Genomic DNA, 56,539 nt, shown 5'->3' on the forward strand with positions numbered 1-56,539 from the left:
GGGCTGCGGCTGAGCTCCTCCGGGTGGGTCTTCCGCCACGCGGTGAGCGCGGTCTTCGAGCAGAAGGTCACGGGTGCGGAGGCGATCGGGGCGTGGCAGCGCCTGACCCGCGAGCACGCGGACCCCGCGCCGTCCCCGGGTGGGACGGCCCCGGCGTGGGCGCGGGACCTGGTGCTGCCGCTGACGCCGCTGCAGTGGCGCCGGATCCCGTCCTGGCACTGGCGCACCGCCGGGGTGGATGCCCAGCGCAGCGCAGCGGTGGGTCGGTTGGCGGAGGCCGCCGGATCGCTGATCCGCGCCGAGGAGGCGCGACGACTCCCGGGCGGGGCGGCGCACGGGGTGGCTGCTCTCGCCCGGGGGCTGGCGGCGGTGCCGGGGATCGGCCCGTGGACGGTGGCCGAGACGATGCAGCGCTCCCACGGTCTGCCGGATGCGATCAGCGTGGGCGACTACCATCTGGCCCACGGCGTCTGCTACGCCCTGGAGGGGCGCGCCGGGGACGATGAGCGGATGCTGCGGCTGCTGCGCCCGTGGGCGGGCAACCGCCAGCGGGTGGTGCGCATGATCCTGGCCGCCGGGCCCCGCCGACCCCGGCGCGGGCCCCGGGTGGCCCCGCAGGCCCACCGCTTCGGGGGCTGACGACGCGGCTGCGGCCCCGGAACGGGTGTTCCGGGGCCGCGGGGCGGAGATCCCACGGCCGCCGGGCGGGCGCGGGATCGGGTGGGTGCCGGGCTCAGGCCTGCGCGGGATCCGCGGACGGGGCCTGCCCGCCCTCGGCCTGCTGGGCCGCCTGCTTCTCGGCCTCGGCGATCTGCCGGCGCACGTCGTCCATGTCCAGGCCCTGCACGGCCTCGATGACCTGGTCAAGCTGGGAGCCGTTGAGGGCGCCGGGCTGGGCGAAGACGAGGGTCTGCTCGCGGAAGGCCATCAGGGTGGGGATGGAGGTGATCCCCGCGGCGGCCGCGAGGCTCTGCTGGGCGTCGGTGTCCACCTTGCCGAAGGCGATCTCCGGGTGCTTCTCCGAGGCAGCCTCGAAGACCGGCCCGAACTGCTTGCAGGGCCCGCACCACTCGGCCCAGAAGTCCACGAGCACAATCTCGTGGTCCTGGATGGTCTGGTTGAGGTTGTTCTCGGTCAGTTCGACGGTAGCCATGTGCCCGAGACTACGCACCGACCCCGGGCGAGCCCCAGGCCTTTCACTGTGAGCACAGCATCCTGACCGCGGCCGGTTGGCACCCGCCGGCTCGGCGTCGGCCTCCGCACCCGCCGGAGGCGGGGCCGCGGCGGAGGTGGAGACGCCGAAGGGCCCCGATCCGGTGGATCGGAGCCCTTCGGGTGGCGCGCCCTGTGCAGGGCATCGGTGGCAGGTGAGGGATTCGAACCCCCGTAGGCAGTGCCAGCTGATTTACAGTCAGCCCCCTTTGGCCGCTCGGGTAACCTGCCGAGCCTCCGCCGCGCCGGCGCCTCGGCCGTCACGATGGATCATCGCTCCCGCAAGCGGGAGCGGATACCACCGTAGCGGACCCGAGCCTCCCGGCACAAACCCCGGCCCCTGCGCGGACCCGACCTGTGAGCAACGGCACCGGGAGGGGCGCTCTCTCTCCCGAGGTCCGCCGCATCGGGCCCGCCTCACCGACCGCCGGGCACGCGCGGCGGCGTGTGCTGCTCGACCAGCAGCGCGGCCTCGATGCGGGCCAGGAACCGGGCGGACTGCCGGGCGCTGATCTCCCCGCGGGCCACCGCCGCGCGCAGGTCCTCTCGGACCCCGCGATGCCGGGCCACCAGATCCGCCCGGTGCAGGCCCGCGGCGGGCACCGGGGCGGAACCGGGACGGGGGCGCGACGGCGCGGGAACGGGCAGGGCGGCGACGGCGCCTGCCTCCAGCTCGCCGGGGAGGACTCCGTGGGGAAGGACGGTGTGCATCTGCATGACTCCCACCCTCGGACGCCCGCCTGTGCCCCTGGTGAGAGGACGATCAGGGCCAGGTCGGGGAACGCTGGCCGATCGCCGATCCCTCCCCCGCCGCCCGGCCCAGCACGTACCCTGGTGGAGAACATCCGACCTCGACCCCGCAGGAGGGCCCATGGCCAGCGAATCCTCATTCGACATCGTCAGCACCGTGGACAAGCAGGAGGTCTCCAACGCGCTGAACCAGGCGCAGAAGGAGGTGTCCCAGCGCTACGACTTCCGCGGCGTCGGCGCCTCCGTGGAATCCTCCGGGGAGAAGATCCTCATCAAGGCCAACTCCGCCGAGCGCGCCCAGGCCGTGCTGGACGTCTTCCAGTCCAAGCTGGTCAAGCGCGGGATCTCCCTGAAGTCCCTGGACGCCGGGGAGCCGTACCCCTCCGGCAAGGAGCACCGCATCGAGTGCTCCATCAAGGAGGGCATCGCCCAGGACCAGGCCAAGAAGATCTCCAAGCTCATCCGGGAGGAGGGCCCCAAGGGCGTGAAGGCGCAGATCCAGGGCGATGAGCTGCGGGTCTCCTCCAAGTCCCGGGACGATCTGCAGGCCGTGCAGGCCCTGCTGAAGGAGGCGGACCTGGAGGTCGCCGTGCAGTTCGTCAACTACCGGTAGCCCGCGCTCCCGCCTTCAGCGCCGACGACGCGACGCGGCCCGCGCCCCGATCCTTCCGGGGTGCGGGCCGCGTCGCGTTCGGCTGGAGCGGAAGATCAGCGCCCGGCGTTCCCGCCGTAGCCGGCCATCTGCTCCAGGCGGGCGATGCGCTGGTCCATGGGCGGGTGGGTGGAGGTCAGGCGCCCCACGTTCAGCCCGCCGAAGGGGTTGGCGATCATCACGTGGGAGGCGTTGGCGACCTTCGGGTTCTCCGGGTCCATCGGGGCCCGGGCGGTGCCGGTCTCCAGCTTGCGCAGCGCCGAGGCCAGGGCCAGCGGGTCGTCGGTGAGCCGGGCGCCGTCCTCATCGGCGTCGTACTCGCGGGTGCGGCTGATGGCCATCTGGATGATCGAGGCCGCCAGCGGGGCGACCAGGGCGATGAGCAGGCTGCCGATGACGTTGCCGCCGCGCTCCCGGTTGCCGCCGAAGAACAGCGCGAACTGGGCGATGGAGGAGACGACGCCGGCGATGGCCCCCGCCACGGAGGAGGTCAGGATGTCCCGGTTGTACACGTGCATCAGCTCGTGCCCGAGCACCCCGCGCAGCTCGCGTTCGTTGAGCAGCTGCAGGATGCCCTCGGTGCAGCACACCGCGGCGTGCTCCGGGTTGCGCCCGGTGGCGAAGGCGTTGGGCGAGAGGGTCGGGGCGATGTACAGCCGCGGCATGGGCTTGTCGGCCCGGGTGGACAGCTCCTGGACGATCCGGTACATGGCCGGGGCCTCCTGCGGGGTGACCGGCCGGGCGTTCATGGAGCGGATGGCGATCTTGTCGCTGTTCCAGTACCCGTAGGCGGAGGTGCCCAGGGCGATCAGGGCGAAGATCCAGATGAACGCGGAGCTGCGGGTCCCGGCGGCCAGCACGCCGCCGATCCCGAGCAGCACCGCCCAGAGCCCGCCGAACAGCAGGGCCGTCTTGAGCCCGTTGTAGTGCTGGTGCATGGTCCTTCGATGTCTCCTCGGATGACGACGACGGTCCGCGGACGCCCGCGGGGGACGACGAACGCGGTGCTTCAACCGTAAAGCATCAGGGTCACGGAGTGGTTGCGCAGACCTGTCAGCCAGCTGAGGACTGGCTGGGCGGTCTCGGACAGTCGGTCAGCCGCGCCAGCGCACCACGACCCACGTCGCGGTCCAGACCGGGATGGGCCGTGCGCTCGCAGCCCGCGGGGCAGCAGCGCGCGGAGCATACGCCCGGGGCTCCCCCATCGGCAGCTCACCAGCGGGCAGCCCCTCATCCCCGGTCTCCTCGACCACACCGACCCCCGCGGCACGAGGGAGCCGCGCCTGGGGAACCGGCTGCCCGTCCTCCGGGAGGTCCGCGGGTGCCGCGGAGGCCGGAGTCTGCGGCCCGGCCGCGTCCTCGGCCACGGCGTCCCCGGCCGCAGCATCCTCGACCGCGGCTTCCCCGCCTGCATCCTGCTCGCTCGCGCTCTCCCCGGCGGCCACCGGCCCGGTCTCCGGCTGCGGCTCCGGGTCCACCGGATCCGGAAGCACCGGGGACTGCGCCCCGGTCGCGGGCCGCTGCGCCGCAGGGACGGGGCCGGGATCGACATCGATCGGCACGAGGTCGGTCTCCGGCTGCGCCTGTGCGGGCACCGCGGCCGCGGCGGTGCGGATCACCGGCTCCTCCGCGGGCTCCGCCGAGGGCCCGGAGGCCTCCGGCTCGGCGTCGGCGGGCCGCACCTGGGCGCTGCTGAAGGAGGCCTGCGGCACCGGCACCGCGCTCCCCCGATCCTCGACGGGGGACGAGGACCCGTCGGCGCGCCCGGCGGGTCCGGCCTCACCGGAGGAGCCCCCCTCGCCTCGGATCCCCTGGCCGTTCCCGCGGTCCGGCTCGGGCGAAGCCGTGGTGCGCGCGGCGAGGACCGTGCGCACCAGCACCGGACGCTCCGCCTCCTCACGCGCCGCCGGTGCGCCGGCTGCGGCCCGCGGGGCGGTCTCGGTCTCCGCGAACTCGGTGGGTGGGAGTCGCGACGGGGAGGACGGGGCATCGGCTTCCGATGACGGCGCGGAGATCTCCGCCTCGATGGTGGGCGAGGGCCGGGCTCCCTCCGGAGGCAGCTGTACGGTGGAGGCGAACAACGCGACCGCGGCCAGGGCCGAACCGAGCCGCACCCGCCGCCACCCGGGATGTCCCGCACCCAGGTGCGCGCGCCCGGAGGGCGCGTGTCGGGGCGGATCCGCGATTCCCCGGGGAGATGCCGCGCCGTCGGCCACGGGACCCGACGCCGCGCCGACGGCGGCCAGGGCGTGAGCCCGCTGCCCGCCGTGCAGCAGGACTCCGCCCAGGAGCATCCCCGGCAGCACCCAACCGCGCATCAGATCGGAGGTGCTGACCAGCGCCAGGTGCTCGGCGGAGCAGCGCGGGCAGGTCTCCAGATGCCGCAGCAGGCGCCGACGACGAGCAGACGTCAGGCGCCCGCGCACCAGCTGCGGGAGCATCGGCGCATATTCGGCGCACTCCCCCGTCGCCGGACGCAGCGCATAGTGGGAGAGATACCCTTCCCGGAGGCGTTCGCGGGCCCGCACGGCGGCCTGGGAGACGGCGTTGGGCGTCATCTCCAGCTCCGCCGCCAGCTCGCGAGGCGCACGCCCTTCCACATCCAGACCCCACAGGATGGTGCGCCAGCGCGGGGGCAGATCCTGATAGGCGCGGGTGACGATGCGGGCCTCCTCGCGGCGGCCCACCACGGCCTCGGTGGTCTCCGCCAGCGGCAGCGCCTCCGGGGACTGCGGATCCTGCGGGGCGGGGCCGCTGCGGCGCTCGCGCACCACCGTGGCGACCGTTCGCATCAGGTACCGCAGGAAGGCCCGACGGGGCCCTCTGCCGTCGGCGAGCATCCCGAGGATGCGCACGAAGGCCTCGGCGACGGCGTCCTCGGCCTCCTCCGGGTTCGCGCCGGAGCGTCGGGCGATCCGCACCGCGGTGCGCGCATGGCGCTGATACAGCCGCTCGGCCACACCGGCCGGGTCCTCCGGGTACCGGCGCAGCAGCGCCTCGTCCTTCTCCGGCGTCTGCGACCCCTCGGCCGCGCTGCCCGCCGCGTCTTCCGGTTGCATCACGAAACATTCACCCCCGATATTCCGAGACCCTGTCCCCCGGGCACTCGTCCCGATAACCTTAGGCCAGGATGGGCGCGGAAGCATCGCATCGAACGACGCAAGAGTCGCCACAGGATGCTCGTCATCGCAGCGTGAGAGTCCGACGACGCCGGGGCCATCCCGATGCACCGGGATACCCGGGTGCGCCCCGCCCTGCTCCATCCCCCATGGAGCACATCCCCCGATGGGGCGGCGACGCACCCGCGCCTGGCTCCCCCCTGCCAGGCGCCCCCGGAATGCGGATCCGGACATCCCCCATGTCCCGGTCCGCGAGCGGGCGGCCGCATCCCCCGATACGGGCTGCCGCGGTGTCGGGGCCTCCTCCCCGGAGGCCCCGACACCTTCTCCAGAGCACCGCGACCCCGGATCGTGACGCGATTTCAGCCGCAGATCTTCCATGATCCATATCACTCGCCCAGCGGCCTCCTATTGTGAGTGGCTCAGAATAACGCTAGGGTGGTTCCATGACCTCACAGACCACGCCGACGCACCCTCCGGCCCACGACGCCGCGGCCCTGCGCGCGCAGTGGTCGGACGAGCTGCGCTCCCTGGGCCGTCGGGTGACCCGGCAGCGCCTGGCCGTGCTGCACACCGTGCATCGGCACCAGCACTCCACCGCCGAGGAGATCGTCCGCCACGTGCGCGCCGTGCTGCCGAGCATCACCGTGCAGTCCGTCTACGTGGTGCTGGCCGACCTCACCGCGGTCGGCATGCTCCGGAAGTTCCAGCCGCCCGGCACCCCGGGGCTGTACGAGACCCGCGCCAACGACAACCACCACCACAGCGTGTGCGTGGACTGCGGGCGCGTGGAGGACGTGGACTGCGCCGTCGGGCAGGCCCCGTGTCTGCACCCGAGCCAGACCCATGGGATGCAGATCCTCAGCGCCGACGTCGTCTTCCGCGCCCTGTGCCCGCAGTGCCGGGCCGCCCGGGAGCGCGCCGAGGCCGAGTCCCGGGACTGATCCCGGGGTCGCCATCTCAGACCACCCGAACCGCTCCGCACCCGCGGAGCCCGGGCCCATCCCCAGTCACACCCACGACGAAGGAGATCCACCATGACCGAACAGCAGTTCGATCCCCATCGCCCCTCCACCACCGAGACCGGCGTGCCGCGCCAGTCCGACGAGTACTCGCTGAGCGTCGGCGCCAACGGCCCGCTGCTGCTGCACGACGTCGAGCTGGTCCAGAAGCTGGCCCGCTTCGACCGCGAGCGCGTCCCGGAGCGCTCCCCGCACGCGAAGGGCTCCGGCGCCTTCGGCGAGCTGGAGATCACCGAGGACATCTCCGCGTACACCTACGCGAAGTTCCTGCAGAAGGGCACCAAGACCCCGATGCTCGCGCGCTTCTCCACCGTGGCCGGTGAGCTGGGCTCCCCGGACACCTGGCGCGATGTTCGCGGGTTCTCGCTGAAGTTCTACACCGAGGACGGCAACTTCGACATGGTCGGGAACAACACGCCGATCTTCTTCATGCGCGACCCGATCAAGTTCCCGGACTTCATCCACTCGCAGAAGCGCACCGCCGACTCCGGTCTGCGCAGCGCCAACATGCAGTGGGACTTCTGGACGCTGTCCCCGGAGTCGGCCCACCAGGTCTCCTACCTCATGGGCGATCGCGGGCTGCCGCGCAGCTGGCGGCACATGAACGGGTACTCCTCCCACACCTACATGCTGGTCAATGCGGAGGGGAAGAAGACCTGGGTCAAGTGGCACTTCATCTCCGAGCAGGGCGTGGAGAACATGACCAACGAGGAGGCCGAGCGGCTGGCCGGCTCCGACGGGGATTACCACCGCCGGGACCTGTTCGACGCGATCCAGCGCGGGGAGTACCCGTCCTGGTCCGTGGAGATGCAGTTCATGCCCTACGAGGACGCGAAGGACTACCGCTTCAACCCCTTCGACCTGACGAAGGTCTGGCCGCAGAAGGACTACCCGCGCCACAAGGTCGGCCGGTTCACCCTGAACCGGAACCCGGAGAACTTCTTCGCCCAGATCGAGCAGGCGGCCTTCGCCCCGGCCAACATGGTCCCCGGCACGGGGCTGTCCCCGGACAAGATGCTGCTGGGCCGGGTGTTCTCCTACCCGGACGCCCAGCGCCACCGCATCGGCACCAACTACAACCAGCTGCCGGTCAACGCCCCGGTGGTGCCCATGAACTCCTACGACAAGGAGGGCTTCATGCAGTACCACCACTCCGGTTCGGCCGCGCCGTACGCCCCGAACTCCTACCGCTCCTACGTGAGCAAGGAGGAGTCCCGGGTGGACAACGGCTGGGAGGCCGACGGCGAGCTGGTGCGCGCCGCGTACACCCTGCACGCGGAGGACGACGACTTCGGCCAGGCCCACACCCTGGTGCGCGAGGTCTACGATGACGCCGCCCGCGAGCGCCTGGTGAACACCGTGGCCGGGATGATGGCCGACGTCGAGGAGCCGGTGCTGTCTCGGGTGTTCTGGTACTGGAAGAACATCGACCAGGAGGTCGGCGAGGCCATCGAGAAGAAGGCCAAGGAGCACCGCGGGGACGACGTCCCCGGCGCCTGATCGCCGCCCCCACGGCTCTGACCCTCCCCGGTCCTGAAGCCGTATGACCGGAAGGCCCCCGTCTCCCGTCCCCGCCTCGCGCGGGGGTCGGGAGGCGGGGGCCTTCTCGCGTGCCCGCGCGGCGGCGGGCCGAGGCTCGGGCCGCGGGATGTCCGCGCCTCAGAGACGGTCCTGCATGGCCGCCAGCTCCAGCAGCTCCCGGACCTGCTCGATGGGCAGCACGGCCGAGGGACTCAGCGCGTTGATGCGCACGTGTCCGGCGCCGGCGTCCACGGCCAGCTGCAGGGCCTGCCGGGCGGGGGCCGCGCGCAGGGTCAGCTTCGGGTCGATGGCGGCGGCCTCGGGGGCGGAGGTGAACAGCAGCATGGTCTCCGGGGTGGAGCCGTCCTCGGTCTGCACGTAGAGGGGGTAGGCGTCCTCCCCGGGGCCGTCCAGGGCGACCAGCAGTCGGGCGTCGGGGGCGATGAGGCTGCCGAGCAGCCGCGGCATGGACTCCTCGAGCAGGGCCTCCTTGGCGGTGTCCAGGTGCGGGGCGGCCAGGGCATCGGCGATCAGGGCGCGGTCCAGCCGGCAGCTGGCTCGCCCGTTGGGCTCCACGACGATCCCGTCGCAGGCAGTCTCCTCCAGCATCTGGCGCAGGATCTGAACCCCGGGGCGGGCCTGGGTGCGGAAGTCGGTGCCGGTTCCCCCGGCGGCGTGCAGGGCGCGGGCGGTGTCCTCGGTGGCGAACACCGCCAGCAGGGTCGCCCCGTCGGGGCCCTGTACGGTCTGCAGCCGCAGGGTCGAGCCGGGGCCGATCCGCTCGCCCCGCGGACCGGGGGTGAGGTCCGAGCCGGAGATGTCCAGCAGCGCCTGCCCGCCCATCAGCGCGCGCAGCACGTTGAGCTGGGTGCGGTGCTCGGGGCGGCGCCCGTAGTGCTCCAGGGCCTGCAGCAGGTCGGGATTCTGAGCGGGACCGGTGGTCGGCTGCGCGGCGGCGGGGGTGGCCTCCCGGCTCGGCGGTGTTCCGGCGGCCTCGGTGGGCGCGGACCGCTGCGCGGCGGCGGGGGGAGTCTCAGCGGGCGCCGCGCTCCCCGGTGTCCCGCCGTCCGCGGTCCCGCCGTCGGCCGCAGCCTCCGGCTGCGCGGCGTCGGACCCCGTCTCCTCGGGGACGGCCGGGGGCACGGCGAGCCCGGCCTCCTCCAGCCGCTTCGCCATCCACGCCGGCAGCGCCTCGGCGGTGCGGGGGTAGGCCCGCAAGTCCTGGGCCAGCGCCGCGGCGGTGGCCTCCTCCCCCGGAAGCCAGGAGGCGGGCTCCTCCTCGTACTCGGCGTCCAGACCCACCTGGTACTGCGGTTCGGGCCAGCCCTGGGCGTCGATGACGATGCTCGCGGACAGCCACGCCCCCGTGTCCGGTTCGTAGGAGGCCGCACGCAGCTGCTCCAGCAGCGGCACCACGGTCGTCGCGGGCCCGACCGCGCCGGTGGAGCCGACCAGCTCCTCGCCGTCGCGGATCTCGCTGATCCGGGCCAGGTAGGAGCCCGGCGAGGACCAGGCGGGGGCGAAGTCCGCGATGAGCTGGTCCCAGCCCGGGGTGGTCTGGGTGGAGGAGAGCAGCCAGTGCCCCAGGGCGTTGACCGCCTCCTGGACGCGCTGCTCGCGCTGCTGCTGCCCGGGACGCTCGGTGAGGCGGTGGCTGGGGGTGGTGGACATGGCTTCTCCTCGCGGATGCGCTGGCCGGTGGACTCGCCTTCCGAGCCTACACAGCGCACACCCCGCGGACCCCCTGGGAACCCGGCCCGCGCGGGGCATTCCTTGCTAGCCTGTCCCCATGACCAAAACGCTGCAGGATCTGATCGACGAGGCACTGTTCATCTCCACCGAGCACCAGGCGCGCCTGGCCGAGCTCACCGGGGATTCGGACTGGGACGTGGACTTCTCCGCGCCGTCGTTCACCCTGCAGGCGGACCCCTCCGTGTCCCTGACCCCGTCCCTGCTGGGCACCGAGTCCGAGCAGCGCGGCTCGTGGATCTGGTCCTGGCAGGAGCTGGGCCACTTCCCGGACGCCGTGGTGGCCGCGGCGGTGCAGGCCCGGGAGACCGGCGAATCCCTGGGCGTGCAGGAGCTGGCCACGGATGAGCTGATCCTCTCCGAGGGCCTGGCCCGGCGCCTGACCCTGGCGGCCAAGGCCGTCACCGGCATCTACGCGCACTACCCGGCCACCGCCGGCGGCGGGGTGCGGGCCTGGTTGCTGCTGGACGGCCCGCAGTTCGAGCTGCCCGAACCCACCGTGCAGCGGATGGGCCGGGTCATGGCCCAGGCCCTGCAGACCGGCACCGCGGTGCACCACCAGCGCGCGGTGGATTCCTACGCGCGGCTGCGCGGGGCGCACATCACCTGGGACACCGAGGCCTGCGCGATCATCACCGCGGCCGACGGCGCCCTGCGGCTGTGGTTCGACGACCAGCAGATCACCGGCATCGAGGCCGCCGAACCCGTGGTGGATTCCCGCGAGCTGGCCCGCTGCGCCCGCGCGGCCGCCGAGCATCGCCAGCGTCTGCGCGAGGAGGGCCGTGAGGCCCTGCGCCTGGCCGCCGCGGAGGGCGAGCGCCAGCGCCGGGTCCGCGAGCAGGAGGAGGCCGAGCGGGTGGCCCGCACCCAGGCCGCCCTGGTCGAGCAGGAGGACGAGCGCGCCGTGGCCGCCGCCGCGGACCGCGCGGCGGAGGAGGAGCCCCTGCCGGAGCGGGTGGAGGAGCTCTCCCCGCGTACCGCCGCGACCGCGAGCACCGAGTCCGCCCAGCCGGAGGGCGTGCGCCGGGCCGAGACCGGCGGGGAGGGCGCGCCCTTCGACCACTCCCCCCGCGCCGACGCCGAGCCCGGCCTGGTGGCCTCCTCCCCCGTGGATGCCGACGAGGCCCAGCCGCGCACCGACCAGCACACCCAGGTCCCCGCCGCGGAGCAGGAGCCCGCCGAGGCCCCCGCCCGCCGGCAGGAGGAGCGGCAGCCTCGCTGGGAGGCCGAGGAGGCCACCGGACGCCACGAGGTCGTCCAGGAATACGCGGAATACGGGGAGGACGCCGAGGGGCTCACCGAGACCCCGGGGCGCGATGCCGAGCAGGAGCCGGAGGAGAACCTCACCGCCCTGGAGCGGCTGCGCCGGGCCAACGCCCAGGCCGGTCCGCAGGAGGCCGGGCGCACCCGCCGCGAGGAGCGGGCCGAGCAGGAGCCGGAGTACGTGGTGGAGGACCAGCAGCAGGAGGAGCAGCAGCCCAAGGGCAGGAAGAAGGGCTTCTTCAGCCGCTTCCTCGGCCTGTAGACCCACCCGCACCCGCGCACCACAGTGCACAGGGGCCCCGCGAGCGGATCCGCTCGCGGGGCCCCTGTGCACGGGTGAGCCCTCGGCTCACCCGCCTGCGGCCGGGCTCAGGCCTGCCGGTGCACCACCGCGTGGGCGAAGCTCTTCAGGGCCTCCTTGACCGTGGACTCCGGCAGCGGGGCCAGGGCCTCGATCGCGTCGTCGGCCCACCGGTAGGCGATGCGCCATGCCTCCTCGGTCACCGGGTGCGCGGCCAGGGCCGCCACCGCCTCGGCCAGGGCGGCGTCCTCGGTGAGGTCCCCATCGATCAGCTCCACCACGCGGGCGGCCTCCGCGTCCCCGTCCGCAGCGGCCTGGCGCACCAGGATGCTCGGCAGGGTCGCCACGCCCTCGCGCAGATCCGTGCCCGGGGTCTTCCCGGAGGTCTCGGCGTCCGCGGTGACGTCGATGACGTCGTCGGCCAGCTGGAAGGCCACCCCCACCAGCTCGCCGTAGCGGACCAGCACCTGCACGGTCTGCTCCGGGGCCCCGGCCAGGGTGGAGCCGTACTCGCAGGCCGCGGCGATCAGGGAGCCGGTCTTGCCCTCGATGACCTTGATGTAGTGCGCCAGCCGGTCCTCGTCCGCGGCGGGCCCGGAGGTCTCGTGCAGCTGCCCCAGGACCAGCCGCTCGAAGGTCTTCGCCTGGATGGCCAGGGGCCGGGCGCCCAGCTCGGAGATGATCAGGGAGGCCCGGGAGAAGATCAGGTCACCGGTGAGGATCGCCACGGAGTTGCCCCAGATCCGGTGCGCGGCGTCGGTGCCGCGGCGGGTGGCGGCCTCGTCCATGACGTCGTCGTGGTACAGGGTGGCCAGGTGGGTCAGCTCGGTGACCACGGCGGCGTCCAGCACGTCCCCGGTGATCTCGGCCGCACCCGCGGCCCGGGCGGCCAGCAGGGTCAGCAGGGGCCGGACCCTCTTGCCGCCGGCCTCCAGCAGGTGCCGGGCGGCGGTGTCGGCCAGCGCGTCCGTGTACCGCAGGGCCTCGCCCAGGCGGGTCTCGACGTCGGCCAGGCCCTGCAGCACGTCCGGGCCGAGGGTCTCATCCTGGGCGATCAGCTCGAAACCGGCCGGCAGCGCGATGCCCCCGAAGCCGGGGAACTCCTCCCGCCCGGCGGCGTCGGCGCCCTCCCCGGGCAGGGTCTGGTCCGGCTCGGTGTGTCCGGGGGTGGCTGCAGTCACGGTATCTACACTCATCTGTCGTCGGGGAACGGATCGGCCGGGCCGGTGGTGGCGGGGGCTCAAGGGGCGGTCGGTCGACCACCGGCCATCTTAGCGGGTGGAGGTGGGCGGGGTCAGGGCCTCCAGGGCGTGCACCAGGCGGTCCGTCGTGGTCCGCGGGTGCTCCGGGGTGAGGTTGGCCATGATCGCCACGGCCAGGCGCATCAGGGCGGGGGCGCGCATGCCCGCGGCCAGGCCGGCCCGCATCACGGCCGGGTGCCCGATCAGCTGGGCGCAGGCCCGCCCGAGGGTGAAGTGCGAACCCCACGCGCCGCGCAGCAGCTCCGGGTACCCGGCCAGGACCCGCTCCCGCTGGGCCGGGCCGTTGGCGCGGGCGGCGTCGTCCACGAGCTGCGCGGCGCACCGGGCGGATTCCATCGCGTAGGAGATGCCCTCCCCGTTGAAGGGGGACACCATGCCCCCGGCGTCACCCAGCAGCAGCAGGCCGGGCAGGTGCAGCGGGGTGCGGTTGAACCCCATGGGCAGGGCCGCGCCCAGCACCCGGCCCTCCCGGTGCTCGGGGTCCAGCTGCCACTCCGGCGGCATCGCGGCGGTCCACCGAGCCAGGACCTCCCGGTAGTCCAGGGTGCCGAAGTGCTCGGAGGTGTTCAGGATGCCCAGACCCACGTTGGCGGTGCCGTCGCCGACGCCGAAGATCCAGCCGTAGCCGGGCAGCAGCTCCCGTCGACCGGAGCCGGGCTCGGCCCCGTCCAGCTCCAGCCAGCCCTCCATCCAGTCCAGCTCGCTCAGCGGGGAGTGGAAGTAGGTACGCACCGCGACCCCCATCGGGCGGTCGTCGCGCTTGGCCAGTCCGGCGGCGACGGCGGTGCGGGTGGAGTTGCCGTCCGCGGCCAGCACCAGCTGGGCGAAGTGCTCCTCGGTCTTCTCAGTGCGCCGCCCGCGCTCGTCGTGCACGCGCACCCGCACCCCCACGATCCGCTCGGGGTCCCGCAGGTCCGCGGGCGTCAGCCCGGAGGTGCCCGTATCGGTCTGGCCGGCGCGGATCACCTCGTGGACCGCGCGGCCCTCCAGGATCCGGGCGCCGGCGGCGCGGGCGTGGGCGGCGAGGTCCGCGTCGAATCCGTAGCGGGTGCGCACCAGGCCGTAGCCGGGGAACTCCCCCTGGGATTCGAAGGGCACGTCCACCCGGCGCCCGGCCGCGCGCAGGCGCAGGCCGCGCTGGCGGCGGTAGCCGTGCTCGGCGTCGTGGGGCAGTCCCATCAGCCGCATCTCGCGCACGGCCCGGGGGGTCAGCCCGTCCCCGCAGACCTTCTCCCGGGGGAAGCGGGTCTTCTCCAGGACGGTGACCTCGTGGCCCGCGGCGGCCAGCCAGTACGCGGCGGTGGAGCCCGCCGGGCCGGCGCCGGCGATCAGGATGCGCACCGGGCTACGCCTTCCTCGCCCGGTGCAGGGCGACGACGCCGCCGGTGAGGTTCCGGTACTGGACCCCGGCCCAGCCGACCTCGCGGATCTGAGCGGCCAGGGTCTGCTGATCCGGCCAGGCCCGGATGGTCTCGGCCAGGTACGCGTAGGACTCCGGGTTGGAGGAGAACATCCGCGCCAGCGGCGGGAAGGCCCGCATCAGGTACTCGCGGTAGATGAAGCGGAAGGGGGCCAGCAGGGGGGTGGAGAACTCGCAGATCACCAGGGTCCCGCCGGGCTTGGTCACCCGCAGCAGCTCGGCCAGGGCCGACTGATGCTCGGCGACGTTGCGCAGCCCGAAGGACATGGTCACGGCGTCGAAGGAGGCGTCGTCGAAGGGCAGGTCGGTGACGTCGGCGCGCACGAAGTCGATGTCCGGGTGGCGTCGGCGCCCCTCGGCGAGCATCCCCTCGGACAGGTCCGCGGCCACGACCTCGGCCCCGGCGTCCCGGTAGGGCACGGAGGAGGTCCCGGTGCCGGCGGCGACGTCGAGGATGCGCTGACCCGGGCGGGGGGCGAGGGCCTCGACGGTGCGTCGGCGCCAGCCGCGGTCCATGCCCAGGGACAGCAGCGCGTTCATGAGGTCGTAGCGCGGGGCGACGCCGTCGAACATCGCGGAGACGTCCTCGGACTTCTTGGTCAGGTCAGCTCGGTTCACGTGTCCCATTGTGGCAGACCGGGCCGAGACCCCAAGATGTTGCACTCGGTGCACCGAGGTGGCTAGGCTGAGCGGCATGTCCCTGCCCGATCGGCGCGCCCAGCGGCGCGAGAGCACCCACCGCGCGATCGCCGCCGCGGCGCTGCAGCTGATCGTGGAGCAGGGTGCCGAGGGCCTGTCCGTCGCGGAGCTGGCCCGGCGCGCCGGGGTGTCCCGGCGCACCGTGTTCAACCACTACTCCTCGATCGAGGAGGCGGCCGTGGCCCAGACCTTGTGGGAGCTGGACGAGCTCAGCGAGACCATCCCCCTGCCGCAGATCCCCGACGACGCCGCCCTGCCCGTGGTGGTGGCCCGGCTGGTGGAGGCCTTCGTCCTCAGTCCCGCGTCCCTGGAGCTGATCCTGCGGCTGTCGGCCCTGTCCCGGGAGCTGCGCAGCCACCCCGCGGTGGCCCAGTGGGGTCAGCGCACGGTGGAGCACGCCGTCGGCATCCTCACCGAGCGCACGGCGCGCCTGCGTCCGGGGGCCGATCCGTTGCAGGTGCGCATCCTGTGCCTGTCCCTGGTCGCCGCCTGCGCGGCGGCCCTGGATGATCCGGCTCTGTGCGCCGGACCGGGCGGGACGCCCTCGGAGGACATGGGGCGGCTGCGCGAGAGCACCCTGGGGGCGCTGCGGCTGCTGGCCGGGCTGCCCCCGGATCTCGGCGCCCCGGCCGACTCGAGCTGAGTCCGGCCCTCCCCCGGCCGCGCTCGCCCACCCCGGGCCGCGCCCCACCGCCTCTCACCGCATCTGTCTCCCGTCCCGCGAATCGAAGGAAGTCCACCCCGTGGCAACACTCCTGTATAAGATCGGGCGCTTCGCCTCCCGCAAGGCCTGGCTGGTCATCGTGATCTGGCTGCTGGCCCTCGGCGGGGCGATCGGCGCCTACTCCGCCTTCCACACCCAGCTGAGCACCTCCTTCACCCTGCCCGGGTCGGAGACCCAGCGCCTGCAGGATCAGCTCAAGGACAAGCTGCCCGACGCCAGCCACGGCACCGGGCAGATCGTGCTGAGCACCGACGACGGCAAGGCCTTCACGGACCAGCAGAAGACCGAGGTCGCCCAGGCCCTGGACAAGGTCTCGGACGTGGACGGCGTCGCCTCCGTGATCAACCCGTTCCAGTCCGAGCAGTCCCTGGCCGATGCCAAGAAGCAGCTGGACTCCGGCAAGCAGCAGCTGGACGAGGGCCGCGCGCAGCTGCAGGACGCGCAGCAGCAGGTCTCCGATGGGCGCACCCAGCTGCAGCAGGCCCAGCAGCAGCTGGACGAGCAGCGGCAGAAGCTGCCGGACGACGCCCCGGAGCAGGCCAAGACCGCCCTGGACGACCAGCAGAAGCAGCTGGACGCGAAGAAGAGGGAGCTGGACGAGGCCGCCGCGCAGATCCAGCCGAAGGCCGACGAGCTGAACACCCAGCAGAAGAACTACGAGCGCAACCTCAAGCTGTGGCAGTACTCCTCCGAGGCCAACAGCGTCTCCGATGACGGCTCCACCGCGCTGGCCATGGTCCAGTTCGACGACCCCATCGAGAACGTCTCCGATGAGACGAAGTCCGGGGTGATGGACGCGATGACCAGCTCCTCGATCGACGGGGTGCACGAGGACTTCGATCAGAACATCGCCCAGACCATCGGCGGGCTGGCGGGCCCGGGTGAGATCATCGGCGTCGTCGTGGCCCTGGTGGTGCTGCTGGTGATGCTGGGGACCCTGGTGGCCGCCGGCCTGCCGATCATCGCGGCCCTGCTGGGGGTGGGCATCGGCGTGCTGGTGACCATGTCCCTGTCCAAGGTCATCGACATCCAGCAGGTCACCCCGATGCTCGGGATGATGCTGGGCCTGGCCGTGGGCATCGACTACTCCCTGTTCATCCTCAACCGGCACCGGAGCAACCTGCGCGAGCGCATGGAGCTGCACGAGTCCGTGGGCGTGGCCGCCGGGACCAGCGGCAACGCCGTGGTGTTCGCCGGCACCACCGTGGTCATCGCGCTGCTGGCCCTGAACGTCATCGGGATCCCGTTCCTGGGCGTGATGGGAACCACCGCGGCCCTGTGCGTGGTGATCGCGGTGCTGGTGTCCGTGACCTTCACCCCGGCGATGCTGGGCCTGGTGGGCACCCGGGTGCTCAACCGCACCGAGCGCACCTGGTACCAGGGCACCGGCGGCAAGCACGCGCAGCGACGCAGCGAATCCGAGGCCCGCGGCTGGGCCGGATTCGTCACCGGGCACCCGGTGCTGGCCGGGCTGGGCGCGATCGTGCTGCTGGGGGTCCTCGCGATCCCCACCGCCTCGATGCGCCTGGGCCTGCCGGACGGCTCCACCGAGCCCGAGGACTCCACCCAGTACCGCGCGTACCAGACCATAAAGGACGAGTTCGGGGCCGGGGCCAACGGCTTCGTGCTCGTGGTCGGGCAGCTGCCGGACGGCCTGGATGAGACGGCCGCGCAGGACAAGGAGCTCGCGGTGGCCGATGAGCTGAAGAAGCAGGACGACGTCGTCTCCGTGGTCCCGGCGGGGATCTCCGATGACCGCTCCGTGGCCGTGTACCAGGTGACGCCGAAGGAGGGGCCCAGCGCGCAGTCCACGGTGGATCTGGTCAACCGGCTGCGGGATCTGTCCGCGCAGACGGAGAAGGACGAGGACGTCAGCCTCGGGGTGACCGGACAGACCGGCGGCAACATCGACATCTCCTCGATCCTGGCCGAGGCCCTGCCCAAGTACATCGGGATCGTGCTGGGGCTGAGCTTTCTGGTGCTGATCCTGGTGTTCCGCTCCATCCTGGTGCCGCTGACCGCGACCCTGGGCTTCCTGTTCTCCCTGCTGGGGGCTTTCGGCGGGGTCGTGGCTATCTACCAGTGGGGCTGGCTGGGCCCGGTGTTCGGGGTGCATGACCCGTCCGTGGTGCTGTCCTTCCTGCCGACCCTGCTGGTGGGTATCCTGTTCGGCCTGGCCATGGACTATCAGATGTTCCTGGTCTCCGGGATGCGCGAGGCCTACGTGCACGGGGCGGACGCGCGTTCGGCGGTGGTGCGCGGGTACAACCACTCGGCCCGGGTGGTGGTGGCCGCGGCGATCATCATGCTCAGCGTGTTCGGCGGCTTCGTGTTCTCCGAGCTGACGATGATCCGTCCCATCGGCTTCGGCCTGGCCTTCGGGGTGCTGCTGGACGCCTTCGTGGTGCGCATGACCCTGATCCCGGCGCTGCTGCACCTGCTGGGTGAGAAGGCCTGGTGGCTGCCGAAGTGGCTGGACCGCATCCTGCCGAACGTGGACGTGGAGGGTGCCGGCCTGGAGCGGAAGCTGGAGGGTCGGGACGAGCACCTGGCCCAGAAGGCGGCCCAGGATGACGCCCAGGGCGAGAAGCAGAAGGCCGCAAGGGCCTGACCCGGCGAGTCCTGCGCGCGCGGGACGGCGAGAGCCCCGGATCCAGAAGGGTCCGGGGCTCTCGCCGTGTCTGCGGTGTCGGGTCAGGCGGGGCGGGCCGGTCCCCGGCGGGGGCAGGGCCGGGCCGGTCAGACGCGGGTGCGGGGTCAGGCAGGGTGGGCCAGGGCGTCGTGGAAGGGGCGCAGGTCCGCCCGGGAGCCGCGCACCTCGATGACCTCGATCCCCTCCTCCGGCTCCCGCAGGGCCGCGCGCAGGGCGGCGACGTCATCGGCGCGGACGTAGCGGTGGCCGAAGCCGCGCACCAGGTGTTCCAGGTCCGCCCCGTGCGGGGTGGAGAAGAAGCGCTCGACGGCGTCGGCCCACCCCTGATCCTCGGCGACCTGCCCGTGCTCCAGGGTGGTGAAGATGCCGCCGCCGTCGTCGTTGAACACCACGATCTGCAGGCGCGGGCGCGCCTCGCGGGGCCCGAGGTTCAGGGAGCCGAGGTCGTGCAGGAAGGTGAGGTCCCCGACGAGCAGGCGGACCGGGACGCCCAGGCCCAGGCCGATGCCGGTGGCGGTGGCCGCGGTGCCGTCGATCCCGGCCAGGCCCCGGTTGGCCCACACCCCCGTCAGGGCGCGGTCGGGCGCGGGGGCGAGATCCGCGTCGCGCACGAGGTTGGAGGAGCCCAGGACCAGCGCCGACCCGTCCTGCTCGCAGGCCCGGGTCACGGCCGCGGCGACGGCGGGCCCGGTGGGGAGCTGCCCGGCGGCGGCCAGCCGCTCGATCCGGGCGGCCAGGGCGGCGTCGGCGTCTCGCCAGGCCCGTAGCCAGCCCGGTTCCCCGGTGCCGGCGAAGGCCGCGGCCTCCGCGAGGGTGCGCACGGGCATCTCGGGGCGACGGCGCGGGTCGGCCCAGGCCACGGGGCGGGGCAGGTAGATCACGGCGTCGGTCTGCGGGTCGGCGAGCAGGCGGGTGACCGGCCGGGAGAGGGTGGGCCGACCGAAGAGCACCACCCGCTCGATCCGCCCGCCGAGGCTCTCCTCACCCAGCAGCACCCGGTAGGCGCCGATGGCGTGGGTCCCGCTTCGGGCGTTCGAGGACGGTTCGGCCAGCAGCGGCAGCCCCTGGGCCTCGGCGAAGTCCCGGGCCAGCGGACCGGCCCCGTCCCCGGCGATGACGACGCTGCGCCGCAGCATATCGGCGGGCCGCTCCGGGGTCTCCCCCGAGGCTCTGTTCCCCGCGGTCGCCCCCTCGTCTGCCGCGGGCCGACCCTGGGGCCCGGGCTGGTTCTGGAGTTCTGGCCGGTCCTGGGGCTCCGGCCGCCGACCGGCGGTCACCGGGTTCGTCGAGCGCGCAGCCGGGGGGCGCGCGGCGTCGGCCACGACGGCCTCGAGGGTCGGGTCCGGCAGCGTGGGGGCGGGCTCGGGCTCGAGGCCGGTCACGCCGTCGGCCCAGGCGCGCAGGATCTGGCGCATGCGCCGGTTCGGGTGCAGGGGCTCGTCGAAGGCGCAGTTGATCTGCACGGGGCCGCGAGGCCGCAGGGAGGGCTGGGTCCAGTCCTCGGGGTCGCGACCGGTCAGGGCGGCGAGGGCGTCGTTGAATCCGGCGGTCTGCGGGCCGGGGGTCTGCTCGGGGTAGTCGGTGAGGTCCACGCCGACCCGCACGTGGGTGCCGAAGATGCCGGGCTGATCCGTGGTCTGGTTGGCGCCGGTGCCGCGCAGCCGCGGGGGCCGGTCCGCGCTGAGCACGGCCAGGGGGACCTCGGCGTGGTGGGCTTCCATGACGGCCGGCAGCAGCTCCCCGACCGCGGTGCCGGAGGTGGTCACCACCGCCGCAGGCGCGCCGGTGGCCTTGGCCAGGCCCAGGGCGGTGAAGCCGGCGGTGCGCTCGTCGATGCGCACGTGCACCTGCAACGCCCCGGCGTCGGCGGCGGCCGCCAGCGCGTAGGCCAGGGGCGCGGACCGGGAGCCGGGGGCGATCACCGCGTGCCGCATCCCCGCGCGGATCAGCGAGTCCAGGACGGAGACGGCGGTGAGGAACGCGTCGGGACGCTGATCGGGGGCGGGCTCGGCTTCAGGGGTCACCCGCGCCAGTTTACGCGGGCCCGCACCCCGCCCGACGACACCCACCATCCTCCCCCTGGCATCGACCTCTTCCGCCGGCCTTCCATTGCCCCGTCCTCCCATCGCCGCCGCCCCGCCGACGTCGGATGCCTCGACGCCGCGCCCCAGATCCGCGGTCTCCGTCCTCTTGAAATTTCAGCAGGCTCGGCAGGCTGCACCCTGCGGACCGCCTGAAATTACAGCACCGCCAACGGGAAATGACCCGCAGAAACTCTTGAAATTTCAACGTCCTGGAGGCAGAGATGATCTTCCGAAACTCTTGAAATTTCAGTTTCCTCGACGACGCTTGAATTTTCAGTTCCCGCGACGGGGAATCTCCTGCGAGAGGCTTGAATTTTCAGCGCCGGCGACGGGAGCCATCCGGCCGGGCCCTTGAAAATTCAGCAGGCACGGGGGGTGAAGGCCTGTGGGGGAGTTGAAAATTCAGCTGGCGCGGGCGTAGCTGAATTTTCAGGAAACCGCGAACAACACATCGAGGGGGTGCCTGTTGAAAATTCAGGTGACGCCTCCCCTCCCGCCGGCGGCTCAGTCGCACCGCTCCTGGGCGGCGCAGCGGCCCCCGCTGCCCCGCGACGGCGAGGTCGCCACGACGGCGGGCCGACCGTGGCAGCGGAAAGCGGTCGGCCCGTGAGGGTCACAGCCGCCGCGGCCGGTCGGACGGACCTACCGAACCGGCCTGCCCGGGCGGCGGCCGAAGGCTTGCGCCTTCTAGGCCTACCCCAGCCTGGACCTGCTCCCAGTTCTCGCCCCAGGCCCGGGGCCGGACCTAGGCCCGGCCCCGCCCTCGCCCTAGGGCCTAGACCTACGCCTGGGTCCCGCCACCCTCGGTACGGCCACCCTCGGCCGCGCGGGTTTCGGCGGAGGCGGCGTCGTCGGCCTGGGACTGCAGGCCGGAGCGCTGGCTCAGCGGGGGCACCCGGAAGAACCAGGAGAGCACGAAGGCCGCGAGGATCACGCCCAAGCCCACCCAGTAGATGGTGCGCGCCGAATCGTTGAAGCCCTTCATGAACGGCCGGGTCAGGGCGGCGTCGGCCCCGTTGAGATAGGAGGTGTCGCTCGTGCTGGAACTGGCGCTGCTGCCCATGTCATCCGAGGAGCTGCGGATCTGATCGGCCAGCTTCGGGGCCAGCTCATCCACCCAGTGCTCCCGCTGGGACTCATCGGACCAGTTCACGCTCACCGTGTCCCCATCCACCGACGCCTCGGCCTTCTCGGCCACGGCCTGCAGCACCTGCTGCTTCGCGGCGTCGGGGGCACCGGCGGGCAGCTGCTGCTCCGCCTGCTGCACCGCCTGATCCAGCTGGGACTGCACCTGCTTCTTCACCGGGTCCGTGATGGGATCCCAGATCTTCTCCATCACCCCGGCGTTCTCCGCCTTGCCCGCCACGGACGGGTCCAGGGCGGCGTTCAGGGCGGAGCGCAGATCGCCCTCGTCGCCCATCGCGTGGGAGATGTTGGTGGGCATCGCCGTGAACAGCACGGACAGCAGCACCGCCGTGCCCAGGGTTCCGCCGATCTGGCGGAAGAAGGTCGAGGAGCTGGTGGCCACCCCCATGTCCCGCGGGGCCACCGAGGACTGGGAGGCCAGGGTCAGGGACTGCATCAGCTGACCCAGCCCCAGGCCGATGAAGAACATCCCGAGCATCAGGAACCACACCGGCAGGTCGATGGTCATGAAGGTCAGCAGGTAGTAGCCGATCGCGGTGATGAACGTGCCGATCACCGGGAAGATCCGGTACCGGCCGGTCTTGGCCACGATCTGACCGGAGATGATCGAGGAGAGCATGATGCCGCCGACCATCGGCAGCGTCGCGAACCCGGATTCGGTGGGGGTCAGCCCGACGACGATCTGCAGGTACAGCGGGATCGTCATCATCGCGCCGAACATCGCGAAGCCCACGAGGAAGCCCAGCACGGTGGCCATGGAGAAGGTCCCGGAGCGGAACAGCTTCAGCGGGATGATCGCATCCGGGCCCATCTTCGCCTCGATCAGCACGAAGGCGGCGATGCCGACGGCGCCGATCACGTAGCAGGTGATCGCCCCGGCGGAGTCCCAGCCCCAGTCCCGACCCTGCTCGGCCACCAGCAGCAGCGGCAGCAGGGCGGTGATCACGGCGGCCGCACCCCACCAGTCGATGCGCGGCTTCTCGTGCTCGCCCAGGCGCGGCAGGTGCAGGAACGCGATGACCAGGGCCAGGGCGATCACGCCGATGGGCACGTTGATGAGGAAGACCCAGCGCCAGCCCGGGATCCACAGGATCTGGGCGGAGCCGGCGAAGATCCCGCCGAACAGCGGACCGAGCACCGAGGAGATGCCGAACACGGCCAGGAAGTACCCCTGGTACTTGGCCCGCTCCCGCGGGGCGAGCATGTCGCCCATGATCGCCAGCGGCAGGGACATCAGGGCCCCGGCGCCGATGCCCTGGAAGGCGCGGAACCCGGCGAGCATGATCATCGACGTGGAGAAGCTGGACAGCAGCGAGCCCACGATGAACACGCCGATGCCGAAGATGTAGAGGGGTCGGCGCCCGAACACGTCGGAGAGCTTGCCGTAGATGGGAGTGGAGATCGTGGAGGTGATCATGTACGCGGTGGTCACCCACGCCTGCTGATCCAGCCCGTGCAGGTCATCGCCGATGGTGCGGATCGCGGTGCCGACGATGGTCTGGTCCAGGGAGGCCAGGAACATCCCGGACATCAGCCCGACCATCACGAGCATGATCTGGCGCTGGGACATCACGGCCGAGGCCTTGGGCTGCGCCCCCGTCCCGCCGTCTGCCTTCCCACTGCCGGCTTTCCCGCCGCCGGACTTCTCGGCGTGCGGGGCGACGGCGGGCAGGTGCCCGCTGGCCGGTCGGGCGGTCCCGGCGGCGTCGGCCGCGATGACGGCGGCCGTGCCGGTTCCGGTGCCGGCCCCGGCGCCCGGGGTGTGGTGGGTGGCTGGCTCGTGTGCGGCGTCTGCCGCGACGTGCCGGCCCTGGTAGTTCGACATGCAGTTCCTGACCGTGGGTGGTGCTGGGGCCCGCGGCGCGTGAGGGCGGCGGGCGCGGGGCGCAGTGTCCCGCAGGCTCAGAGAACACTACCCCCGGCATCGGCCCCCGGTCACCCCGGTGGTTCGTGATGCTCTGCACTGAGTGCACTCTGACCGCGGCATGCGTTTCTCCCGGGCCCGGTTCCGCTTCAATCCGCCTCGCGGCGCGCGCGCAGCGCCTCGTAGGCGGCGCGGGTGCGCTCCAGCCACCACTCGCGCCGCTGTCCCGTCACCTCGTGGCGCGCCAGCAGATGCTGCTCCGGGGCGGGTCGCGTGACGGGCAGCTCGCCGTCGCGCGGGATGAGGGGGTTCTCCACCAGGTCCTCGGCATAGAGGGAGGCGGTGCCCAGACCGCAGGCGTGGGGCAGCTGCGGCAAGGCGGCGACCAGGGCGAGTCCCGCGGCCATGCCCACGGAGGATTCCAGGGCGGAGCTGACGACGGCGGGCAGCCCGGCCTGCCGGATCACCCGCAGGGCCGCGCGCACCCCGCCCAGCGGGGCCGCCTTGACCACGATCAGGTCGGCCGCGCCCCGCCGGGCCACCTCCAGCGGGTCCGTCTCCTTGCGCACGGACTCGTCGGCGGCGATGGGGGTGCTCAGGCCGCGGCGTCGGGCCTCCTGACGCAGGCGGGCCAGGCCGTCGATCCCGGCCACGGGCTGCTCGGCGTAGGCCGGGGAGAACTCCTCGAAGGCCTCCAGTGCGGCCAGGGCCTGCTCATGGGTCCAGCCGGCGTTGGCGTCGGTCTTGATGACGGCCTGGGGGGCGGCCTCGCGCACGGCGCGCAGGCGGGCGAGGTCCTCGGCGAGGCTCTGGCCGCGCTCGGCGACCTTGACCTTGACCTCCCGCACCCGCCCGTGGGAGCGGTCCAGCACCGGGGCCACCTGCTCCGGGGGCACGGCCGGCACGGTCGCGTTGATGGGCACGGTGGTGCGCACCGGGGCGGGTGGTTCGCGCCAGGCCATCTCGATGGCGCAGGCCAGCCACCGGGAGGACTCCTGCGGCCCGTATTCCAGGAAGGGGCAGAACTCCCCCCAGCCGGCGGGCCCCCGGAACAGCACGGCCTCCCGGTGGGTGACGCCGCGGAAGCGCACGGACAGCGGCAGGCTCACCACCCGCGCGGTCTCGAGGATCTCCGGCAGGGCGGGCAGGGCGGGTTCGGGTGCGTCGTCGACGGGGGTGCTCATGGTCCCATCGTCCCCCATCCGCCCCATTCAGGAAACGTCCAGGGAAAACGCCCGGAACAGTGAGGTTGTGCTGACAGGATCGACTCCGGTCGATCCCCCGCCGTCCGCCGGCGCGCGGGATCGCAGGCAACTGCGGCACGCGAGAGATGACGGGCGGTGAACGGCGACGAATCCCATGGGACCTGCCCCCGTCTCCGCCGCCTCCGCCCTGCCCCCGGAGGATCCCACTCCGGCCCGGCGACCCGGCGTCGGGACCGTGATCCGGCACCTGCTGGGTGTGGGGCTGATGATCGCGGGGCTGTGGGCCACCATCGAGCTGTTCCTGCATCGCAGCGCCGGTCAGCAGATCGACGAGACGGCGCTGGCGGAGGTCAGCAACCGGCTGCAGCGCTACACCGCGCAGTCCTCCTCCCTGCTCAACGCCCTGCCGGCGATCTCGGCGGGTCTGGCGGTGGCGGGGATCCTCATCGTGCTGTTCCGGCGCCACCGCTTCGCCCCCGCCCTGGTGGGGGTGCTGGTGGCGGTGGGCGCCAACGGCAGCGCGCAGCTGCTGAAGTCCACCCTGGTCAAGCCGAATCTGGGCATCCAGGATGCGGTGCTGAACTCCCTGCCCTCCGGGCACACGACGTTCGCGATGGCGGCCGGCTCGGCCCTGTTCCTGGCGGCTCCGCGCCGGTGGCGTCCGGGGCTGGCGATCCTGATGTGCGCGTTCGCGGTGGTCACGGGGGTGGCCACGGTGATCAACGGGTGGCACCGCCCGGCGGATGTGGTGGCCGCGATCTTCCTGGTCTCGGCGTGGACCATCCTGGGGATGCTGGTGCTGCGCTTCCTGCCCGCGGAGAACCGGGATGAGTCCGGCACGCGCTTCACGGGGCTGCTGGTGATCCCGCTGTTCACGATCTTCGGGCTGTTCCTGGGGTTCACCGCGCTGGTGACGTACCTGGTGTCCACGTATCAGCATTACCCGGGGGCGGCCCGGCTGGGCAGCCTGTGCCTGATCGGGGCGGTGGGGATGCTGTGCACCGCGCTGATCGTGTGCTTCCTGCGGGGCGGTCTGCGCGCCCCGGTGGAGCGGGCGTACACCAAGGTCTGGACGTACTGACCCCTCCCCCACGGGCGGGCTCGGAAGGCCCTGGGGCTCAGACCTGTTCGCCGCGGGTGATGGGGCCGGTGGCGCCTTCCGGGGTCTCCTCGGCGACGAGCGCGTCCCCGGTGAGGCCCTGGGATCTGAGCCATTCGAGCCGGTCCAGGAGCACGCGGGTGACCCCGGCTTCGTAGGGCAGCTTGTACATGGCGGCGGTGGTGGGCCCGGCCAGGGGGTTGGCGGCGGAGGCTTCGATGCGGTTGATGGCTTCGCGCATGGTCTCGGCCTGGCGCTGCACGAAGGTGCGCTCCACGGGCAGGCCGTGGCCGGGGACGAACACGCGGTACCGGTCCAGGCCGGCGACGGTCTGCAGGACCTGCACCCACATGTCGGGGAAGGAGTCGTCGAAGGCGGGGTCCGCGCCCTGCTCGACGACGTCGCCGGTGAACAGGACCTCGTCCACCCCGGCGAGGACGTCGTTGTCGGTGTGCCCGAGGCCCAGGTAGAAGAGGGTGACGGCGCGGTGGCCGAGGTCCACGCGGGTGAAGGAGGCGCGGCCGCCGTCTCCGGGGAGCATGCGGGTGGGCAGGATGATGTCCGTGTTGGGGCCCTGGTGGTGGGCCATCTCGGGTTCGAGGGTCTCCACGAAGCTGCGCTGCCGGTCCGCGTAGCGGGTCATGGCCCGCACGGCCTTGGGGTGGGCCCAGAAGTCCGTGACGCCGTCTGCGGCGAACACGGCGTTGCCGAAGATGTGGTCGTAGTGGGCGTGAGTGTTGACGACGACGAAGGGCAGGTCCGTGATGCGCCGGGCGGCCCGGAAGATCTCCGCGCCCTGGCGGGGCCCGGCCCCGGTGTCGATGACCATGGCCTTGTCCGCCCCGACGACCAGTCCGGAGTTGAGCCGGTAGTCATCCGTGGCGATCAGGTAGATCCCGTCCGCGATCTCTTGTGTGCGAGCCATGCCCCCTACGGTACTGGATGCGACCGCACCCCGCCTGCTGATGGGGCACCGGAGCCGGGGAGGTTCCGCCCCGGCCAGGAACGGATGAGCCGAAGAGACCTTACAGTTGACGTAGCCACACACCGAGGACTGAGCGACTGATCGGGGCCTGCATATCAATTTTTTGCGAGTTCGTACTCACGGCAAACGCCACATTTTTGCGATTCGAACGAGCTACCTGTAGATGTTTACCACATCCTTCGAACCGCCAGGGAACCTGACATAACCCAGACCATCCTATAGGTCTTGTTCAATTTTATTCTATATTGCAACCTGTCCGGACTATCTCCCCAAATATTTTGATTGATCGATATACCCCCACACTCTTTGGTCTCCAAATTCAAAGAGGATTTATCCCAGGCGGTCGGACCATCATTACCCCTAGCATAGGTAACGCGCTTATTTACGGGCGTGCATTCTGCAGAATAATTAAATATATTATTAATAGGAGCCGTGAATGCGAGGATCAGTGCACACGCCCCGAAAATTATTGCGACGGTGAATAAGGCCAGCTTAACTCTACTCTTGAATCTTTTCACTTGAATTCATCGTCCTGCGGGGTCACGAACTGCACTGCATCCCCACCTCACCTGATACAACCATATTCATCCAGCTTAGGCAGCAAGTTGCCCCGCTGACGCCCACCCCTAACGATCACGTCGCCCCCGTTCCCGATCTCCAGTGCGCGACCCATGTACCCTACCATTACCTTACTGGACGGTGGGGTCGAGCGCTGACGGTGGCTGCACGGAACTGGTGGATCGAGGGCGCTGCCACCCAGATGCTTCTGCGCACGAGGTTCTGAAGCGTCCCGTGTTCCGTTCCGGCCTACTTCCTCAAGGAGGATCAGGACACGCCCCAGAAGTACGGCCCCGTATTCAAGACCCGGGCCGTGATGCTCATCGACGAACACCTCCAAGCTGAGCAGTGCTCTGCCTGGAGCGCCTGCACCGCAGTCAGTGAATCCGTCGGCGGGATCTCAACCCCACACCCTGCGGGGCTGGTGGAGACAAGACCGCATCGACCACGGCCAGGCCCCGGGACTGAGCACCGCTGAAGCCGAGGAGATCACCAGGCTGCGCCGAGAGAACCGCGAGTTGCGCCGCGCGGACGAGAACCTGCGCAAGACCTCAGATTTCTTCGCATCGGAACCCACCCGCCCCACGACGAGGTGATCGCGTTCATCGACGAGAACCTGGATCAATTCGGGGTCCGGGTCATCTGCCGCACCGTGGGTGCGGCGGAATGTGGGTTCATCACCTCCATCGGCTACCGCTCGGCCAAGGCCCGGCCTGGCTCCGCACGGGCCCGATGCGACGAGATCCTCATCCAGGAGCTCCAACGGATCCACCAAGACAACGACAGCGTCTACGGGGCCAGGAAGATGCACTAGGCGATGCTCCGTCCGGCTAAAAGGTCGGCCGGGACCAGGTCGCCTGACTGATGAAACTCGCCGGGCTAGAAGGGGCCAGGCACGGCCGTCAGCTGATCATCCCGCGCCCTACCGGGGCACCGGGTGACCGTCCGTCATGGTCGAACGCCGCTTCGCTGCTGAACAGCCCCACCAGCTGTGAGTCGCTGACATCACCTACGTGCGCACCCTGGGAGAGTTCGCCTACACGGCGTTCATCACCGATATCTGCTGCCGTCGGATAGTCGGCTGGTCTGTATCCTCTTCGCTGCATACTGACCGGCTGCCATTGCTGGAACTGAAAGACGACATGGCGAGCACCGGGGGCCAGCAGCAACGGGCAGGGGCTGATCCACCACTGCGACAGAGGCTACCAGTACGTCAGTCTGGTCTACCCGGATGCGGTCATCGCCGCCGGGGTGACTGCTTCGGTGGGCACTGTGGGCGACAGCTATGACAAAACCCTCGCCGGGGACAGTCATTGGCCTCTACAAGGCTGAGCTGATCCGCTCCAAACGGGTCTGGGAATCCACCGCGGCCGTGGAGCTGGCCACGACGGGTGGGTGCATTGGTGGAGCATGACCCGGAGGCACGAGGTCCTGAGTTACCACACTCCTGCGGAGGTCGAGGGGACCTACAATCAGGAGCAGGGCGTAGCGCCCGTTGCGTCGTAAACTGGCTCTTCGTAATCGAGGAGGTAGGTGCGGCCGGCGCGTCGCTGCCTGGGTGAGGGTCGAGGCCTCCCGATGATGGAAGTTCCTACACTACCCATCCGGAAGACCCCGACATGCCCCACGATACCTTCGCCACCCCTGACCTGACCGTGTTCTGCCGACTTGATGAGCTCGGCCTCATAGCCGTGGGCCAGCACATCGAACCGGACCGTGCGGTCCTGGAGTGCCGCGTTGCCGAGCCGGATCCGTGGTGCCGCGGCTGCGGCAGCCAGGCACTGTCCCGAGGCACGGATGCCCGATACCTGGCGCACGAGCCGTTCGGACACCGACCCACCACGCTGCTGGTCCGCGTCCGCCGATACGCGTGCCCCGGGTGCGGGCGGTCCTGGCGTGAAGACCTCACCCAGGCCGCGCCCGCACGAGCGAGGCTGTCTCGCGGCGGGATGCGGTGGGCGCTGGAGGCCATCGTGATCGAGCACCTCACCGTCTCGCGCGCCGCTGCCGGCCTGGGCGTGTCCTGGCACACCGCGAACACCGCGATCCTCACCGCGGGCAAACGCCGCCTGATCGACGCACCGGGCCGGTTCGACGGTGTCCGAGTGCTCGGCGTCGACGAGCATGTCTGGCGGCATACCCGCCGCGGCGACAAGTACGTGACCGTCATCATCGACCTGACACCGGTCCGTGAGAGAACGGGACCTGCCAGGCTGCTGGACATGGTCGAGGGACGCTCGAAGGCGGTGTTCAAGACCTGGCTCGCGGATCGGCCGCGGACCTGGCGAGACGGTGTCGAAATCGTCGCGATGGACGGGTTCACCGGGTTCAAGACCGCCTCCGTCGAAGAGCTGCCTGCGGCGGTGACGGTGATGGATCCCTTCCACGTCGTGAGGCTGGCCGGTGACGCGCTCGATGGGTGCCGCCGCCGCGTCCAGCGCGATGCGTTCGGGCGGCGCGGGAGGAAGAATGATCCGCTCTACACGGCGCGTCGTACCCTGCACACCGGTGCCGGCTTGCTCACCGAGAAGCAACAAGCCCGCCTTGAAGCGCTGTTCGCCGATGAGCGACATGCCGAGGTCGAGGCGACCTGGGGCATCTACCAGCGGATGGTCACCGCATATCGGGAACCCGACCGGGGTCTGGGGAGGTTCGCCATGCAGCAGCTCATCGACTCACTCGCCAGCGGGGTCCCGACCCCGCTCGTCGAGCTGCGCAAGCTCGGCCGGACGCTGAAGCAACGCGCCGCTGACATTCTCGCGTTCTTCGACCGACCTGTCACCAGCAACGGTCCTACGGAGGCCGTCAACGGGCGGCTCGAACACCTTCGCGGCTCCGCTCTGGGCTTCCGCAACCTCACCCACTACATCGCTCGGTCGCTGCTCGAAGCCGGAGGGTTCAGACCCGCGCTACACCCTCATTTGCGATGAGCCAGATAACCAAAGAAACTCTTTATCACAGTAGCTTACATTGTATTTGTTGAATAATTCGCTGATTTTTTGGAATGCATCAACCTGATTATAGAATTTTCTTTCACGGCGATTCATATTCGTCACAGGTACTCCAACAGTCTTGCCTCAGAGACGAGTGAGTTTCCCCATGCCGTCGATCCATCAGCTCCACACTCTCACTCGTCTCGATGCCCCTGGCTACCATGGTCTCATGTCCCTGGATCACACCGCACCCGAGCGCGCCCTGAGCAGCCCCGCCGCCCCCGGCGCCGGACGCTACGCCCCTTCCCCCTCCGGGGACCTGCACCTGGGCAACCTGCGCACCGCGCTGCTGGCGTGGCTCATGGCCCGCACCACCGGGCGCGCCTTCCACCTGCGCATCGAGGACCTGGACCGCGTGCAGGAGGGCGCGGCCCAGCGTCAGCTGGCGGACCTGGAAGCCCTCGGCGTGGACTGGGACGGTCCCGTGCTCGTCCAGTCGGAGCGTCAGGACGCCTACGACGACGCCGTCGCCCGCCTGCGCGAGGCCGGCCTGGTCTACGAGTGCTACTGCACCCGCCGGGAGATCCAGGAGGCCTCCTCCGCCCCGCACGGCGCCCCCGGCGCCTACCCCGGCACCTGCCGGAACCTCACCGACGCCCAGCGCGAGCAGCGCCGAGCGCAGCGGCCCGCCGCCCTGCGCCTGCGCGCCCAGGTGACCCGGTGGACCGTGCAGGACCGCTGGGCCGGGCAGCACACCGGCGAGGTGGACGACGTCGTGCTGGTGCGCAACGACGGACGCCCCGCCTACAACCTCGCCGTCGTCGTGGACGACGCCCACCAGGGCGTGGACCAGGTGGTGCGCGGGGACGACCTGCTGGCCTCCGCGCCCCGGCAGGCCCACCTCGCCCACCTGCTCGGCCTGCCCCCCGTGGAATACGCCCACGTGCCGCTGGCCCTGAACCGGGACGGCAAGCGCCTGGCCAAACGCGACGGCGCCGTGACCCTGCCCCAGCTGCGCGCGGCCGGCGTCAGCCCGGAGCAGGTGGGGCGGATGATCGCCGGATCCATCCCCCTGCCGCCGCTGCGCACCCCGGACGGCCCGTGCCTGCCGCACACCGCCGCGCAGATGCTGGAGGTCTTCGACCCGGACCGCATCTCCCACCGACCCTGGACCGTGCTGGACCCGATGATGGAGGGCACCTGTGGAGCTTGCTGAGCGCATCCCCAAGAAGCACCGGGGCACCGCCGCCCTGATCGCCGTGCTCATCGGCTCCACCGGCATCCAGGTGACCACCGCCGTGGCCACCGGCCTGTTCGAGCGCTTCTCCCCGCCGACCGTGTCCGGGCTGCGTCTGCTCACCGCCGCCGTGATCCTCCTGGCCGTGGCCCGTCCCCGCTTCTGGCGCTTCACCCGCCGCGACTGGACCGCGGTCCTGTCCTACGGGGTGGTCGCCTCCCTGATGAACGTGTTCTTCTACCTCGCGGTCCAGCGCATCCCCCTGGGCGTGGCCGTGACCATCGAATACCTCGGGGCGTTCACCGTCGCGATCCTCGGGGTGCGCCGCCTGCAGGACGGGATCTTCGCCCTCGGCGCCCTGGCCGGGGTCGCGATGATCGCCGGACCCACCTTCGGCTCCACGGACTGGTGGGGCTACCTCTTCGCCGCCCTCGCGGCCGCCGCCATGTGCGGATACACCCTGCTCTCCGCGCGCATCGGCTCCGGGGCCCCCGCCTCCTCGGGGATCCGCGGGCTGGCCGTGTCCATCACCATCGGCGCCCTGCTGTGGCTGCCGGCCACCGCGACCGCGATCCCCCGGATGACCGGGCAGGACTGGCTGCTGGCCGCCTTCATCGGCGCCTTCGGCCTGGCCCTGGCCTTCTCCTGCGACGCCTTCGCCGCCTCCGCGACCGGACCCGCCGTCGTCGGGGTGTTCTTCAGCCTGGACCCGGTGGTCTCCTCCGTCGTCGGCCTGGTGATGCTGGGGCAGGTGCTCTCCGTGCCGGCCTACGTGGGGATCGGGCTGATCGTGGTCTCCGGGGCGGCGGTGACGTGGAAGGCCAACCGCTCCGCCGCGCGCATCACCACCCACACCGAGGCCCTGCAGATCATCGACACCCAGCAGATCCCCCGCATCGACTGACTCGCCCCCGCCCCGCCCCGCTCCACTCCCCCGACCGGCCGGGCGCATTTGGTGGCTCACACCACCCTTGGCATACTGAGCCATCGACGCGCACGTCACACTGACGGTGTGGCCCGTGCGATCAGCGCACCGACGATGAGGGGATCCCACATGTCAGACCAGGCCTTCCAGTACCTCGCCCTGGGGATCTACTTCCTCGGGATGATCGCCATCGGCCTGTGGGCCAGCACCAAGAACAAGGACACCGAGGACTACATGCTCGGCGGGCGCTCCCTGCGCCCCGGCGTCGCAGCCCTGTCCGCCGGCGCCTCGGACATGTCCGGCTGGCTCGTGATGGGCCTGCCCGGCGCGATCTACCTGACCGGGCTCGTGGACGCGTGGATCGCCATCGGCCTGACCATCGGGGCGTGGCTGAACTGGAAGTACACCGCCCCGCGGCTGCGGGCCTACTCCGAGGTCGCCGGCAACGCCATCACCATCCCGTCCTTCTTCGACAACCGGCTCAAGGCCGACGGGCTGGCCTCCCGCATCCTGCGCATCTCCTGCGGCGTGATCATCCTGCTGTTCTTCATCTTCTACGTCTCCTCCGGGATGGTGGCCGGCGGGAAGTTCTACCAGACCACCTTCAACGGGGACTACCTCGTGGGCATGCTCATGATCGCCGCGATCACCGTGCTCTACACGTTCTTCGGCGGCTTCCTCGGCGCCACCTTCACCGACGTCGCCCAGGGCCTGCTCATGCTCATCGCCCTGATCATGGTGCCGATCGTCGCCCTGTTCGAATTCGGCGGGCCAGCCGAGGTCTTCGACGCCGTGCGCCACGCCAACCCGGACGCCCTGTCCCTGACCGCCGGGGCCACCGTCATCGGCGTCATCTCCTCCCTGGCTTGGGGCCTGGGCTACTTCGGGCAGCCGCACATCATCGTGCGCTTCATGGCCCTGCGCTCCCCCGCCGACGCCCCCGCCGCCCGGCGCGTGGGCATCAGTTGGATGGTGCTGTCCGTTGCCGGCACCATCTGCACCGCCCTGACCGGCATCGCCTACTTCTCCACCCACCCCGACGCGCACCTGACCGACGCGAAGTCCGCGGAGACCGTGTTCCTGGACCTCTCCCAGATCCTCTTCCACCCGCTGGTCGCCGGATTCGTGCTGGCCGCGGTGCTCGCCGCGATCATGTCCACCGTCTCCTCCCAGCTGATCGTCTCCTCCTCCGCCGCTGTGGAGGACCTCGCGATGCTGCTGATCAAGCGCAAGCCCTCCCCGCGGGCCCAGCTGTGGATGTCCCGCTCCGCCGTGCTGGCCGTGGCCGTGATCGCCGCGCTGATCGCCCTGGACTCCGACTCCGCGATCCTGGACCTGGTGGCCTTCGCATGGGCCGGCTTCGGCGCCGCCTTCGGCCCGATCATGCTGCTGTCCCTGTACTGGCGCCGCCTCACCGCCGAGGGCGCGCTGACCGCCATGATTTCCGGGGCCACCGTGACCATCCTGTGGAAGCAGCTCGTGGAGGACCCCGCCTCCACCGGCATCACCGGGCTGTACGAGATCGTCCCCGGCTTCGCCGTCGCCCTGGTGCTGGGCGTGGTGGTCTCCCTGGCCACCCACAAGCCCTCCGAGCGGATCGACCGGGAGTTCGACGAGGCCCGGGAGCTGGCCGCGGGGCGGTAGGCGGTTGCGGGGCGCTGGCTTGCCGCGGTCCGGTCGCCGGTTGCGGCGCGGCAGCTGGCCGCGGCCCGCTAGGATCGGGGCGTGACCGATACAGCATCCGCCGACCTGCCCGCCGTCGTCTCCGAGACCTTCGACCCCGCCCGCTGGCGCGTCGTCGAGGGCTTCGAGGACCTCACCGACGTCACCTACCACCGCCAGGTGGAGCGCGACCAGACCGGCCGGGTGGTCCGGGACCTGCCGTGCGTGCGCATCGCCTTCGACCGCCCCGAGGTGCGCAACGCCTTCCGCCCCTCCACCGTGGACGAGCTGTACCGGGTGCTGGACCACGCGCGGATGACCGGCGACGTCGGCACCGTGCTGCTCACCGGCAACGGCCCCTCCCCCAAAGACGGCGGGTGGGCCTTCTGCTCCGGCGGGGACCAGCGCATCCGCGGGCGGGACGGCTACCGCTACGCCGAGGGTGAGACCGCCGAGACCATCGACCCCGCCCGCGCCGGACGCCTGCACATCCTGGAGGTCCAGCGGCTGATCCGCACCATGCCCAAGGTGGTCATCGCGGTGGTCTCCGGGTGGGCCGCCGGCGGCGGGCACTCCCTGCACGTGGTGTGCGACCTGACCATCGCCTCCCGGGAGCACGGGAAGTTCAAGCAGACCGACGCGACCGTCGGCTCCTTCGACGCCGGCTACGGCTCGGCCCTGCTGGCCCGGCAGGTGGGGCAGAAGTTCGCCCGGGAGATCTTCTTCCTGGCCCGGGAGTACAGCGCGCAGCGGATGCTGGAGATGGGCGCGGTCAACGAGGTGGTGGACCACGCCCGCCTCGAGGAGACCGCCCTGGAGTACGCCGTGGACATCTCCCGCCAGTCCCCCCAGGCCATCCGGATGCTGAAGTTCGCCTTCAACCTGCCCGACGACGGCATGGTGGGCCAGCAGGTCTTCGCCGGAGAGGCCACCCGCCTGGCGTACATGACCGACGAGGCCGTGGAGGGCCGCGACGCCTTCCTCGGCAAGCGCGACCCGGACTGGTCCGCGTACCCGTACTACTTCTGAGCGGGGTCGGGGTGGGGCTGGACTGAACGCCGACCCGGCGCACTCGTACCCATAGGCCCCGAGATCATCGCCGAGGCGGCGCATCCGTTCCCGCTTACGGCGTTTCCGGGAACGAATGCGCCGCCTCGCGTGGGGGTGGGTACGGATGCGCCGCCTCGCGTGTGAAATGAGCGGAGTTGAACCGAAACGGCGATCCCGACCCGGCGCTCTCGTACCCACCGAGGCTGGGCCTTCCCGCGAGGCGGCGCTCTCGTACCCGGTTTCCGCGTTTCTGGGAACAGATGCGCCGACTCGCGTGGGGATGACGCTCGGGTGGGAACGGATGCGCCGTCTCGGCGTCGGACGGACAGGAACGGGCCGCCACCGACCAGACCGGCCCCACCCGGAAACGTCGCGGATAGCCTGGTGGGCATGGACTTCTCCGCGCTCACCCCCGCCCCCGAACCGCCCGCCCCTGGGCCCGGCGTGCCGGTGCTGGATGGTCCCGGTTCCCAGACGCCGCAGTCCCTGACCCGCGGGCTGAGTTCGCTGCCGGAGGCGGATCGGGACGCTCCCGCGCTGGTCGTGGCCACCTCCGGCTCCACCGGCACCCCCAAGCGGACCCTCCTCACCGCCGGGTCGCTGCGGGCGTCGGGGCGGGCCACCGCCGAGACCACCGACTCGGACGGGGCGCAGTGGCTGCTGGCCCTGCCCGTGCACTACGTCGCCGGGGCCCAGGTGATCGCCCGCTCCATGCTGGCCGGGACCACCCCCGTGACCACCGCGTCCCTCGCTCCCGGGACGGGGTTCACCGCCGGAGACTTCCTGGCCGCCGTCGAGCGCATGACCCACCCGCGGCGGATGACCGCCCTGGTGCCCACCCAGCTGCACGTGCTGCTGGAGGCCGCCGAATCCGGCGTCGTCCCCGCCGACCAGCTGCACGAGGCGCTGCGCTCCTTCCGCGCGATCCTGCTCGGCGGGGCCCCGGCCTCAGCGAGTCTGCGCGCGCGCATCCGGAAGCTGGGGCTGCCGGTGGTCACCACCTACGGCAGCGCGGAGACCGCCGGCGGCTGCGTGTACGACGGGCGCGCCCTGCCCGGGGTCGAGGTGCGCATCGAGCCGACGACGACGGCGGGCGGCCCGGCGACGGAAGACGGGCCGGACTCGCACGGACCAGGCTCCGCACCCGGAACTCCGGTCTCTGCCGCCCCCGGCGTGCTCGATGGATCATCCCCCAGCGCGGTCGACGAGGGCCCCGCCGGAGGTCCGGGGCGGATCTGGCTCGGCGGACCCACCGTGGCCGCGGGCTACCTGGAGGACCCCGCGCGCCACACCGAGCACTTCCGCGTGGACGCGCACGGCACCCGCTGGTACCGCACCGACGACCTCGGCACCCTGGAGGACATCACGTCTCTCGCGGGGTCCCGGCCCGGAACCGAAAGTGGTTCCCCCACCGGGTCCGGACCCGGGCCCGGACCCAGGCCCAAGACAGGATCTCGCTCCGCATCCCGCCCCACAGACCACTCCGCCGCCCCGCGCCCCGAGCACCTCGCCGGGCAGCGCCTGAGGGTGGCCGGGCGAGCCGACGACGTGATCATCACCGGAGGGATCAAAGTCTCCGCCCGTGCCGTGGCCGCGGCCCTCGAGGAGGTCCGGGGGGTGCGCGAGGCCCTCGTGGTCGGGGTGCCGCACCCGCGGTGGGGACAGGCGGTGGCCGCGATGGTCGCCGTCCCCGGCCTGTCCGGCACGACGCCGAGCGCCCCCGCCCACCCCGCGGATGCGCACGAGGACCCGGACGCGCGCGGGAACGCGGATGCGCGCGAGACCGCGGAGCTGGAGGACCGGCTGCCCGCCGCGGTCCGCGAGCGCCTGGGCCCCGCCGCGGTGCCGAAGCGCCTGGAGGTGGTGCGCGCCCTGCCGCTGACCTCGACCGGCAAACCGGACCGGGCCGCCGTCGCCCGCGCCCTCGCCGCGCCCCGAGTGAGACACCACCCCCGCCGCCCCGAGTGAGACAATGGGGGCCGTTCGTGAGCGCATCGAGGGAAGGACGTCCGCCGTGGCAACCGTGGGGCAGTGGGTCGAGGGGGCGCGGCTGAGGACGCTGCCGCTGGCGGTGGCGCCGGTGATCGCGGGCTCCGCGGCGGCCGCGCAGATGGACTCCCTCCACGTCGGGCCGGCGGTGCTCGCGCTGCTCGTCGCGTTCTTCCTGCAGGTGGGGGTCAACTACGCCAACGACTACTCCGACGGCATCAAGGGCACCGACGACGAGACGCGCGTGGGCCCGCTGCGCCTGACCGGCTCCGGCGCCGCCGCCCCGCGCCAGGTGAAGCTGGCGGCGTTCGCGTGCTTCGGCGCGGCCGGGTCCGCCGGGCTGTGGCTGATCATCCTGGCGGGGCAGTGGTGGTTCCTGCTGATCGGGGCCTCCGCGGTGCTAGCCGCCTGGGGCTACACCGGCGGGAAGCACCCCTACGGGTACCTCGGGCTGGGCGACCTGTTCGTCTTCATCTACTTCGGGCTGGTGGCCACCCTGGGCACCACCTTCACCCAGGCCTCCCGCCTGTCCGCGACCGCCTGGTGCGCCGCCGTCGCCATGGGGCTGATCGCCTGCGCGCTGCTGATGGCCAACAACCTCCGGGACATCCCCACCGATGAGGTGGCCGGCAAGCGCACGATGGCGGTGCGTCTGGGCGACGCGCGGGCCCGGCTGGCGTACGCCGGGGAGATCGTGCTGGCCTACGCCGTGATGGTCTTCGCCGTGCCGGAGAACCCGTGGGTCCTGCTGGTGCTGTGCTCGCTGGTGCTGGCCGTCCCGGCGGTGCGCACCGTGCTGCGGGCGCAGCAGATGCGCGCCCTGATCCCGGTGCTGCGCCAGACCGGATTCCTCAGCCTGGCCTTCGCGCTGCTGCTGGTCGTCGCCGCGGTGATGGCGGCGTGAAGCGGCCCGACGACGGCGGGGTGAACGGTCCCGTCGCCGGCAGCGCGCGTCGTCCCGGCGACCCTGGCATGAGCCGACCCGACGCTGCCCGGTCCGGAGCCGCCCGCCCCTTCCCGTGGGGCTGGTGCCTGCTGGTGCTGCTGGTGGCCTCCTGCCTGCGCCCGGCCCTGACCTCCGTCGGGCCCGTGGTGGAGCCGCTGCGCGCCGCGACCGGCCTGTCCGCGGCCGGCGTCGGCCTGCTCGGGGCGCTGCCCCTGCTGGCCTTCGCGGTGCTCTCCCCGGTGGTGGCCCTGCCGGCCCAGCGCGTGGGCCTGGAGCGGGCGGTGCTGGCGGCGCTGGCGGTGCTCGCCGCGGGGATCCTGGTGCGCTCCACGCCCGGGCCCGGCCTGCTGTGGGTCGGCACCCTGCTGGTGGGCGCGGGGATCGCGGTGCAGAACGTCGTCGTGCCGGTGATCGTCAAACGGGACTTCCCCGGCCAGGTATCCGTGATGACCGGGATGTACACCGCGGTGCTCTCGGTGGCCGCGGCCCTGGCGGCGGGGTTCTCCGAGCCGCTGGCCGCCGTCCTGCCGGGCGGGTGGCGCACGAGTCTGGCGCTGTGGGCAGTGCCGGCGGGCGCGGCGGGTCTGTGGTGGGCGGTGCGCACCCGCGGTCGACGCCGCACCCAGCAGCGCACCGTCCCCCTGCGGGAGGCGGTCACCGGGGCGCTGCCCGTGCTGCCGTCGGCCCCGGAGCCGCCGTCCCTGCGCCGGGTGTCCATGCTGCGCTCCCCCATCGCGTGGGCGGTGACCCTGTACATGGGTCTGCAGTCGGCGGTGTTCTACACGGTGATGATGTGGCTGCCGAGCATGGAGGCCCGACTGGGCGTGGGAGCCGCGGCCGCCGGGTGGCACCTGTTCACCCTGCAGGTCACCGGGATCCTGGGGAACCTCTCCGTGAGCTTCCTGGCCGAGCGCCGCGCGTCCCAGTCGTGGCTGGCGATGCTGCTGTCCTCGATGATCGTGGTGCCGGCCGCGGGTGCCCTCCTGTGGCCGGGCGGGGCCGTGCTGTGGTGTGGTCTGGTCGGCATCGGCTGCGGCGGCGGCTTCTCCCTGTCCCTGGCGATGATGGGTCTGCGCACCGTGCACCCGGCCCACACCCTGCGCCTGTCCGGGATGTCCCAGTGCCTGGGCTACCTGCTGGCGGCGACCGGCCCGCTGCTGGCCGGCTCCCTCGCCGAGGCCACCGGATCCTGGGCGGCGGTGCTGTGGTCGCTGCTGGTGCTGGCGTGCGTGCAGTTCGCCGCGGGCGTCGTCGCCGGCCGCAACCGCCGCATCGGGGAGCCGACGCCGCCCCGCCCCTGACCGGCTTCTCGGGGGTGGGCCTGCCCCAACACGACCCGGCGCATCCGTACCCACCCCTCCCCCCCGGCCCACGCGAGACGGCGCATCCGTTCCCTAAAACGCCGAAACAGGGAACGAAAACGCCGCCTCGCGGAAGAATCCAGGGCAAGAGGGAACGAAAGCGCCGCCTCGCGGAAGAACCCGGGGTCAGATGCTACGGTCCTCGCGGCGCAGCTGCTCGTCCACGTACTCGTCCTCCACCGCGGCGTCCTCCTGGGCGGTGCGCGGGTGGGTGCGTCGGGCCTCGCTGCGGGTGCGGCAGCGGCGGAAGAAGGCGGTGAACTCCTGCCCGGCGGCGGTGTGCAGGCGCGGGAAGGCCAGGTAGCCCACGGCCAGCCCGATGAGCACCGCGAAGATCCCGGCCAGGAACGGCCCGATGCCGATCAGCATGCACAGCAGGAACACGACGACGATCAGGCCCAGGCGGATCAGCGAGTACTTCAGGAAGTTCACGCCACCACTGTACCCGCGGCACCTGCACGCCTTCTGAAGACGGACCCGCCCCGACCATCGGCCCCGCAGCCCCCGGTGGATCAGCCGTCACGCCCCCTCCCCCGACCGTCTCTGATAAATTTATCAGTAGATCGAATAGGTGATAAATTTATCACCATGAGAACGCCCGTTGACTGTCCCTTCAACCCGGGGTCGGACACGGTCCCCGAGATCTGGGCTGGGCGCCGCGAGGAGCTCGATGACTGGCATCAGGTGCTCCGGCCTCGTCGTCTGGCAGGTAGGGCCGAACGGGGCAGGACCATCCTGGGTGAACCGGGCACGGGGAAATCCTGTCTGGTCAACAGGATCAGCGAGGAAGCCCGGCACCAGGGGGACTGGACCACCGGCCAGCTGCGGATTCCCCGGGGGACCGATCCGCTGCGCCGCCTCGCCCGGGCGCTGGTGGATCTGGCCCGGCAGGCGGGCCTGACCACGGCCCGAGAGCACTCGGTGACCGCCTTGATCCGTCGTGTTGAGAAGATCGCAGCTGCGGGAGTGTCCCTGAGCCTGCGGGATGCGCAAGCCCCCGAGCCGTACACCGACCTGACCGATCTGCTGATCGAGATCGGACGCTCCGCCTTGCGGGCCCGCAACACCATGGTGCTGATACACCTCGATGAAGTGCAGAACATCGACGATGACGACGTCCGCTCCCAGCTGCTGGTCGCCCTCGGCGATGCGCTCACCCACGAAGAGACGGTCCAGGCGCCCGGCGGATACTCCTTCTCGCGGGTGCTTCCCCTCGCCGTCTACCTCACCGGTCTTCCGGAATTCGCGGAGATGGCCGGAGCGCGCACCGATGCGACCTTCGCCCGACGCTTCAAGACGACGGTGCTGGAGGCCATCAGCGACGAGGATCTGGAGATGGCGCTCGAGCCCTTCGTCGCCGACGGGTGGGAAGTCCCCGACGACCAGGGCGGCCTCACCCGCATCAGCATGCACCCGGACGCCCGCCGAGCGATCATCCAGCTCTCCTGCGGCGAACCCTTCCTCTTCCAGTTGGCCGGGGAACAGGCCTGGAACGCCGGCACCAGCGAGGTGATCACCGAGCGTCAGGCCTTCCGAGGGTGGGAGCGGGCGGCGGACGCCGCGGAGACGCACGTCGAGCGCATCCTCCAGAGGCTGCCGACCCGTGAACGAGAATTCCTCGACGCCATGGTCGCGCTGCCGGCTGAGTCGCGGACCCTCAGTGCGATCGCGGAGGAGGCCGGGTACGCGAAATCCAGTCAGGCAGGGCCCACTTCACAACGCCTCGACGTCGTGCGCGGCATCATCCAGCGCCGCGGACGCGGCAAGGTGTACCGCTTCCGAAATCGCGCCGTGGAGGCGCTGCTCGCCACTGACTGGCCCTACGAGGAGCGCGCTTGACATCATGTCGCGCAGGGGCAACCCCAGGAGCGGGGCCCGGCGGGCCCCGGTAGAATCGCTGGCATGCGCGCCGTTCTGATCATCGCCGTCGGGGCCCTGCTGGTGGGGCTGAGCATCTACGCCCTGCTCGACGTCGCCCGCACCGAACGGAGCCGGATCCGGGCCCTGCCCAAGCCGGCCTGGTTCCTCATCGCCCTGCTCTTCCCGGTGATCGGTCCCGTGCTGTGGCTGAGCCTCGGCACCCGCCGGGACCGACCCGCAGGCGGTGAGCCCCGTCGTCGTCGCGGTCCCTCCGCGGGACCTGCCCCGCAGGCCGGGCGCGCCCCGGACGACGACGCCGCGTACCTGGACTTCCTGGCCAAACAGGCCGAACGACGTCGGAAGGACCGGGAGCGCGAGCAGCGCCGCAAACCGGACTGACCCCGCCCACTCCCCCACCAGCCCGCAAAACTGGAGATGCTTCGCAGAACGGGACGATACAGGTCCCGAAATGCGAAGCATCTCCAGTTTTGCGGCGAGGGGGAGGGGGTTTACAGGCCCGAGTAGGAGTGCAGGCCGTTGAAGACCGTGTTCACGGCCGTGAAGTTGAAGATGATGCAGGCGTAGCCGATGATCGACAGCCACGCCGAGCGGGCGCCCGTCCACCCGCGGGTCGCCCGGGCGTGCAGGTACGCGGCGTAGACCACCCAGATGACGAAGGTCCACACCTCCTTGGCGTCCCAGCCCCAGTAGCGGCCCCACGCCTGCTCCGCCCAGATCGCCCCGAAGGCCAGGGTGATGGTCCACATGACGAACCCGACGGCGTTGAGCCGGAACGCGAAGTTCTCCAGGGCCTGCGCGGAGGGCACCAGGCGCAGGAACGGCATCCGGTCCCGCTCCCCCTCGATCAGCCGCCGCTCCCGCCAGCCCTGCAGCAGCTGCAGCACCGCCATCGCGAAGGTGATGGTGAACACCCCGGAGGCCATCACGGCCACGGACACGTGGATCACCAGCCAGTAGGACTGCAGGGCCGGTTGCAGGTGCCCCACGGGAGTGGGGAAGCCGATCGTCGCCGCGACCATCATCACCAGCGCCAACCCGGAGACCAGGGTCCCGACGAAGCGCAGGTCCCGGAACAGCAGGGAGATCAGGAACACCGCGGAGACGACGAGGGCGCCGGTGGTGCAGAACTCGTACATGTTGCCCCACGGCACCCGCCCCGCCGCGAGCCCGCGGGTCACGACCCCCGCCAGGTGCACCACGGCGGCCAGCACCATCACGGCCACGGCCACGTTCGCGGCCGGGCGCCGCTCCCCCGAGTACAGCATCGCGTCATCGGCGGTCTGCCCGGCCAGGCGGGCCTTCTCCGCGCGGGAGCGTCCGCGGCCCCGGGTGCCGACGCCGGTCTGCTCGGCGGCATCCTCCGGGTAGCCCGGAGCAGCCCGCCCCGACGGCGCCGCACCCTCCTGCCCGCGGCCGGCACCAGACCCAGCCCCAGCATCAATACCAGCATCAGCACCGGCCCCGCCCGCGGCCACCCCGGCCGGGACCCGCTCCAGCCCGAAGGCGGCGTCGCCGGACTCCGCGCGGGTGGCCTCCTCGGCGCGGCGGGTGGCCCGGGAGTGGGAGGCCAGGTCCCAGGTGAAGGCCACGAAGGCCACCACGTAGACCAGGGCGGCCAGGAACATGAGCATCTCGCTCCACTGGCCGAGGTTCTCGTTCAGGGTCATGACTGCCTTTCCTCGCGAGTCTGCGCGCGGCGCGGCCGGGGGCTCACGCTTCGCTGAATTCTAGTCCCCACTCCTTGGCGAACAGCTGGGTCAGCCGGTCCGCCTCCGCGCCGATGCGCGGGTCCTCCCCGCGGGCCAGCAGCCCGTACTCCACGACCACGGCGTCGGTGCCGTCGGCCAGGCGGGTCGCACGCGCGGTGACCCAGGCGCGGCGCCGGGCCACGAACAGGGAGACCACCAGTCCGGCGAAGGCCAGCAGGAAGGAGACCAGGACCACGGGCTTGCCCGGGTCGTAGTGGATGTCCAGGCCGACGTAGCGGCTCACGCCCTCCAGCTCGATGCTGCCCTTGCCCTCGGGCAGCTCGGCCTTGGGGTTCTGCTCGGTGAGCACGATGCCGTTCTTGTTGCGCATCGAGTTCAGCTCGTGCAGGGAGGAGGTGTCCAGCACGTACACGTTCTGCGGGGTGCCGCCGTCCAGCCCGAGGTCCCCGCTGTAGGAGGAGAGCACCAGGGCCGGGTTGGACAGGCTGGGGTCCGCCGAGTACGGGGACTGCCCGTCCTGGATGACGGCGGAGGGCAGGAACATCCCGACGAAGCCGAGCTGATCCGGGCGGGCGTCCGGGACCTTCAGGACCGTGGAGGAGGTGTAGGTCTTGTCCGTGGCGAGGCTGACCACCGGGCCCTCGTAAGCCACCTTCCCGTCCCCGTCGGTGACCTTCACGATCGGGGCGTAGCCGTTGCCGGACAGGTACACGCGGGTGCCGTCCACGCTCAGCGGCTGGTTGACCTTGAGGGTCTCCTTCCGGGCCTTGGAGTCGGCGTCGTCCTTCACGGACACGTCCGCGGTGAAGTCCAGGGGCTGGGCGTAGGTGGGCGAGCCCTGCTGCCGGTCGAAGCTGACGTGGAAGTCGTCCAGGGTCAGGGAGAAGGGACGCAGCCGGTCGGCGTCGAAGTCCGTGCCGGGGGTGAAGGTGTCGTAGCTGACCAGGGTGTTGACGAAGGACTCCCCCTTGACCACGATCTTCTGTCCCGAGTACCCGAACAGGGAGCCGATGGCCATGCCCACCAGGACCCCGATCAGCGCGGCGTGGAACAGCAGGTTGCCCAGCTCCCGGACCATGCCCCGCTCCGCACCCACGCTGGGGGCGGGGCCGTCCAGGCGCAGGTCCGTGCGGTAGCGGCGCCGGCGCAGGATCCGCTGGGCGGTGCGCACCGCGGTCTGCGGGTCCAGCGGGGCTCCGTCGGCGGTGCGCACGGAGTCCGCGGGGATGGTCAGGGTGCGGTGCTGGGGCAGCCGGGAGAGGTTGCGGGGGGTGCGCGGGGGCTTGGCCCGCCAGTCCTTGGCGTGCTTCACGGCCCGCGGCAGGACGCAGCCGATCAGGGAGATGAACAGCAGCAGGTAGATCGCGGAGAACCACACGGAGGAGAAGACGTCGAACAGCTGCAGCTTGTCCGCGATCGGCCCCCAGGTGGGGTGGGCCTCGAGGTAGGTCTGGACCTTGCCGGGGTCCTGGATGTTCTGCGGGAAGATGGACCCGGGCACCGCGGCCACCGCGAGCAGCAGCAGCAGGAACAGGGCCGTGTTCATCTTGGTCAGCTGGGTCCAGGCCCAGCGCAGCATGCCCAGCGGCCCCAGCGCGGGGGCGTCGGCGGTGCGCGACCGACGGCGGGAGCGTCGGCTGTCCCGCCGCGGCTGGGCGTCCTGCGAGGTCTGCTCCGGGGAGTCCTCGGACTTCATGGCGTGGCTTCCCTTCGACGATTCCGGGCTCATACCGGCAGCTCATAGCCGGGGGTCACGGACTGGATCCAGGACAACAGCGAGCCCCACACCCCGGTGGCCATGAGCACCCCGACGACGACGAGCACCGCACCCCCGGTGATCTGCAGGCCCCGACGGTGCCGCTTGAGCACCCCGAAGGCCTCCGCCGAGCGGCGGAAGCCCAGGGCGATCAGCAGGAACGGCACCCCCAGGCCCAGGCAGTACACGGTGGTCAGCAGGATCGCCTTGGCGCTGGTGGGTCCCTGCACGTAGACCAGGGCCTGCACCGCGGCGAAGGTGGGCCCGATGCACGGGGCCCAGCCCAGCCCGAAGGTCATCCCCAGCACCGGGGCGCCCCACAGTCCGGCCGGGGGACGGGCATGGATCTTGCGGTCCCGCTGGAACCAGGGGATCCCGCCCATGAACACCACGCCCATGAGGATCACCAGCAGGCCCAGCACCACGGTGATCCAGGTCTGCCCGCGCAGCCAGGGGGCGGCCCCGACCTGCGCGAGGAGCACGGACATCAGCACGAAGACGAAGGAGAAGCCGAGCACGAACAGCCCGGTCCCGGCCAGCATCCGCCCGCGGCGGCGCTGCTGCAGGTCCGATCCGGTCAGCCCGGTGACGTACCCGAGGTACCCGGGCACCAGGGGCAGCACGCACGGGGAGGCGAAGGAGATCAGCCCGGCCAGGGCGGCCAGGGGCACGGCGGCCCACAGGGAGCCGTCCAGCACCACCTGACCGAAGGAGGAACCCACGCCCGTGCCCTACGCCGTCGCGGAGGCCGACGGCGCGGCGCTGGCCCCGCCGAGCTGGTCCTGGATCAGGGTGCGCACGGTGGATTCGTCGATCTGCCCGAGCACCCGGGCGGCCACCCGACCCTGGGCATCGAGCACCAGGGTCGTGGGCACGGCCTGGGCCGGGACGTAGTCGGACATCGCCATGAGCACCTCGCCGGTGCGGTCCTCGACGGAGGGGTAGTCCACCCCGAAGTTGCGCTCGAAGGCCTCCGCGGTGCCCTTCTCATCGCGCAGGTTGACCCCGTAGAAAGCCACCCGGTCCCCGAACTCGTCGTGCAGCTTGACCAGGTGCGGCGCCTCGGCCCGGCACGGGGCGCAGCCGGCGTACCAGAAGTTCAGCAGGGAGGGCTTCCCGTGCAGGGAGGCGCCGGTGAGCTGGCCGCCGTCGAACAGGTTCCCGGTGAACTGCACGGGGTCCGTGCGGTCCTTCTCGGCGTACTCGGTGACCGTGCCGTCCCCGGAGATGAAGCCCTTGCCGTCGGCGCGGTTGGCCTGCTCGGCCAGGCCGTCATCGCCGGAGGAGCAGGCCGTGAGCGCGGCCAGGCCCAGAGCGGTGCCGGCCGCGAGGAATCCTCGGCGGGTGAGTCGCGTGCGATCGGGAAGGGGCATGGTGCTTTCTTGACGGGGTGTTCCGGGCGGTGGCTGGCGTGCGGGCGCGCTCGAGCTGCGGCCCGGGCGCGGGTCCGGCCATTATGAGCCGGGAAGCTGAATGACCCCTGGGTACAGGGGGGCCGCGGGTTCGGTGTAGCGGATCCGCGGGCGGCCCGGGGCGTGTACGTCGGGCAGCTCCAGGGAGGTCAGGGAGGCCAGGTTGCACTGGCGACTGCGCGGATCGTGCGGCAGGGACCGACCCTCGATGCTGCGGCGCAGGATCCAGATGGGCAGCTGGTGGGAGACGAGCACCGCCTCCGCCCCGTCCCCGCCGATCTCGACGGCGCGCACCGCGGCGGCCTTGACGGCCTCGGCCATCCGGGTCACCTGCTCCCGGTACGGCTCCCCCCAGGAGGGGCGCAGCGGGTTGAGCAGCTTCGGCCAGTGCCGGGGGCTGCCGACCAGCTCCCGGCGGTCCACGTGCAGGCCCTCGAACCAGTTGCCGGCCTCGATCAGGCGCTCATCGGTGTGCACGGGCAGGCCCAGCTCCCGACAGACGGGGGCGGCGGTCTCCTGGGCGCGGGTCAGCGGGGAGGCGCCCAGCCAGACGATGCGCGCGCCGTCGGCGGCCCGGCGGGCCAGCTCCGCGGCGGCCAGCTCCGCCATCTGCCGCCCGGTCTCGGACAGGTGGTATTCGGGCAGGCGCCCGTAGACGATGCGCTCGGGGTTGTGGACCTCGCCGTGGCGCAGCAGGTGCACCGTCGCGGATGCGGTCATGGTGTTCCTTTCCGATTCCTTGCGTCTCCCGGCGGGCGGGGGGCGCGGGGGCCGGGAGCGGGCCGACGGCGTCGGGCCCGAGGCGTGCGCGGGCCGTCAGGCCTCGGGATCCCGCCCGGCCAGGAGCCCGGCGAGGAGGCGACGCAGCCGCGGGACGTCGATGCGCCAGAAGTCCCGGGGGGTGCCGTCGATGAGCAGCACGGGGATCTCGGTGCCGTAGCGGCGCAGCAGCTGCGGGTCCCCGTCGATGTCCCGGGCGCTCCAGTCGAGGCCGAACTCCCCGGTCACGGCGTCCAGGTCCCGCCGGGCCTGCTCGCACAGGTGGCATCCGGCGCTGGTGAGCAGCTCCAGCCGGGGCGCGGACCCGGCGGATCCCGCGGCGGCGGAGGGGGAGACGGCGGCACTCATATCCCCCAGCCTAACCGCCTGCGCCCGGCCCGCGCGCCCACAGCGCCCGCAGACGACGCCGGCCGCCCACCGCGGGTGCGGCGGGCGGCCGTAGCGCACCCGTTCGGGTGCCGCGCGGTCCGCTGTCAGGGACTACTTCTTGTTGCGGCGCTGGTGGCGGGTCTTGCGCAGGAGCTTGCGGTGCTTCTTCTTGGCCATGCGCTTGCGGCGCTTCTTGATGACGGAACCCATAGATGTACCTGCCTTGTCTTCTCGACGGTCCTCAGACACTTTACAAGGTCGAGTCGGCTTTCCCCGAATCCGCGGCCTCGGCGGGGGCCGCGGGGCGATCCGCATCCTCGGCGTCGTCCTCCGCGCGGAAGCTCTCCAGCCCGTCCTCTCCGGCGGGGGCGGAATCCGGCAGGTCTGCGTCGGAGTCCCGGGAGTCGGCGACGCTGCCGGCCAGGGTCGAGGCGTTCTCCCGCGGCTGGACCTTCCCCTCCTCGTCGGTCTGCGGCTGCATGAACACGCTGGCGGAGGAGCGCTGCTTCCGGTCCGGGTCCACCCCCGCCTCCAGGTAGTGGCCCTCGATGTGCTCGGCGACCATGCGCGCGGCCAGCTCGTTGTCCCCGGCTTCCAGAGCGGCGACGATCGCGCGGTGCTCGGCCCGCAGGCGGGTGGCGGTCGCGGACCACAGGGGCACGTAGCCGACGAGGGACATCGTGTACTCGCAGATGGAATCGCGCAGGGAGGTCAGCAGACCGGTGACCAGGCTGTTGCCGGCCAGCCGGGTCAGGGCCACGTGGAAGGAGACCTCCAGCTGGTGGAAGTCCTTCAGCCCCAGGTCATCCCGGTCCATCTCCTCCATGATGGCGTGCAGCTCGCGCATCGCCGGGTGCTCCCGGTCCGCCCGGCGCACGGCCCAGGTCTCCAGGAGCACCCGGGTGTGGACGATGTCGCGCAGGGGATATTCGGCGGTGGCCATATGCAGCTTGAGCGCCGGGCCGGCGGAGGCCGCGGGCTCGCGCACGAGCTGGGCGATCAGCTGGTGACGGCGTCCCTCGTAGAGTCGGAGGACCCCCATGGTCTCGAGGGACTTCAGCGCCTCGTGGGTCGCGCTGCGCGAGGCGCCCACGGCCGCGGCGATCCGCCGCTCGCTGGGCAGCTGCTGGCCGAGCACCAGGGCGCCGTCGAACAGCTCGCTCTCCAGCCACTGGAGGATCTTCCGGTCGGTAGCCATGTCGTTGCTGATTCTTCCCTACGGTCGACGGTGGTGGTCCAGGACGTGAGGATGGCCCTCCTATCGCCCGCGCTTCCTGCCAAACAGCGTAGCCAAGAATCCCGACTGTCCCGCATCGGCCGGTTCCGATGACGTGCGGCGCGCCAGCGGGTCCACCGCCTCCACCGGACCCGAGGGGTCGGCATCTGCGGGTGCGGGCTCCTGCGGGGGCTCCGGCCGATTTGGCTCGATCGCGGCGGGTGCGGCTGCGGACTCGACGTCTGCGGGTGCGGGATCGGCCGGTGCGACGTCAGACGCGATGTCCTGCTCGACGGAGGGAAGAGCGGGCTCGGCATCGGTGGGCACGCCCTCGGCCGGGTGCGAGGGGGCCGAGGCCAGGGCTGCCTCCAGGTCGAAGGGCTCCGGGGTCGGCGGGGCGGCCGGCTGGGTGGTCGCCGGCAGCGGGGTCAGCGGCTGGAAGCGCCGGGGAGTGCGGCGATGGGCCGGGCGGTGCTGCACCACCCCGGCCGCCGGCGCCGAAGCCCCTGCGGGGCGCTCCTGCGGTCTCGACTCCTGAGACTCAGACCCCTGAGCCTCGTCCTCCGCGGCCGGAGCCGCGGCATCGGCCTGCTCTGCCGGGGCCTCCCCCGCGTCGGACTTCTCCGCCGTGCCCAGACCCGTCGTCTCCTGCTCCGGCGCGGTCTGCTCCGCCGGAGCCTCTTCGCCCGCGGCGATCAGCTCCTCCAGCCACTGGCGGACCGGCTCCAGCGGCTCCGGCAGGAGGGAGTACAGGCGCCGCTGACCCTCCGCGCGCACGCTCACCAGCCCGGCCTCGCGCAGGACCTTCAGGTGCTTCGAGACCGTCGGCTGGCTGACCCCCAGCTCTGTGACGATGCCGTTGACCGGGCGCGCCTGCCCCTGCACCGCCCGCAGGATGCGTCGGCGGGTGGGGTCGGCGATCACGGAGAAGACATCGGTGCTCATGTCCTCCACCTTAACGGCGGATGTCCGGGCACCGTCGCCGGGGTCCGCCGACCGGCTCAGTCGTACCACGGGTCCAGCCCCCACAGCGGGAACACCTGCTTCCTGGTGACCATCACGGTGCGGTCCAGGTCATCGGCCGGGTCGTACCCGATCTCCCAGGAGCGCCACCACACGTCCACCTCGTCGCCCATCAGCTCCGGGGCTCGCACCCCGTAGCGCTCCCGCAGCCAGGAGCGCCAGCTGGGCGGCGTCGGCGTCGCGGGATCCAGGTACCGGCCGGCGGCGATGCCGATCAGGTGCGTCCAGGAGCGCGGCACCGCATCCAGGGCGTTGTACCCGCCGCCGCCGGTGGCGATCCAGCGGTCCTCCGTCAGCTCCGCGGCGAGGTCCGCGATGCTCAGCGCCGCTTCCCGCTGCGCGTCCACGGACAGCCGCAGGTGCGTCATGTCGTCCTTGAAGTGGGAGTCGCAGCCGTGCTGGGAGACGATCACCTCGGGGGCGAAGGCCCGCACCAGCTGCGGCACGACGGCGTGGAAGGCCCGCAGCCACTCCGCGTCCCCCGTGCGCGTGGGCAGGGCCACGTTCACCGCGGTGCCCACCGCCTCCCCCTCCGGGCCGGACTCGTTGGCGAAGCCGGTCCCGGGGAACAGGGACATCCCGGTCTCGTGCAGGGAGATGGTCATGACCCGGGGGTCGTCCCAGAAGATGGCCTGCGTGCCGTCCCCGTGGTGGGCGTCGATATCGATGTAGGCGACCCTGCCGACCCCGTGGTCCAGCAGGTGCCGGATCCCGACGGCGCAGTCGTTGTACACGCAGAACCCGCTGGCGTGGTCCCGGTGGGCGTGGTGCATCCCCCCGCCGAAGTTCACCGCGTGCTGCGCCGTACCCTCCAGGATGGCCTCGGCCGCCTGCAGGCTGCCCCCGGCCAGCCGGGCCGCGGCCTCGTGCACCCCCGCGAATCCGGGGGTCTCCTCCCCGTCCAGACCGGTGCCGGGGATCCGCAGCGAGGGGTCCGCGCTGATGCGCCGCACCGCCGCCACGTACTCGGCGTCGTGCACGGTGAGCAGACCGGCGTCGTCCAGCACCTCGGGGCTCTGCCGGGTGACCTGGGGTAGGTCGAACAGTCCCAGGTCCGCGGCCAGGCGCGCGGTGGCCTCCAGGCGGCTGGGATGCATCGGGTGGTAATCCCCGAAGAAGTACGCGGTCATGGCCGGGTCCCACAGCACCGTGGTCTCCGGCTGGGCCCCGCGCCCGGAGGAGGCGGATGGCAGAATGCTCACGTCATCGATTGTGACACGGCGCACCCGGCGGACCCGAACCGCGCCCTCCCAGATGACGCCCGGACCTCGCCCCGGGGGTGGAGGCCACCGGCCGTCGTCGCGATCCCGGCCCCGCGGCGTCGCCCCGGGGCGGCAGTCTCGTCCCCGGGCCCACCGAGCCGCTACGCTGAGAACCGGCCCCCGCCGCCGCGTCCTCTGAAGCTCTCCGCCCGCCGCCTGGACGCCCGTTCGGCTCGGACCCGTCACGACGCCGCAACGCACCCGGGAGGAGGAGGCGTGCTCAGCAGGGACACCGCCACGACCCTCTCCCGTGAGCCGCGCACCCGCGCCCAGCAGGCCCGGGACTTCGCCGGACGGATCTTCGGCACCTCCCCCGCGCGGATCTCCATCACCGCGTTCCTGCTGGTCATCATCGTCGCGACCCTGCTGCTGAGCCTGCCCATCGCCAATCGCAGCGGGCACGCCCCGGACCTGGCCACGACCCTGTTCACCGCGACCTCCGCGGTGACCGTGACGGGGCTGACCGCGGTGTCCACGGCCAGCCAGTGGAGCGTGTTCGGGCAGCTGGTGATCCTGCTGGTCATCCAGATCGGCGGACTGGGCACCCTGACCATGACCTCGCTGCTGGCCATCGCCCTCGGGCGCAAGCTGGGGCTGCGCACCAAGCTGTTCGCGCAGGAGGGGCTGAGCATCGCCGGCAAGCAGGGCCGACTCGGGGAGGTCGCGCAGCTGCTGCGCACCGTCGTGCTGACCTCGGCGAGCATCGAGGCGAGCATCGCCGTGCTCCTGGCCCCGCGGTTCATGCTGCTCGGGGAGAACCTCTTCACGGCCGTGTGGCACGGCATCTTCTACGCCGTGTCCTCCTTCAACAACGCCGGATTCACCCCCCACTCGGACGGGCTGGTCCCGTACGGGACGGACTGGTGGATCCTGCTGCCGCTGTGCGCCGGGGTCTTCGTCGGCTCCCTCGGCTTCCCCGTGATCCTCGTGCTGCGGATGGTCGGGATCAACCCCAAGCGCTGGAACCTCAACGCCCGCATCACCATCTTCGGCTCCCTGATCCTGCTGGTCGTGGGGGCGCTGCTGTGGGGAGCGGCCGAATGGGGCAACGAGGACACGCTCGGCGGGGAGACCGTCATGGAGAAGACCCTGCACGCGGTGTTCGCCTCCGTGATGACCCGCTCCGGCGGGTTCAACCTGGTGGACATGGACCAGATGAACCCCATCACCAAGCTCATCACGGACATGCTGATGTTCGTCGGCGGCGGCTCCGCCTCCACCGCCGGCGGCGTCAAGATCACGACGATGGCGGTGGTGTTCCTGGCGATCCTCGCCGAGGCGCGCGGCGACCAGTTCGTCACCGCCTTCCACCGCACCATCCCGGATTCGGTGCTGCGCATCGCGATCACGGTGATCGTGCTGTCGGCGACCTGCGTGGTGCTGGGCACCGCCGCGCTCATGATGGTGTGCCGGGAGCCCCTGGAGACCATCCTGTTCGAGGTGATCTCCGCCTACGCGACCTGCGGGCTGTCCGTGGGGCTGTCCGGGCGCCTGCCCGCCAGCGGCTTGTGCATCCTGTCTGTGCTGATGTTCATCGGCCGGCTGGGCACGGTGACCGTGGCCACCGGCCTGGCCCTGCGCTCCCGCTCGCGCCTGTTCAAGTACCCGGAAGAGAGGCCCCTCATTGGCTGAGCGTCCCGCCCACAACGCCCCCGTCCTGGTGATCGGCCTGGGCCGCTTCGGCGCGTCCACGGCCCTGCAGCTGCTGCGCCAGAACAAGGAGGTCCTCGCCGTCGAGCGCAGCGCCGCGACCGTGCAGAAGTGGTCCGGGGTGCTCACCCACGTGGTGGAGGCCGACGCCTCGGACATCGACGCCCTGCGCCAGGTCGGCGCGGAGGACTTCGGGGCCGCCGTCGTCGGGGTGGGCACCTCGATCGAGTCCAGCGTGCTGATCGTGGCGAACCTGGTGGACCTGGGGATCGAGCGGATCTGGGCCAAGGCCATCACCCCGGCGCACGGGAAGATCCTCTCCCGCATCGGCGCGCACCACGTGATCTACCCGGAGGCCGACGCCGGGCGCCGCGCAGCGCATCTGGTGTCCGGGCGCCTGCTGGACTACATCGAGTTCGACGACGACTTCGCGATCGTGAAGATGTACCCGCCCCAGGAGACCCACGGGTTCACCATCGAGGAGGCGAACCTGCGCGACCGCTACGGGGTGACCATCGTGGGTGTGAAGTCCCCCGGGGAGGACTTCACCTACGCGACCGCCCAGACGAAGATCACCTCCCGGGACGTGCTGATCGTCTCCGGCCAGGTGGACCTGATCGAGCGCTTCGCGGCCCGGCCGTAGCCCCTCCGACGCCGATCACCAGATTTGGGAGCCTCGCGGGGGTTTGGGAGCACCCCGAGCACTCCCAAACCCCCGCGAGGCTCCCAAACCCGAAGGGTCTGGCCACGACCGGCTCGGTGAGCATCACCGGCGGAACTGCTCCTCCATGGCCGCGCCCTTCTCGGCGCTGGCGCGCACGGCCTTCTCGGTCAGCTCCACCAGCCCGCCCTCGGCGAAGACCTTCAGCGCCTGCTCGGTGGTGCCGCCTGGACTGGTGACGGCCTCGCGCAGGGCGGCCGGGTCGGCGTCGTCGGCGTGCAGCAGCTCCCCGGCCCCGGCCAGGGTCTCCTTGGCCACCAGCCGTGCGGTCTGCTCATCCAGCCCCAGGGCCTGCCCGGCCTGCTGCAGCGCCTCGGCGAAGAAGAACGCGTAGGCCGGGCCCGAACCGGAGACGCCGGTGATCGCCCCGATCTGATCCTCGGAGACCTCCAGCACCGTGCCGGAGTGGCGCAGCACGTCCTTCGCCAGGCCCAGGGCCTCCTCCCCCGCGTGGGTGCCGGGCACCAGGGCGATCACCCCGCGGCCCACCGACGACGGGGTGTTGGGCATGGAGCGGACCACCGGCTGGCCCTCGGGCAGCTCCTGCTCCAGCATCGCCACGTCGATGCCGGCGGCCACCGAGAGCACCACGGTGCTGGGATCCAGGGCCTCGGCGAGGCTCGCGGCCAGATCCTGGATGCCCTTGGGCTTGACCCCCAGCAGCACGATGTCCGCGCCGTCGACGGCCCGCAGGTTGGCCCGCTCATCGTCCTCCTCGCTGAGCACCGTGATCTCCGGGTGCTCGGCCGCCAGCCGCTGGGCGCTGGTCGCGGAGCGGGTGGTCGCGCGCACCGCGGACGGGTCGGCCCCGCCGGCGAGCACGCCGTCGAGGATCGAGCCGTTCATGGAGCCGGTGCCGAGGAAGGCGATCACGGGGGCGGACATGCGGCACTCCTTGTCTCGCGCGGCACGCGGCCGCGCGGCGTCGGGGACGGATGGACTCTGCCCGGTGCAACGGCGCGACGCCGTCCCGTTATTCCGCGCGTCACAGGAGACCACTCGATGACGACGCCGCACGCGAGCGCCGAACCGTCACCCACGTGGCGCATAACGTGCCCATAACGCACACCACTGACGGCTCGGCGTCAGGAGACCCTCGCGAGACGCCGAAAGGGGCAGCCTCAGTCGCGCTCCCGGGGGGCCTCCCCCAGGTGGGCGCGGGCGAAGGCCAGGGATTCGGCCAGCCACTCATCGCGCATCGAGACGTCCTTGGCCTTGCGGGTGGAGACCTCCACCCCCACCACCCCGTGCCAGTCCACCGCCGCCAGGTGATCCAGGGTCTCGGCCACCGGCTGGGTGCCGTGCCCGGGCCGCAGGTGCTCATCCATGATGGCCTTCCCGGAGCCGTCGGTCAGGTGCACGTGCCCCAGCCGGCCGCCCAGCTGGCGCACCGCCTCCAGGGAGTCCGTGCCGGAGGCCGCCGCGTGGGAGAAGTCCCAGGTGACCCATTCGTAGTCCTGATCCAGCGGGGACCAGTGCGGGGCGTAGGCCTGCACCGAGTGTCCGCGCACCGTCCACGGGTACATGTTCTCCACCGCGATCTTCACGCCCTCCTCCCGAGAGATCCGGGAGACGTGCTCGGCGAAGCCGCGGGCGTAGCGCCGCTGCCACACGAACGGCGGGTGGGCGACCATGACGTCGGCGCCGACCCGCTCCACCATCTTCGCGGCCAGCCGGATCTTGTTCCAGGCATCCCCCCACACATGCTGGGTCAGCAGCAGGGTCGGGGCATGGATCGCGGCGATGGGCAGCTGGTGCTTCTGCTGCAGGTCCAGCAGCTCGTCCGGGTCCCGGGACAGCGGGTTCCCGGTGATCATCACCTCGACGGCGTCATAGCCCAGGTCCTGCGCGGTCGCGAAGGTCTCCGGGACCCCCAGCGGGTAGCAGGCCGAGGTGGACAGGGCCACCGGCCGCGCCAGACCGGGCACCTCCGGCAGGGGCGCGTCGTCGGGGGCGGGAAGGGAGGGGGTGGACACGGAAGAGATGCTCCTAGGCGAGGTCCGAGAGGGTCTTGGGGTCGATCATCGCCGTCGGCCCCTGGGCGGAGTTCAGCCGCTCCATCCGGCGCAGGATCAGGCCCTCGCGCAGGGCCCACGGCACCGAGCGCATGGTCTCCACGCCGTACAGCTCCAGCGCGGTCTCCGCGACGATGCCGCCGGCCAGGATCTGCGCGGCCCGCCGAGCGGAGACCCCGGGCAGGTCCCGCCGCTCGGCCACGGTCATGGCCTCCATGCGCCGGGTCCACAGCCGCAGGTCCGTCAGGTGGAACTCCCGCTTCACGTAGGGACCGGCCGAATAGGGCGCGGCCCCGCAGATCCGGGACAGGGAGCGGAAGGTCTTGGAGGTGCCCACCACCATGTCCGGGGTGCCGGCCGCGCGGATCTTCTCCACCGCCGGCTTGAGGGTCTGGCGCACGTGCTTGCGCAGCGCCTTGATCTCCTTGGGCTTGGCCGGGTCGTGCTCGATGAACCGGCGGGTCAGGCGCCCGGCCCCCAGCGGCACGGACACCGCGGCGTCGGGCAGGGCGTCCTGGCCGATGGACATCTCGAAGGAGCCGCCGCCGATGTCCAGGTCCAGGATCGTGCCCGCACCCCAGCCCTGCCAGCGGCGCACCGCGAAGTAGGTGATCGCGGACTCCTGGTCCCCGGAGATCTCCGTGAGGGTCACCCCGGTGCGGGACTGCACGTGCTCCAGCACCTGCGCGCCGTTGCCGGCCTCGCGGATGGCCGAGGTCGCGAAGGCCAGCAGGTCCTCGGCGTCGTGCGCGGCGGCGAAGTCCCGGGCCTCGGCGACGAAGCTGGTCAGCAGGTCCCGCCCCTTCTCGGAGATGTCCCCGTCCTCGGTGAGGTGCTGCACCAGCTGCAGCGGCATCTTGTGGGAGGCGTAGGGCTCCGGGCGGGAGCCGGGGGTCACGTCCAGCAGCAGCAGGTGCACCGTGTTGGAGCCGACGTCGAGCACGGACAGACGCATGGGTTCAGGCCTTCCCGGTGGTCTTCGCCGACGACGCCGCACCGGAGCGCTTCGCCGTCGTCTTCTTCGCGGTCGTCTTCCTGGCGGTGGCCTTGGTCCCGGTGGTCTTCTTGGCCGTCGTCTTGTTGGCGGGGCTCTTCCGGGCGGGCTTCTTGGCCGGGCCCTTGGCCCGCTTCTCCGCGAGCAGCTGCACGACCCGCTCGGTGGTCAGGCCCTCCAGGGTCTCCGAGCGGGGCACCGTCACGTTCGTCTGCCCGTCGGTGATGTACGGGCCGAAGCGCCCGTCCTTGACGACGATCGGCAGGTCCGTGCTCGGGTCCTTCCCGAACTCGGCCAGCGGCGGCTTGGCCGCGGCCCGCCCGCGCTGCTTGGGCTGGGCGTAGATCGCCTCGGCCTCCT

At 71.7% G+C, this 56,539-nt stretch carries 47 protein-coding genes, 1 tRNA gene and 1 pseudogene (2 of these 49 cut by a window edge); 21 read left to right on the top strand and 28 right to left on the bottom strand.

The window, feature by feature from the left end; translation table 11 throughout:
• On the top strand, positions 1-639 hold the 3' portion of the coding sequence (locus AC0VXQ_RS08370) for a DNA-3-methyladenine glycosylase family protein (RefSeq protein ID WP_064725839.1). It extends 423 nt beyond the left edge of the window; only the last 639 of its 1,062 coding nucleotides appear in the window; the start codon falls outside the window, past its left edge; the stop codon is at positions 637-639.
• A gap of 94 nt (positions 640-733) precedes the next feature.
• Here AC0VXQ_RS08370 and trxA read toward each other — a convergent pair whose 3' ends face one another.
• The 3 genes from trxA to AC0VXQ_RS08385 form a co-directional block, all read right to left on the bottom strand.
• The gene (gene trxA / locus AC0VXQ_RS08375; protein WP_058730738.1) at positions 734-1,153 is read right to left on the bottom strand and encodes a thioredoxin; all 420 of its coding nucleotides are present in this window, start codon (positions 1,151-1,153) and stop codon (positions 734-736) included.
• A 208-nt stretch (positions 1,154-1,361) separates the two neighbouring features.
• Positions 1,362-1,443: transfer RNA gene (locus AC0VXQ_RS08380), tRNA-Tyr, on the bottom strand.
• Between the two features lie 186 nt (positions 1,444-1,629).
• Complete coding sequence (locus tag AC0VXQ_RS08385; RefSeq protein ID WP_058730737.1) at positions 1,630-1,929, bottom strand: hypothetical protein; 300 nt, start codon at positions 1,927-1,929, stop codon at positions 1,630-1,632.
• A gap of 154 nt (positions 1,930-2,083) precedes the next feature.
• Here AC0VXQ_RS08385 and AC0VXQ_RS08390 point away from each other — a divergent pair, with 154 nt between their 5' ends.
• Positions 2,084-2,575 (top strand): YajQ family cyclic di-GMP-binding protein, encoded by a 492-nt coding sequence (locus AC0VXQ_RS08390; protein WP_058730736.1) that lies wholly within the window; start codon positions 2,084-2,086, stop codon positions 2,573-2,575.
• A 95-nt stretch (positions 2,576-2,670) separates the two neighbouring features.
• On the opposite strand, the gene htpX is transcribed toward AC0VXQ_RS08390, so the two are convergent.
• Complete coding sequence (gene htpX, locus AC0VXQ_RS08395; protein WP_061225601.1) at positions 2,671-3,552, bottom strand: zinc metalloprotease HtpX; 882 nt, start codon at positions 3,550-3,552, stop codon at positions 2,671-2,673.
• Between the two features lie 156 nt (positions 3,553-3,708).
• The gene (locus AC0VXQ_RS08400) at positions 3,709-5,673 is read right to left on the bottom strand and encodes a sigma-70 family RNA polymerase sigma factor (protein ID WP_061225600.1); all 1,965 of its coding nucleotides are present in this window, start codon (positions 5,671-5,673) and stop codon (positions 3,709-3,711) included.
• Between the two features lie 506 nt (positions 5,674-6,179).
• Here AC0VXQ_RS08400 and AC0VXQ_RS08405 point away from each other — a divergent pair.
• Complete coding sequence (locus tag AC0VXQ_RS08405; RefSeq protein WP_081046198.1) at positions 6,180-6,677, top strand: Fur family transcriptional regulator; 498 nt, start codon at positions 6,180-6,182, stop codon at positions 6,675-6,677.
• 93 nt (positions 6,678-6,770) lie between these two features.
• Entirely contained in the window at positions 6,771-8,255 is a 1,485-nt protein-coding gene (locus tag AC0VXQ_RS08410) for a catalase (protein WP_058730733.1), read from the top strand.
• Positions 8,256-8,414: 159 nt separating this feature from the next.
• On the opposite strand, the gene AC0VXQ_RS08415 is transcribed toward AC0VXQ_RS08410, so the two are convergent.
• Positions 8,415-9,947: an SseB family protein gene (locus AC0VXQ_RS08415; protein ID WP_058731834.1), complete on the bottom strand. Its 1,533-nt coding sequence runs from the start codon at positions 9,945-9,947 to the stop codon at positions 8,415-8,417.
• A 118-nt stretch (positions 9,948-10,065) separates the two neighbouring features.
• Here AC0VXQ_RS08415 and AC0VXQ_RS08420 point away from each other — a divergent pair, with 118 nt between their 5' ends.
• Positions 10,066-11,550 carry a DUF6882 domain-containing protein gene (locus AC0VXQ_RS08420; protein ID WP_058731835.1) on the top strand — a complete coding sequence of 495 codons (1,485 nt, stop codon included), beginning with the start codon at positions 10,066-10,068 and terminating at the stop codon, positions 11,548-11,550.
• A 107-nt stretch (positions 11,551-11,657) separates the two neighbouring features.
• On the opposite strand, the gene AC0VXQ_RS08425 is transcribed toward AC0VXQ_RS08420, so the two are convergent.
• The 3 genes from AC0VXQ_RS08425 to AC0VXQ_RS08435 form a co-directional block, all read right to left on the bottom strand.
• A complete protein-coding gene (locus AC0VXQ_RS08425; protein ID WP_081275593.1) occupies positions 11,658-12,785 on the bottom strand; it encodes a polyprenyl synthetase family protein in 1,128 nt (375 codons plus the stop codon).
• 75 nt (positions 12,786-12,860) lie between these two features.
• Entirely contained in the window at positions 12,861-14,192 is a 1,332-nt protein-coding gene (locus AC0VXQ_RS08430; RefSeq protein ID WP_058743764.1) for a geranylgeranyl reductase family protein, read from the bottom strand.
• A 4-nt stretch (positions 14,193-14,196) separates the two neighbouring features.
• Positions 14,197-14,898 carry a demethylmenaquinone methyltransferase gene (locus tag AC0VXQ_RS08435; protein WP_058731829.1) on the bottom strand — a complete coding sequence of 234 codons (702 nt, stop codon included), beginning with the start codon at positions 14,896-14,898 and terminating at the stop codon, positions 14,197-14,199.
• Positions 14,899-14,965: 67 nt separating this feature from the next.
• On the opposite strand from AC0VXQ_RS08435, the gene AC0VXQ_RS08440 reads away from it, so the two are divergent.
• The gene (locus AC0VXQ_RS08440; RefSeq protein WP_475528343.1) at positions 14,966-15,613 is read left to right on the top strand and encodes a TetR/AcrR family transcriptional regulator; all 648 of its coding nucleotides are present in this window, start codon (positions 14,966-14,968) and stop codon (positions 15,611-15,613) included.
• A 100-nt stretch (positions 15,614-15,713) separates the two neighbouring features.
• The gene (locus tag AC0VXQ_RS08445) at positions 15,714-18,305 is read left to right on the top strand and encodes an MMPL family transporter (protein WP_260008582.1); all 2,592 of its coding nucleotides are present in this window, start codon (positions 15,714-15,716) and stop codon (positions 18,303-18,305) included.
• A 146-nt stretch (positions 18,306-18,451) separates the two neighbouring features.
• On the opposite strand, the gene menD is transcribed toward AC0VXQ_RS08445, so the two are convergent.
• The 3 genes from menD to AC0VXQ_RS08460 form a co-directional block, all read right to left on the bottom strand.
• Positions 18,452-20,371 carry a 2-succinyl-5-enolpyruvyl-6-hydroxy-3-cyclohexene-1-carboxylic-acid synthase gene (gene menD / locus AC0VXQ_RS08450; protein WP_260008583.1) on the bottom strand — a complete coding sequence of 640 codons (1,920 nt, stop codon included), beginning with the start codon at positions 20,369-20,371 and terminating at the stop codon, positions 18,452-18,454.
• Between the two features lie 841 nt (positions 20,372-21,212).
• Positions 21,213-23,147, bottom strand: coding sequence for an MDR family MFS transporter (locus tag AC0VXQ_RS08455; RefSeq protein WP_100464500.1), 1,935 nt, complete (start codon positions 23,145-23,147; stop codon positions 21,213-21,215).
• A gap of 443 nt (positions 23,148-23,590) precedes the next feature.
• On the bottom strand, positions 23,591-24,625 hold the full coding sequence (locus AC0VXQ_RS08460; protein ID WP_100464489.1) for an o-succinylbenzoate synthase: 1,035 nt from the start codon (positions 24,623-24,625) through the stop codon (positions 23,591-23,593).
• A 175-nt stretch (positions 24,626-24,800) separates the two neighbouring features.
• On the opposite strand from AC0VXQ_RS08460, the gene AC0VXQ_RS08465 reads away from it, so the two are divergent.
• Positions 24,801-25,727: a phosphatase PAP2 family protein gene (locus AC0VXQ_RS08465; RefSeq protein WP_475528347.1), complete on the top strand. Its 927-nt coding sequence runs from the start codon at positions 24,801-24,803 to the stop codon at positions 25,725-25,727.
• A gap of 37 nt (positions 25,728-25,764) precedes the next feature.
• On the opposite strand, the gene AC0VXQ_RS08470 is transcribed toward AC0VXQ_RS08465, so the two are convergent.
• A complete protein-coding gene (locus tag AC0VXQ_RS08470; RefSeq protein ID WP_058743610.1) occupies positions 25,765-26,670 on the bottom strand; it encodes an MBL fold metallo-hydrolase in 906 nt (301 codons plus the stop codon).
• A 934-nt stretch (positions 26,671-27,604) separates the two neighbouring features.
• Between AC0VXQ_RS08470 and AC0VXQ_RS08475 the strand changes: the two are divergent.
• The 9 genes and pseudogenes from AC0VXQ_RS08475 (at position 27,605) to AC0VXQ_RS08515 (ending at position 39,331) form a co-directional block, all read left to right on the top strand.
• Positions 27,605-28,794, top strand: a pseudogene (locus AC0VXQ_RS08475) (IS3 family transposase).
• A gap of 113 nt (positions 28,795-28,907) precedes the next feature.
• Positions 28,908-30,218 carry an ISL3 family transposase gene (locus tag AC0VXQ_RS08480; RefSeq protein ID WP_475528352.1) on the top strand — a complete coding sequence of 437 codons (1,311 nt, stop codon included), beginning with the start codon at positions 28,908-28,910 and terminating at the stop codon, positions 30,216-30,218.
• A gap of 232 nt (positions 30,219-30,450) precedes the next feature.
• Positions 30,451-31,437, top strand: coding sequence for a tRNA glutamyl-Q(34) synthetase GluQRS (gluQRS, locus tag AC0VXQ_RS08485; protein ID WP_058743619.1), 987 nt, complete (start codon positions 30,451-30,453; stop codon positions 31,435-31,437).
• Positions 31,424-32,362, top strand: coding sequence for an EamA family transporter (locus AC0VXQ_RS08490; protein WP_100464106.1), 939 nt, complete (start codon positions 31,424-31,426; stop codon positions 32,360-32,362). The genes gluQRS and AC0VXQ_RS08490 overlap by 14 nt, the downstream gene beginning before the upstream one ends.
• A 150-nt stretch (positions 32,363-32,512) precedes the next feature.
• Entirely contained in the window at positions 32,513-34,027 is a 1,515-nt protein-coding gene (putP, locus tag AC0VXQ_RS08495; protein ID WP_058731568.1) for a sodium/proline symporter PutP, read from the top strand.
• 81 nt (positions 34,028-34,108) lie between these two features.
• On the top strand, positions 34,109-35,074 hold the full coding sequence (locus tag AC0VXQ_RS08500; protein ID WP_475528356.1) for a 1,4-dihydroxy-2-naphthoyl-CoA synthase: 966 nt from the start codon (positions 34,109-34,111) through the stop codon (positions 35,072-35,074).
• A gap of 411 nt (positions 35,075-35,485) precedes the next feature.
• Positions 35,486-37,063, top strand: a complete 1,578-nt coding sequence (locus AC0VXQ_RS08505; protein ID WP_475528358.1) for an AMP-binding protein — start codon at positions 35,486-35,488, stop codon at positions 37,061-37,063.
• A 46-nt stretch (positions 37,064-37,109) separates the two neighbouring features.
• Positions 37,110-37,988 carry a 1,4-dihydroxy-2-naphthoate polyprenyltransferase gene (locus tag AC0VXQ_RS08510; protein WP_475528360.1) on the top strand — a complete coding sequence of 293 codons (879 nt, stop codon included), beginning with the start codon at positions 37,110-37,112 and terminating at the stop codon, positions 37,986-37,988.
• 68 nt (positions 37,989-38,056) lie between these two features.
• Positions 38,057-39,331: an MFS transporter gene (locus AC0VXQ_RS08515; protein WP_475528361.1), complete on the top strand. Its 1,275-nt coding sequence runs from the start codon at positions 38,057-38,059 to the stop codon at positions 39,329-39,331.
• A gap of 186 nt (positions 39,332-39,517) precedes the next feature.
• On the opposite strand, the gene AC0VXQ_RS08520 is transcribed toward AC0VXQ_RS08515, so the two are convergent.
• Entirely contained in the window at positions 39,518-39,823 is a 306-nt protein-coding gene (locus AC0VXQ_RS08520; protein WP_475528363.1) for a DUF4229 domain-containing protein, read from the bottom strand.
• A 156-nt stretch (positions 39,824-39,979) separates the two neighbouring features.
• On the opposite strand from AC0VXQ_RS08520, the gene AC0VXQ_RS08525 reads away from it, so the two are divergent.
• Both AC0VXQ_RS08525 and AC0VXQ_RS08530 read left to right on the top strand, forming a co-directional pair.
• Positions 39,980-41,230 carry an AAA family ATPase gene (locus AC0VXQ_RS08525; RefSeq protein WP_475528364.1) on the top strand — a complete coding sequence of 417 codons (1,251 nt, stop codon included), beginning with the start codon at positions 39,980-39,982 and terminating at the stop codon, positions 41,228-41,230.
• Positions 41,231-41,293: 63 nt separating this feature from the next.
• A complete protein-coding gene (locus AC0VXQ_RS08530) occupies positions 41,294-41,650 on the top strand; it encodes a PLD nuclease N-terminal domain-containing protein (protein ID WP_058743623.1) in 357 nt (118 codons plus the stop codon).
• 110 nt (positions 41,651-41,760) lie between these two features.
• On the opposite strand, the gene ccsB is transcribed toward AC0VXQ_RS08530, so the two are convergent.
• From ccsB to AC0VXQ_RS08580, 10 genes are all read right to left on the bottom strand, one after another.
• Positions 41,761-42,939, bottom strand: coding sequence for a c-type cytochrome biogenesis protein CcsB (gene ccsB, locus AC0VXQ_RS08535; RefSeq protein WP_100464110.1), 1,179 nt, complete (start codon positions 42,937-42,939; stop codon positions 41,761-41,763).
• Between the two features lie 43 nt (positions 42,940-42,982).
• Positions 42,983-44,677, bottom strand: coding sequence for a cytochrome c biogenesis protein ResB (gene resB / locus AC0VXQ_RS08540; protein ID WP_129357737.1), 1,695 nt, complete (start codon positions 44,675-44,677; stop codon positions 42,983-42,985).
• A gap of 29 nt (positions 44,678-44,706) precedes the next feature.
• Positions 44,707-45,459 carry a cytochrome c biogenesis CcdA family protein gene (locus tag AC0VXQ_RS08545; RefSeq protein ID WP_129357736.1) on the bottom strand — a complete coding sequence of 251 codons (753 nt, stop codon included), beginning with the start codon at positions 45,457-45,459 and terminating at the stop codon, positions 44,707-44,709.
• Between the two features lie 9 nt (positions 45,460-45,468).
• Complete coding sequence (locus AC0VXQ_RS08550; RefSeq protein ID WP_064725123.1) at positions 45,469-46,110, bottom strand: TlpA family protein disulfide reductase; 642 nt, start codon at positions 46,108-46,110, stop codon at positions 45,469-45,471.
• A gap of 81 nt (positions 46,111-46,191) precedes the next feature.
• The gene (locus AC0VXQ_RS08555) at positions 46,192-46,869 is read right to left on the bottom strand and encodes a histidine phosphatase family protein (RefSeq protein ID WP_058731632.1); all 678 of its coding nucleotides are present in this window, start codon (positions 46,867-46,869) and stop codon (positions 46,192-46,194) included.
• A 96-nt stretch (positions 46,870-46,965) separates the two neighbouring features.
• Positions 46,966-47,277, bottom strand: a complete 312-nt coding sequence (locus tag AC0VXQ_RS08560) for a glutaredoxin family protein (protein WP_058731631.1) — start codon at positions 47,275-47,277, stop codon at positions 46,966-46,968.
• Positions 47,278-47,409: 132 nt separating this feature from the next.
• A complete protein-coding gene (locus AC0VXQ_RS08565; RefSeq protein ID WP_003792170.1) occupies positions 47,410-47,508 on the bottom strand; it encodes a 30S ribosomal protein bS22 in 99 nt (32 codons plus the stop codon).
• Between the two features lie 40 nt (positions 47,509-47,548).
• Positions 47,549-48,496, bottom strand: a complete 948-nt coding sequence (locus tag AC0VXQ_RS08570; protein ID WP_129357734.1) for a FadR/GntR family transcriptional regulator — start codon at positions 48,494-48,496, stop codon at positions 47,549-47,551.
• A gap of 60 nt (positions 48,497-48,556) precedes the next feature.
• Positions 48,557-49,459, bottom strand: a complete 903-nt coding sequence (locus AC0VXQ_RS08575) for an ArsR/SmtB family transcription factor (protein WP_475528380.1) — start codon at positions 49,457-49,459, stop codon at positions 48,557-48,559.
• 56 nt (positions 49,460-49,515) lie between these two features.
• Positions 49,516-50,667 (bottom strand): acetoin utilization protein AcuC, encoded by a 1,152-nt coding sequence (locus AC0VXQ_RS08580; protein ID WP_081046188.1) that lies wholly within the window; start codon positions 50,665-50,667, stop codon positions 49,516-49,518.
• 348 nt (positions 50,668-51,015) lie between these two features.
• Here AC0VXQ_RS08580 and AC0VXQ_RS08585 point away from each other — a divergent pair, with 348 nt between their 5' ends.
• Positions 51,016-52,431 carry a TrkH family potassium uptake protein gene (locus AC0VXQ_RS08585; RefSeq protein WP_358294129.1) on the top strand — a complete coding sequence of 472 codons (1,416 nt, stop codon included), beginning with the start codon at positions 51,016-51,018 and terminating at the stop codon, positions 52,429-52,431.
• Positions 52,424-53,092, top strand: coding sequence for a potassium channel family protein (locus AC0VXQ_RS08590; protein WP_129357731.1), 669 nt, complete (start codon positions 52,424-52,426; stop codon positions 53,090-53,092). The genes AC0VXQ_RS08585 and AC0VXQ_RS08590 overlap by 8 nt, the downstream gene beginning before the upstream one ends.
• A gap of 123 nt (positions 53,093-53,215) precedes the next feature.
• Here AC0VXQ_RS08590 and proC read toward each other — a convergent pair whose 3' ends face one another.
• The 4 genes from proC to topA all read right to left on the bottom strand — a co-directional run.
• The gene (gene proC / locus AC0VXQ_RS08595; protein WP_058731624.1) at positions 53,216-54,055 is read right to left on the bottom strand and encodes a pyrroline-5-carboxylate reductase; all 840 of its coding nucleotides are present in this window, start codon (positions 54,053-54,055) and stop codon (positions 53,216-53,218) included.
• Between the two features lie 236 nt (positions 54,056-54,291).
• On the bottom strand, positions 54,292-55,146 hold the full coding sequence (locus AC0VXQ_RS08600) for a sugar phosphate isomerase/epimerase family protein (RefSeq protein WP_375542915.1): 855 nt from the start codon (positions 55,144-55,146) through the stop codon (positions 54,292-54,294).
• Positions 55,147-55,159: 13 nt separating this feature from the next.
• Positions 55,160-56,140, bottom strand: coding sequence for a Ppx/GppA family phosphatase (locus tag AC0VXQ_RS08605; RefSeq protein ID WP_058748409.1), 981 nt, complete (start codon positions 56,138-56,140; stop codon positions 55,160-55,162).
• A gap of 4 nt (positions 56,141-56,144) precedes the next feature.
• Positions 56,145-56,539 carry the final stretch of a type I DNA topoisomerase gene (gene topA, locus AC0VXQ_RS08610; protein ID WP_058731163.1) on the bottom strand. Its footprint extends 2,461 nt past the window's final position, so the window shows 395 of its 2,856 coding nt (coding positions 2,462-2,856); its start codon lies beyond the right edge, outside the window — the gene reads right to left on this strand; its stop codon occupies positions 56,145-56,147.

Source organism: Rothia sp. QJM3NY_36, from assembly GCF_056173115.1.

Excerpts from the sequence above, each read along its gene's own strand:
- AC0VXQ_RS08515 (WP_475528361.1), top strand. The coding sequence starts at position 38,057 with ATGAGCCGACCCGACGCTGCCCGGTCCGGAGCCGCCCGCCCCTTCCCG.
- AC0VXQ_RS08435 (WP_058731829.1), bottom strand. The coding sequence starts at position 14,898 with ATGGGACACGTGAACCGAGCTGACCTGACCAAGAAGTCCGAGGACGTC.
- AC0VXQ_RS08420 (WP_058731835.1), top strand. The coding sequence starts at position 10,066 with ATGACCAAAACGCTGCAGGATCTGATCGACGAGGCACTGTTCATCTCC.
- AC0VXQ_RS08465 (WP_475528347.1), top strand. The coding sequence starts at position 24,801 with ATGGGACCTGCCCCCGTCTCCGCCGCCTCCGCCCTGCCCCCGGAGGAT.
- putP (WP_058731568.1), top strand. The coding sequence starts at position 32,513 with ATGTCAGACCAGGCCTTCCAGTACCTCGCCCTGGGGATCTACTTCCTC.
- trxA (WP_058730738.1), bottom strand. The coding sequence starts at position 1,153 with ATGGCTACCGTCGAACTGACCGAGAACAACCTCAACCAGACCATCCAG.
- AC0VXQ_RS08530 (WP_058743623.1), top strand. The coding sequence starts at position 41,294 with ATGCGCGCCGTTCTGATCATCGCCGTCGGGGCCCTGCTGGTGGGGCTG.
- AC0VXQ_RS08425 (WP_081275593.1), bottom strand. The coding sequence starts at position 12,785 with ATGAGTGTAGATACCGTGACTGCAGCCACCCCCGGACACACCGAGCCG.
- AC0VXQ_RS08605 (WP_058748409.1), bottom strand. The coding sequence starts at position 56,140 with ATGCGTCTGTCCGTGCTCGACGTCGGCTCCAACACGGTGCACCTGCTG.
- AC0VXQ_RS08575 (WP_475528380.1), bottom strand. The coding sequence starts at position 49,459 with ATGAGCACCGATGTCTTCTCCGTGATCGCCGACCCCACCCGCCGACGC.
- AC0VXQ_RS08565 (WP_003792170.1), bottom strand. The coding sequence starts at position 47,508 with ATGGGTTCCGTCATCAAGAAGCGCCGCAAGCGCATGGCCAAGAAGAAG.
- proC (WP_058731624.1), bottom strand. The coding sequence starts at position 54,055 with ATGTCCGCCCCCGTGATCGCCTTCCTCGGCACCGGCTCCATGAACGGC.
- AC0VXQ_RS08470 (WP_058743610.1), bottom strand. The coding sequence starts at position 26,670 with ATGGCTCGCACACAAGAGATCGCGGACGGGATCTACCTGATCGCCACG.
- AC0VXQ_RS08580 (WP_081046188.1), bottom strand. The coding sequence starts at position 50,667 with ATGACCGCGTACTTCTTCGGGGATTACCACCCGATGCATCCCAGCCGC.
- resB (WP_129357737.1), bottom strand. The coding sequence starts at position 44,677 with ATGAAGTCCGAGGACTCCCCGGAGCAGACCTCGCAGGACGCCCAGCCG.
- htpX (WP_061225601.1), bottom strand. The coding sequence starts at position 3,552 with ATGCACCAGCACTACAACGGGCTCAAGACGGCCCTGCTGTTCGGCGGG.
- AC0VXQ_RS08525 (WP_475528364.1), top strand. The coding sequence starts at position 39,980 with ATGAGAACGCCCGTTGACTGTCCCTTCAACCCGGGGTCGGACACGGTC.
- gluQRS (WP_058743619.1), top strand. The coding sequence starts at position 30,451 with ATGTCCCTGGATCACACCGCACCCGAGCGCGCCCTGAGCAGCCCCGCC.
- AC0VXQ_RS08560 (WP_058731631.1), bottom strand. The coding sequence starts at position 47,277 with ATGAGTGCCGCCGTCTCCCCCTCCGCCGCCGCGGGATCCGCCGGGTCC.
- AC0VXQ_RS08400 (WP_061225600.1), bottom strand. The coding sequence starts at position 5,673 with ATGCAACCGGAAGACGCGGCGGGCAGCGCGGCCGAGGGGTCGCAGACG.
- AC0VXQ_RS08460 (WP_100464489.1), bottom strand. The coding sequence starts at position 24,625 with ATGAGCACCCCCGTCGACGACGCACCCGAACCCGCCCTGCCCGCCCTG.
- AC0VXQ_RS08390 (WP_058730736.1), top strand. The coding sequence starts at position 2,084 with ATGGCCAGCGAATCCTCATTCGACATCGTCAGCACCGTGGACAAGCAG.
- AC0VXQ_RS08570 (WP_129357734.1), bottom strand. The coding sequence starts at position 48,496 with ATGGCTACCGACCGGAAGATCCTCCAGTGGCTGGAGAGCGAGCTGTTC.
- AC0VXQ_RS08505 (WP_475528358.1), top strand. The coding sequence starts at position 35,486 with ATGGACTTCTCCGCGCTCACCCCCGCCCCCGAACCGCCCGCCCCTGGG.
- AC0VXQ_RS08455 (WP_100464500.1), bottom strand. The coding sequence starts at position 23,147 with ATGTCCCAGCGCCAGATCATGCTCGTGATGGTCGGGCTGATGTCCGGG.
- AC0VXQ_RS08410 (WP_058730733.1), top strand. The coding sequence starts at position 6,771 with ATGACCGAACAGCAGTTCGATCCCCATCGCCCCTCCACCACCGAGACC.
- AC0VXQ_RS08440 (WP_475528343.1), top strand. The coding sequence starts at position 14,966 with ATGTCCCTGCCCGATCGGCGCGCCCAGCGGCGCGAGAGCACCCACCGC.
- ccsB (WP_100464110.1), bottom strand. The coding sequence starts at position 42,939 with ATGACCCTGAACGAGAACCTCGGCCAGTGGAGCGAGATGCTCATGTTC.
- AC0VXQ_RS08385 (WP_058730737.1), bottom strand. The coding sequence starts at position 1,929 with ATGCAGATGCACACCGTCCTTCCCCACGGAGTCCTCCCCGGCGAGCTG.
- AC0VXQ_RS08550 (WP_064725123.1), bottom strand. The coding sequence starts at position 46,110 with ATGCCCCTTCCCGATCGCACGCGACTCACCCGCCGAGGATTCCTCGCG.
- AC0VXQ_RS08415 (WP_058731834.1), bottom strand. The coding sequence starts at position 9,947 with ATGTCCACCACCCCCAGCCACCGCCTCACCGAGCGTCCCGGGCAGCAG.
- AC0VXQ_RS08480 (WP_475528352.1), top strand. The coding sequence starts at position 28,908 with ATGCCCCACGATACCTTCGCCACCCCTGACCTGACCGTGTTCTGCCGA.
- AC0VXQ_RS08405 (WP_081046198.1), top strand. The coding sequence starts at position 6,180 with ATGACCTCACAGACCACGCCGACGCACCCTCCGGCCCACGACGCCGCG.
- AC0VXQ_RS08555 (WP_058731632.1), bottom strand. The coding sequence starts at position 46,869 with ATGACCGCATCCGCGACGGTGCACCTGCTGCGCCACGGCGAGGTCCAC.